Raw genomic sequence first — 55,540 nt, 5'->3', positions numbered from 1 at the left:
CACGCGCTCGCTTTCGATCAGCGCGACTGCCGCCTTCGGCTGCCAGATATCCTGCAACACCGCACTCGCGCCGAGCATGACCGGCATCATCAGGCCGTACATGAAGCCGGTCTGGTGCGCCATCGGCGAGGCCATCAGCACGACGTCGTCCGCTCCGAGGCGCATGGCGTCGGCATAGGGCCGAATGTTCGACATCAGCGTGTTCGCCGTGTGCATCACGCCCTTGGGCTCGCCCGTCGTGCCCGACGTGTAGAGCAATTGCGTGATGTCGTCGGGGCCGGGACGATTGCGCGTCAGGAGCTCGCGCGCATCGGGTTCGCGCTCCCACGCGGGCTCGCCGAGAAGCGCTTCGAAGCTGTTGGCGTCCTGTCCGCCGATCACGACGACGTGCTCCAGCCGAGGCAGGCTCGCTTGCAGATTCGTCGCCATCTGCGCGAAATCGAAACCGCGGAACACGCGCGGCACGATCAGCACCTTGCTCGCGCTGTGGGCGAGCATGAACGCAAGCTCGCGCTCGCGAAAGATATGCATCAGCGGATTGACCACGGCGCCGATGCGCGAGCAGGCGAGATACGTCAGCGTGAACTGCCACCAGTTGGGCAATTGCATCGAGACGACGTCGTTGCGCCCGACGCCCAGCCGCGCGAGACCCACCGCGATGCGATCGGCCATCGACGCCATCTCGCGATACGTGAAGCGCGTCGTCGCACCGCTTTCCACTTCGAAGGCCGTGAGCGCGATCTTGTCGGGACAGCGCTCGGCCCACGTGTCGAGATCGTCGTTGAGGGTGCGGTCGTGCCAGTATCCGCGGGCGACGCTCTCGGCGCGTCTCGGCGGAATCCGAACGGCGTCGAACTCCATGTGATGTCTCCGGTCTTTTTGGTGTTCGTCGCCCGTCACGCCGGGACCGCGTCGCGTCCCGCGTGCGCGCGGGCGATGATCGTCTTCATGATCTGCGCGGTGCCGTCGCCGATCTGAAAGCCGAGCACGTCGCGCAGGCGCTGCTCCATCGGCCCGCGATCGTAGCCGCCATGCCCGAACGACAGCAGACACTGATGCACGACGTCGTAGGCGAGCTTCGGGCCCCACCACTTGCACATCGCGGCCTCGGCGGTGTGCGGCAAGGCGCGGTCCTTGAGCCAGAGCGTCTGCAGGCACAGGAGGCGCGCCGCCTCGACCTGGCTCTCGTATTCGGCGAGCGGATGCGACACGCCCTGAAACGCCGACAGCGGCTTGCCGAACGCCTCGCGCTGCGCGACGTATTCCCACGTCTCCTCGAGACTCGCCTTCGCGACCGCGAGCACCTGCAAGCCGATCAGCGCGCGCGAGAAATCGAAGCCCTGCATCACCTGCACGAAGCCCTTGCCTTCGTCGCCCAGCCGGTGATCGACGGGCACGCGCACGTTCTCGAAGAAGATCGAGCCACGGCCGATCGCGCGCTGCCCGTGACAGTTGAAGCGATTGCGCGTGATGCCGGGCAGATCCATCGGTACGAACACCGCCGAGACGCCGCGCGCGCCATCCTCGACGCTGCCGGTGCGTGCGAACACGATGGCCGCATCGGCCTGATCGGCCGCCGAGATCGACGTCTTCTCGCCGTTGAGCACGTAGTGATCGCCGACGCGCTCCATGCGCAGACGCAGGTTCGCGGCATCCGACCCGCCGCGCGGCTCGGTCAGCGCGATCGCCAGCAGCGCGCGTCCCTGAGTCAGCCTTTCGAGCCAGGGACGCGCGATGTCCGGCGCGGCGTGGTGGGCGAGAATCTGCCCGTTGAGCGATGCGAGCAGGTTGATGTACGAGAGGCTCAGATCCGCGCGCGCGATCTCTTCGTGAATGACCCCCGCAGCGAGGCAGCCGAGCCCCTGCCCGCCGTACTCCTCGGGCAGCTCCGGCGCGATGAACCCCATCTGCCCCATTTCGAGCATGAGTTCGCGATCGAGCGTGCGCGTGGTGTCGCGCTCCTCGAAGCCGGGCGCGACGCGTCCCTGGGCAAAGCGCCGCGCGTGTTCGCCGAGCGCGACGAGGTCTTCATCGAGATAGGGATTCATGGTGTCGCTCCGGTCACTTCGCGTGGCGCCGGAAATCCGGCTTGCGCTTTTCCTGGAAGGCTCTGACGCCTTCGCGCGATTCCTCGGTGTCGTAGTAGAGCTTGAGCGCGTACATGCCCATGCCGGCGATGCCCGCCTGATGCGCGGTATCCATGTTGAACGAGCGTTTCGCGATGGCGATCGCCGTCGGGCTCTTCTCCATGATTTCGTCGCACCATTTCTGCACTTCGGCGTCGAGCTGCTCATGCGGAACGACCGCGTTGACGAGGCCCATCGCGAGCGCTTCGGAGGCCGGATAGCGGCGGCACAGATACCAGATCTCGCGCGCCTTCTTCTCGCCGACCACGCGCGCGAGAAATGCCGTGCCGTAGCCCGGATCGACCGAGCCGACCTTCGGCCCCGCCTGCGCGAACACGGCCTTCTCCGAGGCGATGGTGAAATCGCAGATGGTGCACAGCACATTGCCGCCGCCGACCGCGTAACCCTGCACGCGCGCGATCACGGGCTTGGGCACGTCGCGGATCGCGTTGTGCAGCTCTTCCATCGGCAGGCCGATGGTGCCGCGGCCGTCGTACTGTCCTTCGTGCGCGGACTGATCGCCGCCGGTGCAGAACGCCTTCTCGCCCGCGCCCGCGAGCACGATCACGCCGATCTCCCTTGCATAGCCCGCGCGATTGATCGCGTGGATGAGCTCGTCGCAGGTGCGTCCGCGAAACGCGTTCATCTTCCCGGGACGGTTGATCGTGATCCACGCCGCGCCGTTGCGCACTTCGTAGAGGATGTCTTCGTAGTTCATGACGGGTTCCTTGTCCTCGATCGGGTTCAGCCGGCCATCGTCAGGCCACCGGATACGCTCAGCACCTGGCCGGTGATGTAGCGCGCGTCGTCGCTCGCGAAGAAGACGATCGCGCCCGGGAGGTCGTCGGGCTGGCCGATGCGGCCCAGCGGAATCGAGCGCTGGAACGCTTCCAGCAGCTTCTCGGGATTGCCCGCGCCTTCCTTGTATTCGGCGAAGAGCGCGGTATCGGTCGGGCCGGGGCATACGACGTTGACGGTGATGCCATGACGCGCATGTTCGCGCGCGATGGTCTTGGAGAACGACACCAGTCCGCCCTTGCATGCCGCATAGACGGCCTCGCCGGAAGACCCGACGCGCGCCGCGTCCGAGGCGATGTTGACGATGCGTCCCGACTTGCGCTCGGCCATGCGCGGCAGCACCGCGTGATGCAGATGCAGCGCGCCCGTCAGATTGATCGCGATGAGACGCTCCCACTGGCTCGGCTCGGTCTTCGTGAACGGCTTGAAGACGTCCCAGCCGGCGTTGTTCACGAGCACGTCGACGGGGCCGAGTTTCGCCTCGGTCGATGCGATGGCGGCATCGACATCCACGCGATTCGTGATGTCGCAGCGGATCGCCTCGGCGACGCCGCCCGCCGCGCGAATGTCGTCGCGCACTTTTTCCGCGGCTTCGAGCGACAGATCCAGCACCGCGACGCGCGCGCCTTCCGCCGCGAACCGGCGGCACGTCGCCCCGCCGATGCCGCCGCCACCGCCTGTGACGATCACCGTCTTTCCTTGCAGTCTCTGCACAGTCTTCTCCGTGAATGGTGAGGGGTTACCATTGCGGTCATCGGACACAGGGTTCGCGCCGCTTATTGCGTCAATATATTGACGTATACTAGAAACACCTTCCGGCGATGACAAGCACAACCTGATTAGGAGAATCCCTTGGTTTCAGCAAAATCGGATACAGCAGTGAAGCTGGAGCTAGCCAACCGACTGTTCTTTCGGCTGTACCAATGTGCCAATATGTTGCATAAAACGGGAAGCCGTGCGGTGGAGACGGAAGGTCTCACGACGCAGCAATGGGCCGTGCTGGGCGCGCTCTCGCGGCCGGAGGCGGAAGGGGGAATGAGCGTCGGAGATCTGGCGCGCTATCTGATGGTGAGCCGGCAGAACCTGTCCGGACTCGTGAGCCGGATGGAACGCGACGGACATGTGCGCGCGAGCGCGGATGGCCGCGACCGGCGTTCACGCCTCATCACGATGACGGAGCCGGGCCGCACGCTGTGGACGCAGCAGGCGACGCCGAAGATTCAGGGCTATTACGAGGAAGTGCTGAAGGACTTTTCCATCGATGACGTCACGCACACGCTGCATTACCTGCTCAAGCTGCTCGACAACATGAAGAAGCTGGACGATGCAGCGCGGGCGGAGGGAGACGAGGAAACTTGAGCGAACCGGCAACCTCGCAATACGATTCGAAGACCCGATACAAAGTGAACGTCGCCGCGGATATTCAAAATCCGCGGCGCACCGAGAACGTCATGCCTTTTTCGTGCTCGTGATTCACGCCGAGTTGCGGATTTGCCTGAAAATGCCACTCGTCATCTTCGCTCGCTAAATCGTTTTGTGATTTTTCCGGACCCTGGGAGGAATAGGAGGAAGGGACGTGCGAATATTGCCGATTCGCCTGATCCGGATCTAAACGAAGATTAAGGCCCGTACCCGACAGGACGGCCGCGCCCGCGGGCTTCACGGCGCTTCCATAGTAGAAGCGGGCATGCACGGACCGGATGAGATGCACGCCGGCGGTCGAGACAATGGCTGGATACGGAAAGAACACCATACCCGCCGCGACTCGTTCCAGCGGAAGCAAACGAGCCTGCTCATTGGCTGATGCAAAACCGCCGACGAGTAAAACAACGCCGGCGATCCAGACCTTCTGGATAAAGCGTGTCATCGAATGCCCGCGAAACGCTAAATGTGATTTCCGGCACTACCTTTTTGATGATACGCGCTTTATCGCGAAGTCGTTCCTCAACCGTTGCGCCCGTGGTAAATCAGCCACTTTTAATGGCCGAATCGATGCTTGATTTCGCCGCTTCCGTATTGCGGAGGCAGCTTCGCGCCTCAAACCCGATCACTTGGCTTTCCTGCGCGAATGCCATCGGATGCCGAGCACGGCGAGCGCGTTCGTCGCCATGATCCGGACACGTGTCCGGCGAATCGTCAGAGCGCTATTTCGCCGGCAAGCGAAGACGCCCTCATTCGGCGCTGCCGCCCAAAGCGACACGCCTGAAGAACTGCGCCAGCACGTCCTGTGCGAACTGCGCCGGCACCGATTGCGGGTCCGACGAATAGAAGAACTGCACCCCGTCGCACAACGCGATCAGCCCCAGCGCCATCTGCTCCGCCGGCATGGTGAGCGGCGTGCCCACGCGCGCCGAGAACGCCTCGATGTAATCGGTTGTCGTCTGCCGCAACTCGCGCATGAGTGCGTTGAAGCTCGCGCGGAACTTCGCGTCGCGGCTCGCGTGCAGCTTCGCTTCGACCCACAGTAGAAAGCACGCGTTGTCCTGGTAGCACTCGCTGTAGTACTGCAACACACGCGCTTCCAGGTCGGCGCGCGAGGCCTCGCTGTCCTCGAAGATGGTCGAGAGGCGCTGCATGATGGCGTCGTGATCGCGCTTGAGCACTTCGAGCAGCAACTCGGCCTTGCTGCCGAAGTTCGAATAGAACGCGCCGCGCGTATAGCCCGCGTCGGCGGCGACGTCCTCGACGCTCGCCGCGCCGAATCCCTTCTTCGTGAAAACCGCCTGCGCGGCGTCGAGCAGACGCTGACGCGTCTGGTCACGGCTCTGCTCGCGGGTGAGACGTACTGGTTTCATGCACGAAGTGTAGCATCGCCGGGCGTGCAAATCCGGCTTTGCATTCGAATACAAGCATGTATTAGAATTCACTTCGTATTCAGGTTGGGAGCGTCGAACCCTTGCCGGATGGGGCATTCAGGTCGTTTGCATGATCGGGCCCTCTCTCGCTCGTTTCTCGAAATCGCTCGCCGGACATCCCGTTTCCTTGCTTCGCCCATGAGCGGCGCGCCTGGCCTTCGAGGCGCGCGCACCCATGCCCTTGCGGGCGCCGAGGTTCCTGTGAAGCTCTTCCCTTTCCCCGCGCCGGTCGTCGCGCGCGCGGCATTTCTTCCGATCGTCTGCGTTTCGCTCGCCGCCTGTCAGCGTCACGAGGCCGCCGCGCCCGCGCCGCGTCCGGTCGTGGCGGTCGAGGCGAGAGCCGACGGATTGGCAAACACGTCCACGCTGCCCGGTCAGATTCAGTCGCGCTATTCGACGCCGCTCTCCTTTCGCATCAACGGCAAGATTCTCGAGCGACGTGTGCGTCTCGGCGACAGCGTGAAGGCCGGACAGGTCGTCGCCCGTCTCGATCCCGCCGATGCCGAAAAGAACAGCGCGAGCGCCCGCGCGCAGCTCGACGCCGCCGAGCATCAGCTGGTCTACGCGAAGCAGCAGCTCGACCGCGATCGCGCGCAGGCCGCCGAAAACCTGATCGCGCCCGCGCAACTCGAGCAGACGCAAAACGCCTACGCCGCCGCGCTCGCGCAGCGCAATCAGGCGCAGCAGCAGGCAGGGCTCGCCGGCGATCAACTGCGCTACGCCACGCTCACGGCCGACCACGCGGGCGTCATCACGGCGGAGCAAGCCGACACCGGCCAGAACGTGACTGCCGGCCAGGCCGTCTACACGCTCGCATGGAGCGGCGACACCGACGTGATCTGCGACGTGCCCGAAGCCGCCCTCGCGGCATTCGCCGTCGGCAAGGAGGCGAGCGTGAAGCTCGCGGCACTGCCCGCGCAGACCTTCAGGGCGCGCGTGCGCGAGCGCTCGCCCGCCGCCGATACACAAAGCCGCACCTGGCGCGCGAAACTCACGCTCGAAGCGCCGACGCCGGACGTGCGCCTCGGCATGACCGCCGATGTCACGTTCTCGCCGGCGAATGTCGCGAAGGGCGCGTTCACCGTTCCGTCCACGGCGCTCTTTCACGACAACGGGCACCCCGCCGTGTGGATCGTGAAGAAGCCCGGCGATGCGCTCGAACTGAGGCGCGTCGAAGTCGCGCGCTACGGCGAGCGCACGGTGACCATCGCAAGCGGCATCGAGGCGGGCGAGCGCATCGTGTGGCAAGGCGTGCATACGGTTACCGCGGGCGAAAAGGTGCGCGTCGTGGCGCCGCTGCATCCCGAGGACTTCGCCTCATGAGCACGACCAGCGACCCTCGCAACGACGACACCGCATCCGGCGACAACGCCCATCGCCACGAAGAAGGCCGCTTCAACCTGTCGGCGTGGGCGCTGCGGCATCGCGCGCTCGTCGTGTTCCTCATCGCGATGGCGACGATCTTCGGCGTCCTCGCATATACGCGGCTCGCGCAATCGGAAGACCCGCCGTTCACGTTCCGCGTGATGGTCATCCGCACCTTCTGGCCCGGCGCCACCGCGCGTCAGGTGCAGGAGGAAGTGACCGACCGCATCGCGCGCAAATTGCAGGAAACGCCCTACACGGATTTCATGCGCAGCTATTCCCGGCCGGGTGAATCGCTGCTGTTCTTCCAGATGAAGGACTCGGCGCCCGCGAAGGACGTGCCCGAGGAGTGGTATCAGATCCGCAAGAAAGTGGGCGATATTGCCGCGACCCTGCCGCCCGGCGTGCAAGGGCCGTTCTTCAACGACGAGTTCGGCGACGTCTACACCAACATCTACGCGCTCGAAGGCGACGGCTTCTCGCCCGCACAACTGCACGACTACGCCGATGCGTTGCGCACCGTGCTGCTGCGCGTGCCGGGCGTCGCGAAGGTCGATTACTTCGGCGATCAGGAGGAGCGCATCTACGTTGAGATCGCCAATACGCAGCTCACGCGCCTGGGCATCTCGCCGCAGCAGATCGCGCAGGCCATCGACGGACAGAACGGCGTCTCGCCGGCCGGCGTGCTCAATACGCCCAACGACCGCGTGTTCGTGCGCCCGAGCGGCCAGTTCAAGAGCATGGATGCGCTCGCCGACACGCTCATCGACGTGAACGGCCGCTCGTTCCGGCTGGGCGACATCGCCACGATCAAGCGCGGCTACCTCGATCCGCCCGCCACGCAGATGCGCTCCGCGGGCACGCCCGTGCTCGGCATCGGCGTCACGATGCAGACGGGCGAGGACGTCGTGCGTCTCGGCAAGTCGCTCGATGCACGCATGGGCGAGCTGCGCGCGCAACTGCCCGCGGGACTCAGGCTCGCCGAAGTCTCCAGCATGCCGCACGCGGTCTCGCGTTCGGTCGACGACTTTCTCGAAGCCGTGGCCGAGGCGGTCGTGATCGTGCTGATCGTGAGTCTCGTGTCGCTCGGCGTGCGCACGGGCATGGTGGTCGTGATCTCGATTCCGGTCGTGCTCGCCGTCACCGCGCTCTTCATGTATCTGTTCGATATCGGCCTGCACAAGGTGTCGCTCGGCACGCTGATTCTCGCGCTGGGCCTTCTCGTCGACGACGCGATCATCGCCGTCGAGATGATGGCCGTGAAGCTGGAGCAAGGCTGGAGCCGCGCGCGCGCCGCCGCGTTCGCATACACGAGCACCGCGTTTCCGATGCTCACCGGCACGCTCGTCACGGTCGCGGGCTTTCTGCCGATCGCGCTCGCCAAGTCGAGCACCGGCGAGTACACGCGCTCGATCTTCGAAGTCTCCGCGATCGCGCTGATCGCATCATGGCTCGCGGCGGTCGTGCTCATTCCGCTGCTCGGCTACAAGCTGCTGCCGGAGCGGAAGAAGGAAGCGCATCTGCCCGACGATCACGAGCATGACATCTACGACACGAAATTCTACGGACGCCTGCGCCGCTGGGTCGGCTGGTGCATCGAGCGGCGCTTCGTCGTGCTGGCGATCACCGTCGTGCTGTTCGTCGTCGCGATGGCCGGCTTCACGCTCGTGCCACAGCAGTTCTTCCCGAGCTCGGACCGCCCCGAATTGCTGATCGACGTGCGCCTGCAGGAAGGCGCATCGTTCGACGCGACGCTGCGCGAAGCGAAGCGCCTCGAAGCAGCAATGAAGGGCCGCGAGGAAATCGATCACGTCGTGAGCTTCGTCGGCACGGGCGCGCCGCGCTTCTATCTGCCGCTCGATCAGCAATTGCCGACGCCGAACTTCGCGCAGTTCGTGGTCACGGCGAAGTCGGTGGAGGCGCGCGAGCAGCTCGCGCGCTGGCTCGACTCGATGCTGCGCGAGCGCTTCCCCGCCGTGCGCACGCGCCTCTCGCGGCTGGAGAACGGGCCGCCCGTGGGCTATCCGGTGCAGTTCCGCGTGAGCGGCGACGAGATCGGCACGGTGCGCCACATCGCCGAGCAGGTGGCCGCCGACATGCGCGGCGACGCGCGCACGACCAACGTGCAGTTCGACTGGGACGAGCCTTCCGAGCGTTCGGTGCGCTTCGAGATCGACCAGCAGAAGGCGCGCGATGCGGGCGTCACGTCGCAGGACGTATCGAGCTTTCTCGCGATGACGCTCACCGGCACCACCGTCACGCAGTATCGCGAGCGCGACAAGCTCATCAGCGTCGATTTGCGGGCGCCGCGCGCGGAGCGGGTCGATCCCGCCCGCATCGCCACGCTCGCGATGCCGACGCCGCACGGCCCGGTGCCGTTGGGCGCGCTCGGGCGCGTCGTCGATACGCTCGAATACGGCGTGATCTGGGAACGCGACCGCCAGCCGACCATCACCGTGCAATCCGATGTCAAAGGCAACGCGCAGGGCATCGACGTGACGCAGGCCATCGACAGGAAGCTCGACGCGATTCGCCGCGCCCTGCCGGTGGGCTATCGCATCGAGGTGGGCGGCCCGGTCGAGGAAAGCGCGAAGGGGCAAGCATCGATCAACGCGCAGATTCCGGTGATGGTGATCGTCGTGCTGACACTGCTCATGATCCAGTTGCAGAGCTTCGCGCGCGTGATGATGGTCGTGCTCACCGCGCCGCTCGGGCTCATCGGCGTGGTCGCGACGCTGCTCGCCTTCGGCAAGCCGTTCGGCTTCGTCGCCATGCTCGGCGTGATCGCCATGTTCGGCATCATCATGCGCAACTCGGTGATTCTCGTCGATCAGATCGAGCAGGACATCGCTTCGGGACACAAGCGCTTCGATGCGATCATCGGCGCGACGGTACGGCGCTTCCGGCCGATCACGCTGACGGCCGCCGCCGCCGTGCTCGCGCTGATTCCGCTTCTGCGCAGCAACTTCTTCGGCCCGATGGCGACCGCGCTGATGGGCGGCATCACGAGCGCGACCGTGCTTACCCTCTTCTACCTGCCCGCGCTCTATGCCGCGTGGTTTCGCGTGAAGCTCGACGAACGCGAAGGAGCATCGTCATGAAACGCACCCCTGCGCTGATCCTCGGATGCGCCGTGCTCGGGGCATGCGCGTTCGCGCCCGACGGCAAGCCGCCCGTCATGCCGCAGCCCGCGCATTACGGCGCACTGCCGCAAGCGGAATCGAGCGTGACGGCCGAGGGCGCGTCGCAGCGCTTCGTCGCGGGCGCGAAGCCGGTTCCGGCGTGGTGGAAGCTGTATCGCTCGGATGCGTTGAACGCGCTCGTCGACGAAGGCTTGCGCGGCAGTCCCAATCTCGCCGCGGTGGACAAGAGCCTGCTCGCGGCGCGCGAGCAACTGCGCGCGCAGGTCGGCTCGTCGCTGCTGCCGTCGGTCGACGCGGGCGGTCAGGTGGCGCGCCAGCGCGGGCTCGGCGTGCCCAACTTCGGTCCACCGACCGCGCTTTATAACCTCTTCGTCGGGCAGATTCAGGCGCAGTACACGTTCGATCTCTTCGGCGCCGCGCGCTTCGAAAATGCGTCGCTCGCCGCGCAGGTCGACAACCAGGCGTTTCAACTCGATGCCGCGCGCCGCGCGCTCGCGGCGAACATCGTCACGGGCGCGATCGGAGCGGCGGCGTTGCATGCGCAGATCGACGTGACCGAGCGCCTCGTCGCGCTCGCCAGCGACGACGCGCTCGATGCCGAACGACGCTACGCGCTCGGCTCCGCATCGCGCGCCGACATGCTCAACGCGCAGCAGAACGCGGCGTCGCTCGCCTCGCAATTGCCGGGCTTGCGCGCGCAATGGCTCGCGACGCGCCATGCGCTCGCGGTGCTGCTCGGACGCACGCCGGACCGCGCGCCCGACGACCTCGATCTCGCCAGCCTCACGGTGCCGTCCGATGTGCCGGTCGTCCTGCCGTCCGAGTTGCTGCAGACGCGCCCCGACATTCAGGCCGCCGACGCCGCGCTCAAGGCCGCGGCCGCGCAAGTCGGCGTCGCCACGGCGCAGCTTTTCCCGAGCCTGTCGATTTCGGCATCGATGGGAAAGGGCGGCTTCAACTGGCCGACCGCGCTTTCCGGTGCGGGCGCGTTGTGGAGCGTGGGCGCGTCGCTGTCGCAGCCGATCTTCCACGGCGGCGCGCTGCTCGCGCAACGGCGCGCGGCCATCGCCACTTACGATGCCGCCGTCGAGCAATACAAGCAGACCGTGCTCGCGGCGTTCCAGAATGTGGCGAACACGCTGGCGTCGCTGGACAACGACAGCGAAGCGCTGGCCTTCGCCGATACCGCGAGCCGCGCCGCACGCGATGCGTCGGCGGATGCGGCGGCGCGCGTGCGTCTCGGCGCAATTCCGCCGCGCGCCGCGCGGGGCAGCGAGCAGCAGTACCTCAACGCGCGGCTTTCGGCGATCCGCGCGAGCAGCGCGCGCATGAGCGACACGGCCGCGCTGTTTCAGGCGATGGGCTCGCCGATCGCGTCAGGCACGAACGTCTCGCAGGCGGGCAACGGGACGCTGAAATGAAGCGGCTCCGTCCACGGAGAGCTCGCGCAACGAGGGAATGCAAGGGTGTAGCGTATGAGGGATGCGGCGGGCGCTTCTTCGTGGAATCGCCGCGATCTCGGATATGCACGGTTCCGTTTCACGCAGCGTTTCCGGGCCTACACTACTCGCACACGTCCGCCCTTCGAACTCATGCCTCATCGCAAAGACTCGTCCGCCGACGGCGCCCTTGAAGATCCGGCCCTCCTGCGCCGCCTGCTGCGCGCCAAGGACCGCATGGATGCGGCCTCGCACGAAGCCTGGCCCGTCATGCGCCTGGCCGGGGTCAGCGGCGTTTCCGAAGCCCATTTCGCGCGCTCCTTCAAGCGGGCCTTCGGCATCCCGCCGCATCGCTATCTGCTGACGAGGCGCATCGAGCAAGCGATGACCCTGCTGCGCGACACCGATCTCAGCATCACGGAAATCGCCTTCGCCACCGGCTGGGAGAGCCTCGGCACCTTCGGGCGCATCTTCCGCGACATCACCGGCCGCAGCCCCGGCGCGATGCGGTCCGAGGCACGCGCCGACACGCCCCCGCTCGACCGCGTGCCCGCCTGCGTCCTGAAGGCCGCGCAGCGCCCCGACCTCACGATCGCAGTTTTGGAGAAGCGCCGCCGCGCGCGGAAGGATAAAGTCCGGCCATCAACCACGGAGGCGACATGAACGACGGTATCAGTGTGGTGGGCCTGTATGTCGACGATCAGGACGAAGCGCTTGCGTTCTACGTCGATAGACTAGGCTTTCGCGTGCACACGGACGTGCGCAACGGATCCTACCGATGGCTCACGGTCCAGCATCCGGATCAGCCCTCGTTCCAGCTCGGCCTGTTTGCGCCCGGGCCGCCCATCCACGACGAGGCCACCGCGCAAACCCTGCGCGCGATGGTCGCCAAGGGCGCGATGCCGCCGCTCGTGCTCTCGGTGAGCGACTGCCGCGCGAGCTACGAGCGGCTCAAGGCGAAGGGCGTGGAATTCACGCAGGAGCCGGTCGATCGCTTCGGCAGCGTCGACGCGGGCTTCCGCGACCCCGCGGGCAACGGCTGGAAGATGATCCAGGCCCCGCGCAACGCAAGGTGAGCACCCGGGCGGCGCTCGTCAGCCCGCCCGGAACGGTCCGCGCTCAATTCTTGTCCGCGACAACCTGATCGAACGTCCCGCCATCCGCGAAGTGCGCCTGCTGCGCCTTCTGCCAGCTGCCGAACACCTGCTCGACGGTGAACGTCTTGAGCGGCTTGAACTCGCTCGCATGCTTGGCCAGCACGGCGGCATCGCGCGGGCGCAAATGATGCTGCGCGATGATCTCCTGCGCGGCGGGCGTGTACAGGAAGTCGAGATAAGCCTGCGCTTCCTTGCGCGTGCCACGCTTGTCCACCACCTTGTCGACGATGGAAACCGGCGGCTCGGCCAGCAGGCTCACCGACGGATAGACTGCCTCGAAATGCTTCGCGCCGGGCCCCGCGCTCATCAGCCCGACTTCGTTCTCGAAGGTGACGAGCACATCGCCGATGCCGCGCTGCGTGAAGGTCGTCGTCGCGCCCCGGCCGCCCGCATCGAGCACCGGCACGTTCTTGAAGAGCGCCTTCTCGAAGTCCTGCGCCTGAGCGTCGGTCGCGCCCTGCCGCTTCCTGAAGCCCCACGCCGCCAGATACGCGTATCGGCCATTGCCCGAGGTCTTCGGATTGGCGATCACCACTTGCACGCCGGGCCGCGCGAGGTCGCTCCAGTCCTTGATGTGCTTCGGATTGCCCTTGTGGACGAGGAACACCATCGTCGTCGTGTACGGCGCGCTCGAATCGGGCAGGCGGCTGCGCCAGTTGGCGGGCACGAGTTGTCCGCGCTCGGCGAGCAGGTCGATGTCGTTGGGCTGGTTCATCGTCACGACGTCGGCCTGCAGGCCCTGCGTCACCGACAGCGCCTGCGCGCTCGATGCCCCATGCGACTGCCGCACGGAAACCGTTTCACCGGTTTTCTTCCCGTAGTCCGCGACGAACGCGGAATCGATGTCCTTGTAGAGCTCGCGCGTCACGTCGTACGAGACGTTGAGCAGCGTGGTGTCCGCATGCGCGATGCCGGCCGCCATGCCCGCGATTCCGATTGCAGCGTTGATCAACAGCTTCTTATGTACCGCCATTTTTTCTCCAGTGACAGGGAACGAAAACCGCACAACGAACAAAGGCCGCTCGAAGGCGGCCATTCATGCATCACGCTCTTCGTGACGCGGCGTCATCCGTACGCGCGTCGCTCCACCTCCGCATCCTCTTCATCGTATTCGGGCGCAGCGCGCCGCGCGAGCGTTTCGACGAAGTGCCGCGCGAGCGGCCACGGCCCGAACCCCGACGCCGTGTTGATATGCCCCGCCTTCCCCAGATTCACGAACGCGCTGTTCCAGCGCTGCGCCAGCGTGCGCGCTTCGTCGAGCGGCATCCACGGATCCGTCTCGCTCCCGACGACGAGCGAGAGCGTATCGAGACGACGCGCGCTGAACGCGCCCGCGAAACGGAACTTCGCGGGACTCGCCGGCGCGACGAACAGCACGCCCTTCACGCGCGCGCCGTGCGAAGGCGCCGCGCCGACCCTGGCGTGCGACAGCGCATGCGCCGTCGCCAGACAGCCGAAGCTGTGCGCGGCCAGCACGACGGGACCCTCGACGCTCGCGAGCACGTCGCGCACGGCATCGCTCCAGGTGTCGAGATGAGGCGCGTCCCAGTCGCGCTGCTCCACCCGCCGGGCGAACGGCATCTCGCGCTCGAGCCAGGTCTGCCAGTGCGCGTCCTCGCTGCCGTAAAGGCCAGGCACGGTGACGAGCGTGACGGACGATAGCGACGAAGCCGCTCCCCATGCATGTGCCGCGCTGCGCTCGCTCATTTTCGTTCCTCGCTGCGACGTGAATCGATCAGGCTTCATTCTCGGTCAGCGCCGGACGGCCGCTAACCAATATTTCGTCATTTCTTTATGGCGATGCGATCCGCGCGCGCCGCTATAATCGCAGCACTCCGCGTTCAAATGCCCGGAACCGCCCGCCTTCCCGTCCTCCTCCATGCCGACCCGTCGCCCCGCCGTCTCGCCCGATTCGCACATTCCGCTCTATGCGCAGATTAAGGACACGTTGCGCGCGGGCATTCTCGACGGCCGCTATCCGCCGCACAGCCGCATGCCCTCGGAGAGCGAGCTTCAGGCGATGTTCGATGTCAGTCGCATCACGATCCGTCAGGCGCTCGGCGATCTGCAGAAGGAAGGGCTCATCTTCAAGGTGCACGGCAAGGGTTCGTTCGTCTCGCAACCGAAGGCGTTCCAGAACGTGACCTCGCTGCAGGGGTTCGCCGAAGCGATGTCGGAGAGCGGGCACGAGATCGTGAATCGCGTGGTGCACTTCCGCTTCGCGCCCGCGCCCGACGAGGTCGCCGCCAGGCTGGGCCTCGCCGCTGGCAGCGACGTCGCCGAGATTCATCGCGTGCGGCTGCTCAATCGCCAGCCCGTTTCATACGAAGTCACCTTTCTTCCCGAAGCCCTCGGCCGGCAGCTCAAGCGCGTGGAACTGGCGACACGCGACATCTTCCTGATCCTGGAAAACGACTGCGCCGTGCCGCTCGGCCACGCGGACCTCGCCATCGACGCCATCGCGGCGCCAGCGGCCATCGCCGACGGGCTGGATGTAAAGAAAGGCGCGCCGCTCCTGCGCATCGAGCGGCTCACGCACGACGCCGACGGCCAGCCGGTCGACTTCGAATACCTCTATTTCCGCGGCGACACGTTCCAGTATCGTCTGCGCATCGACCGGGAACGCCCGCCGGCGAACGGCGCGCACGAACCGGCGCGCGTTATTCGCAGCAGGCACAAGCAAAGCAAAAACAATTGATTCCATCGCGATTCGCGCGCTTCTAGAATCTGGTCCTGACTTGTCATAACAAGCGGCGCATCGAACGCACGGCACGAAAGCCTGCGGCTGTGCGTTGCGCCACCAGATCATGCAAACCCACGAACTCGAATACGACATCGTCGTCGTTGGCGGCGGCACGGCCGGTCCGATGGCCGCGATCAAGGCGAAGCAGCGCGACCCGAGGCTGCGCGTGCTGCTCCTCGACAAGGCGCACGTGAAGCGCAGCGGCGCGATCTCGATGGGCATGGACGGACTCAACAACGCCATCATTCCCGGACACGCCACGCCCGAGCAGTACACGAAGGAAATCACCGTGGCCAACGACGGCATCGTCAATCAGGCCGCCATCTACGCCTATGCGCGGCACAGCTTCAAGACCATCGAGGAGCTCGACCGCTGGGGCGTGAAGTTCGAGAAGGATCACACGGGCGACTACGCGGTGCGCAAGGTGCATCACATGGGCGCGTACGTGCTGCCCATGCCCGAGGGCCACGACGTCAAGAAGGTGCTCTATCGCCAGTTGAAGCGTGCGCGGGTCGAGATCACGAATCGCGTCGTCGCCACGCGGCTCCTGACGGGCGCGCAGGGCGAGATCGCCGGCGTGATGGGCTTCGATTGCCGCAGCGCCGACTTCTACGTGATCCGCGCCAGGGCGGTGATCCTCTGCTGCGGCGCGGCCGGACGTCTGGGCCTGCCCGCATCGGGCTATCTCATGGGCACCTACGAGAATCCGACCAACGCCGGCGACGGCTACGCGATGGCGTATCACGCCGGCGCGGAGCTCGCGAATCTCGAATGCTTCCAGATCAATCCGCTCATCAAGGACTACAACGGCCCGGCCTGCGCCTACGTGACGGGGCCGCTCGGCGGCTACACGGCCAACGGGCGTGGCGAGCGCTTCATCGAATGCGATTACTGGAGCGGACAGATGATGTGGGAGTTCTACCAGGAGCTCCAGAGCGGCAACGGCCCGGTGTTCCTCAAGCTCGATCATCTCGCCGAGGAAACCATCCAGACCATCGAGACGATCCTGCACACCAACGAGCGCCCGAGCCGCGGACGCTTTCACGCGCGCCGCGGCAACGACTACCGCACGCGCATGATCGAGATGCATATCTCCGAGATCGGCTTTTGCAGCGGCCACAGCGCATCCGGGGTGTGGGTGGACGAGCACGCGCGCACATCGGTGCAGGGGCTTTACGCCGCGGGCGACATGGCCGCCGTGCCGCACAACTACATGCTGGGCGCGTTCACTTACGGATGGTTCGCCGGCGAGAACGCAGCCGGACATGTCGCGGGCCGCGCGCTGCCCGCGCTCGATGCTTCGCAGGTCGAGAAGGAACGTGAGCGCGTGCTCGCGCCGCTTTCGCGTCAACGCGGCCTGCCGCCCGCGCAAGTCGAATACAAGCTGCGCCGCTTCGTGAACGACTATCTCCAGCCGCCGAAGGTCACGCGGCGCATGGAGATCGGCCTGCAACGCTTCGCCGAGATCCGCGAGGACGTCGAACGTCTGGGCGCCGCCGACCCGCACGAACTGATGCGCGCCGCCGAAGTCGCCGCGATTCTCGATTGCGCCGAGATGGCCGCGCGCGCCTCGCTGTATCGCACGGAGAGCCGTTGGGGGCTGTATCACCATCGCGTCGATTTTCCCGAACGCAACGACGAAGAATGGTTCTGCCACGCGCATCTCAGGAAGGATGCGGCGGGACGCATGACGTCGTTCCGGAAACCCGTGGAGCCGTATGTGGTTCCCGTCGACGAGTCCGAGCGCGGCGCGTATTCGCGCCTGCGCGTGGCTCGCACATCGCAGCCCGTGGCTGCATAGGAGAACAAGGACATGGCCCTCGTGCCCCGCGAAGCGCGTCTGCGCTCGAGCCTTCCCGTCATGATCGACGAGGACAAGTGCATTGCCGACAAGGGCTGCACGGTCTGCATCGACGTCTGTCCGATGGACCTGCTCGCGATCGATCCCGACACCGGCAAGGCCTTCATGAAGTTCGACGAATGCTGGTACTGCATGCCCTGCGAACGCGACTGTCCGACCAATGCCGTGCACGTCGACATTCCCTACCTTCTTCGCTGACAAGGACCCACGCCTCATGAAACGAACGCTATTGCCGGCCCTCGCGGCCGCGCTCTTCGCGGGCGCGGCGCACGCGGAGACGATCCGCGTGGCCATCGGCACGCAGGACACCACCATCAACACGGCGGCGGGCGGCGCGTTGATCCGCGAGCTGCATCTGCTCGAAAAGTATCTGCCGCACGACGGCAAGTACAAGGACGCGCAGTACGACATTCAGTGGAAGAACTTCACGAGCGGCGCGCCCATCACCAACGAAATGGTCGCCGGCAAGCTCGACTTCGGCTCGATGGCGGATTTCCCCGGCGTGCTGAACGGCGTCGCCCATCAGAAGGCGGGCAAGGGCAGCATCTTCATCAGCGTGCTCTCGGGAAGCGTGCACGGCAGCGGCAACGGCATCGTCGTGCCGACGGATTCGCCCGCGCAATCCATCGCCGATCTCAAGGGCAAGACGATTTCGGTGCCCTTCGCATCGACCGCGCACGGCATGCTGCTGCGCGCCGTCGCGGCACAAGGGTGGGATCCGGAGCGCGATGTGAACATCGTCACGCAGGCGCCGGAAGTGGCCGGTCCCGCGCTGCAGACGCACAAGATCGACGCGCATGCCGACTTCGTTCCGTTCGCGGAACTGTTCCCCTACCGCGGCTTCGCGCGCAAGATCTACGACGGCTCGCAGGCGGGCGCGGCGACGCTGCATGGCGCGCTCGTGGAGAAGGCGTACGCGCAGAAGTATCCGGAGGTCGTCGTCGCCTATCTGCGCGCGGTGATCGAAGCGAATCGCCTGCTCGCGGCCCAACCCGAGAAGTACAGCGAGTTGATCGCGAAGGTCACGGGCATCGAGCCCGAAGTGGACTACCTGTTCCACGGCCCGCTCGGCTTGCAGACGCGCGATCTCACCTGGAAGCCCGAGTACCGCCGTGCGGTGCAGACTTCGTTCGATACGCTCAAGCTGCTCAAGCGCGCCGACGGCGATCTGAACGCGAATACCTTCATCGACGATAGTTACCTGCGCGCCGCGTTCAAGGCCGAGCATCTCGACTACGAAGCCGCGCTGCGCAATTACGCGCAGACGCCGCTCGCGGCGAACGATGCGCTGACCGGCAAGCCGATCGCGAAGACCGATCGCGTGGCGCAAATCTGGGTGCGCGGCGAGGCCAAGGTGCGCAGCTATGCATCGCCGGAAGAGGCCGTGCGCGAACTCGGCACGCTCGAACGCGACGGCAAGCAGGTGCGCGCGTTCTATGCGCAGGATCGCGAGAGCGGCATCAAGCTGCTTGGCGATCAGGCATGGTTCGCCAGGAGCGCCGACGGCCAGTTGAACGCATTCCTGCTGAAGGACCGCGCAGAGGTCTGGGCGAACGCGCATGGCGCACAGGTGCTCGACTTCGCCGCCGCGCGCCAGCCGACCGCGCTCGCCAACCGCTGAGGCAGCCATGGCGACGCTCGCACTTTCCACTCCATCGCTGCTGCATTCCCGCGGCGCGCGCGCAGGCGTGCAGTGGGCGTCGCTCGCGCTGTGCCTGCTGCTCTGGCATCTCGCGACGACGCGCCACTGGAACCTCGGGCTCGTCACCTTCGAGAACGTGCCGACGCCTGCCGACACGCTTTCGGCCATCGTCGATCTCGTGCGCTCGCCGAAGCTCATCTCGGACCTGGCGAGCAGCGTTCGGCGCATCGCGGCGGGCTATGTCGCGGCGGCCGTCGCCGGCGTCGGGCTCGGGCTCGCCATCGGACGCTCGCAATGGACGCGCCTCGCGCTGCTCACGCCGCTCGAAGTCCTGCGGCCGATTCCCGCCGTCGCGTGGATTCCGCTCGCGATCCTGATGTTTCCCTCATCCGAAATGTCGATGATCTTCATCACCTTCACCGGCGCGTTCTTTCCGATCCTGCTCGGCACGATCCACGGCGTCGAAGGCGCGGAGCCGCGCCTCGTGTCGGCCGCGCGCAGCCTCGGTGCGAGCAATCGCGTGATCCTGCGCGAAGTGGTCCTGCCGGGCGCCGCGCCCGCGATCGTCACCGGTCTCGCGATCGGCATGGGCACGTCGTGGTTCTGTCTCGTCACCGCCGAGATGATCTCGGGGCAATTCGGCATCGGCTACTACACGTGGCAGTCGTACACGGTGCAGCGTTATCCCGATGTCGTCGTCGGCATGTTGCTGATCGGCCTGCTGGGAATGGGCAGCAGCGCGCTCGTGCGCATCGCGGGTCGGCGGCTCACGCCGTGGCTCGCCGCGGGGAGGCGCCGATGAGTCCGCGCGAATCGCGAGTCGGCGCGGGCCGCATCGATCTCGAAGCCCTGACCATCACGCTGGGCGACGGCCCGCGCGCTTTCACCGCCGTGCGCGATGTGAACGCGGTGATCGAACCGGGCGAATTCGTCTGCATTCTCGGTCCGTCCGGCTGCGGCAAGTCCACGCTGCTCGCCGCCCTGGCGGGGCATGTTGCAGCAATCGCAGGCCGCGCCTTGCTCGATGGCCGGCCGATCGACGGACCGCATCCCGAGCGCGGCATGGTCTTCCAGCAGCACACGCTGCTGCCGTGGCGCAAGACGCTGGACAACGTCGCGTTCGGCCTGAAGATGCGCGGCGTCGGCAAGCGCGAGCGGCAGCGGGCTGCGCAGGCGCTGCTCGAGCGCGTCGGGCTCGGCGCATTCGCGCACAGCTATCCCGCGCAATTGTCGGGCGGCATGCAGCAGCGCGCGGAGATCGCGCGCGCGATGCTCAACGAGCCGCGCGTCCTGTTGATGGACGAGCCGTTCGGCGCGCTCGACGCGCAAACCCGCGCGATGATGCAGTCGCTTCTGCTCGCCGTATGGAGCGAGCGGCGGCCGACTGTCGTGTTCGTCACGCACGACATCGACGAGGCATTGTTTCTTGCCGACCGCATCCTGGTGATGAGTCAGAGCCCCGGCACGGTGTTCGAAGAATTGCGCGTGCCGTTCGCGCGGCCGCGCGAGCGCGGCGAGACCCGCGACCTCGTCACGGAGCCGGCATTCGTCGCCTTGAAGCGCCGTTGCCTCGCGCTGCTGCGGCACCAGCCTGCCGCCACGCCTGCGACGTCGAAGACCGCGACGGCAGGCAATGACATCCCACACTCCGTTCAAACCGTTTCATGACGCCAATATCTTTCGCCTCGGGCCGCGCCAATCCGCTTTTCGACGACGTCACCGACGACGCCCTCGCCGCCCGGCTCACCGACACCGACGCCGCCGTGCGCCGCCTCGCCGTGATCGAAGCCGCGGATCTCGAAGATGAAGCGTGGCTGCCCGCGATCGCCGACCTGCTGCGTCACGACGCCGACGCCGATGTCCGCCGCACGGCTGCGCAACGCCTCGGCGCATGGGACACGGATGAAGTCGTCGACGCGCTGTGCGCCGCCCTCGCCGATACTCACACAGGCACGCGTGAAGCCGCCGCCGAGAGTCTCACGACGCTGAAAGATCCCGCTGCCGGCGAACGCCTGCTGCCGCATCTCGCCGGCGCCGATTCGTTCACGCGCGCATCGCTGCTGCGCGCCTTGCGTGAATTGCGCCTCTCGAAGGCGGCTGGGCCCGCGCTCGATGCGCTGGCGGATGCGTCGCCGCTCGTGCGTCGCGAGGCGGTCGGCGTGCTGGGCTGGTTGCGTCATGCGAACGCGTTGCCGCAACTGACGCAACTCGCGCGCGCGGATGAGTCCACCGAGGTGCGTCACGCGGCCGTCGGGGCACTCGGCTTCGCCACCGACGACAGCGTGCTCGACACCTTGAAGCACGCACTCGCCGACGACGAATGGCGCGTGCGTGAAGAAGCCGCGGCGACGCTCGGCAAGCTGCGGCTCGTGGCAGCGCGCGTGGCGCTCGAAGCCGCGCTCGCCGACGACTACTGGCAAGTGACGCTGCAAGCGGCGCGCGCGCTGGGACGCCTGCGCGATGCCGCAAGCACGCACGCGGTAGCAGAACTGCTGACCTATCCGATCAGCAACGTGCGCAAGGAAGCCGCGCTCGCGCTCGGCGAACTCGGCAATACCGATGCGCTCGCCGTCCTCGAAGCCGCGCTCACGGACGGCGATCCGGAAGTGCGCAAGGCCGCGCGCATCGCGATTGCGCAGATCGGCGCGGCATTGACGTTCGTTATCTCGGCTCCGCGGACAAGCCGTCCCTGACCCAGAGCAACGCGATGGTCGAAACGATCGGCCCCGCCGCGAGCAGATAGAACGGCGCGTGATACGCGTGCGTCCACTGGAATCACCCGCAAGCGAGGCGCGCGATGCGAACAAGAGCATGCACCCCTTGCTACGCGACACGACTTCTTCCAGAGGCTTGACCACCGGCGGAAGCATGCCCGGTTCGAGGATCAGCGCAGTCTTGCCGTCGGTTTTGGCGAATACGAAATGGCGTCCGTGGCGATCGAGCACAAGCGCCGGGAGTGGCATCTCGCCGAGTGTCGCCGAACGCATCGGTACGATACGCGCCTTCAGTCCGGGACTACGGGCCGCGAGAGCCAACTCCTTGCCGGTGAAGTAGCCTGTGACGGTCGCCGCTTGATGCTTGAGCTAAGCGCCGTCCATCGCGATCCCGTGGAATCGTGCGATGCTGATCAACGCAGTCAGTCCGGGATCATTCGTCATAAAGTCGGAATCCTTATTTTCCCGCATGGAACGATGCGACTTGCATTTTTTATAGTTGAGCGCGTTTTCGAACCGGAAGAGTTGCGCATAGCGTCGAAGGAGTTCAATTTTCTGTCATCCTAATCGTCAGCCATAGAGCGACAAATCCGAAAGCGAGACGTAAAGATCAGGGGGGGGCGGGAACCGGGAGTCGCCCGCGAAACCGTCGCTCTGGCTAGCGCAGCCGAAAAAAAACCGCTCCCAAGGGAGCGGCTTTTCACTACAACCCGCACTGCACCGGCTCGCCGGCATCAATCATCCAGCAAGGACAAATCGCGCACCGCGCCCTTGTCCGCCGACATGACCAGCTTCGCGTAAGCCTTCAGCGCCGCCGACACCTTGCGCGGACGCGGCTTCGCGGGCTTCCATCCCTTGGCGTTCTGCTCTTCGCGGCGGCGCGCCAGCTCCTCGTCGCTCACCAGCACGTCGATCGTGCGATTGGGAATGTCGATGCGGATCCTGTCGCCATCGCGCACCAGGCCGATCGCGCCGCCCGCCGCCGCCTCGGGCGAGCAGTGACCGATCGAGAGACCCGACGTGCCGCCCGAGAAGCGTCCGTCCGTCAGTAGCGCGCAGGCCTTGCCCAATCCCTTCGACTTGATGTAGCTCGTCGGATACAGCATTTCCTGCATGCCGGGGCCGCCCTTCGGACCTTCGTAGCGCACGATCACCACGTCGCCCGCCTTGACCTTGTCGTTGAGGATGTTCTCCACCGCCTCGTCCTGCGATTCGGTGACGTGCGCCGTGCCCTCGAACACGAGGATGCTCTCGTCCACGCCCGCGGTCTTCACCACGCAGCCGTCGCGCGCGATGTTGCCCGTCAGCACGGCAAGGCCGCCTTCCTTCGAAAACGCGTGCTCGTAAGAGCGGATGCAGCCTTCGGCGCGATCGGTGTCGAGGCTCGGCCAGCGCGCGCTCTGACTGAAGGCGACCTGCGTCGGAACGCCGGCGGGGCCTGCCATGTAGAAGGTCCTGACGGCTTCGTCGTCGGTGCGCACGATGTCCCACTGGTCGAGCGCGTCCCTGAGGGTCGGCGCGTGCACCGTGGGAACGTCCGTGTGCAGCTTGCCCGCGCGATCCAGCTCGCCCAGGATCGCCATGATGCCGCCCGCGCGATGCACGTCCTCGATGTGGTACTTGTTGGTGTTCGGCGCGACCTTGCACAGCTGCGGCACCGTGCGCGAGAGGCGGTCGATGTCGGCCATGGTGAAGTCGATCCCGGCTTCCCGCGCGATCGCCAGCAAGTGGAGGATGGTGTTGGTCGAGCCGCCCATGGCGATGTCGAGCGTCATCGCGTTCTCGAACGCCTTGAAGCCCACCGCGCGCGGCAGCACGCGCGCGTCCTCCTGCTCGTAATAGCGGCGCGCCAGCTCGACGATGCTGCGGCCCGCGCGCTTGAAGAGCTGCTCGCGGTCCGCGTGCGTCGCGACCACCGTGCCGTTGCCGGGCAGCGACAGGCCGAGCGCCTCGGTGAGGCAGTTCATCGAATTGGCCGTGAACATGCCCGAGCACGAACCGCAGGTCGGGCAGGCGGAACGCTCGACCTCGGCCACTTCGGCGTCGGAATAGGTCTGGTCGGCGGCGATCACCATCGCGTCCACCAGATCGAGCTTCTTGAACTCCATCGCCTTGGTGACCGGATTGGCGAGGCGCGTCTTGCCGGCTTCCATCGGGCCGCCGGAGACGAAGATCACCGGGATGTCCAGGCGCATCGCGGCCATCAGCATCCCGGGCGTGATCTTGTCGCAATTGGAGATGCACACCATGGCGTCGGCGCAGTGCGCGTTGACCATGTACTCCACCGAATCCGCGATGATGTCGCGGCTCGGCAGCGAATACAGCATGCCGTCGTGGCCCATCGCGATGCCGTCGTCGACCGCGATGGTGTTGAATTCCTTGGCCACGCCGCCCGCGGCCTCGATCTCGCGCGCGACGAGCTGCCCCAGATCCTTCAGGTGCACGTGTCCGGGCACGAACTGGGTGAACGAATTGACCACCGCGATGATCGGCTTCGTGAAGTCTTCGTCTTTCATGCCGGTGGCGCGCCAGAGGGAGCGCGCCCCCGCCATGTTGCGGCCGGCGGTGGAGGTTTTGGAACGGTATGTGGGCATCGTGGGTTGCTCTGGAAATATCGCGGATAAAAAGCGGGCCACGAGGATAAAGGCCCTTTCGCGCCCGTGCAAACAACCTCTTGAGCTGCGCTGTTGGGCAAGAGCGCGATTATCCCACAGCATCCGGCGGCAGGCTGATGCCGCTGCGGGTCCGCCAAGCCTGCGATCGGTGCCTAGAATAGGCGTCTCAGCGCAAGGAGCCGACATCATGCTGTTCGAACAGATCCAAACCACGTGCCTCAACGACGCGGACCTGCCGTGGGTGCCCTTCGCGCCTTACAGCGAGCGCGTGCTCGTCAAGTACTTCAAGCTCGATCCGATTCGCGGCGAGACCATCGCGCTCATGAAGGCGCCGGCGAAAGGACAGATGCCGCGGCATCGCCACACCGGCACGGTCATCGTCTATACGGTGCAGGGGCGCTGGAAGTATCGCGAGCACGACTGGATCGCGGAGCCGGGCAGCATCGTGTACGAGACCGCCGGATCGAGCCACACGCCCGAGGCGCTGCCCGCGGATTCCGCCGGCGCGGACATCGTCACGCTCAACATCATTCAGGGCGAACTGCTCTTCGTGAACGACAGCGGGCACGTTATCGCGGCGGAGAACTGGAAGAGCGGCTGGGACCGTTATCTTGCCTTTTGTCATGAATACGGCCTCACGCCGAAAGACTTGACGGCATTCGGCTAACGTGGCGGCCCGCATCGCTGGTTAGAATCGATGCCTGGACGCGCCTCGGGCGCTTTCGACCATTTCCGGCTTGCCGGCGGCTCGCGCCGGCGCAGATTGAGGAGGAGCAAAGCATGAACATTCAGACCGTCGGCATCGTCGGCGCGGGAACCATGGGCAACGGCATCGCGCAGGTCGCGGCCGTCGCGGGCTTCAAGGTCGTGCTGATCGACGTCACCGACGCCGCGCTCGCGAAGGGCATCGCCGCGCTCACCGGCAGCCTGGAGCGGCTCGTGTCGAAGGACAAGCTCGAGGCGTCGGCGCGCGACGCGGCGCTCGGCCGCATCGAGACTTCGACCGACTACGGGCGTCTCGTGGAAGCCGACATCGTGATCGAGGCCGCGACCGAGAACGCCGAGCTCAAGAACCGCATCCTCAAGCAGATCGAGGAAGCGGCGCGCCCGGATGCGATCATCGCGTCGAACACGTCGTCGATTTCGATCACCGCACTCGCCGCGACGCTCGCCACGCCCGAGCGCTTCATCGGCATGCACTTCTTCAATCCGGTGCCGCTCCTGCAACTGGTCGAAGTGATTCGCGGCGTGCAGACGAGCGACGCCACCGCCGCCGCCGTGCGCGAGCTCACCGAAAAGCTGGACAAGTCGCCGATCGGCGTGCGCAACTCGCCGGGCTTCGTCGTCAACCGCATTCTCGTGCCGATGATCAACGAAGCGTTCTTCGTGCTCTACGAGGGCGTCGCGAGCGCCGAGGAAATCGACGCGGGCATGAAGCTCGGCGCGAATCACCCGATCGGCCCGCTCGCGCTCGCGGACCTGATCGGCCTCGACGTGTGCCTCTCGGTGATGGACGTCTTCCTCAAGGACTTCGGCGATTCGAAGTATCGCGCGTGCCCGCTGCTGCGCGAGCTGGTCGCGGCCGGGCGGCTCGGGCGCAAGACGAACCACGGCGTCTACAAGTACGACTAGGACGCGTCGAAATCGAGCACCGGTCCGGCGGGCACGATGCCCGTCGGATTGATCGTGCGGTGGCTCTCGTAGTAATGCCGCTTGATGTGCTCGAAGTTCACCGTATCCGCGACGCCCGGCATCCGGTAAATCTCGCGCACATAGTTCGAGAGATTCGGATAGTCCGCGATGCGCCGCAGGTTGCACTTGAAGTGCCCGACGTACACCGCATCGAAGCGCACGAGCGTCGTGAAAAGCCGGATGTCGGCTTCCGTGAATCGCTCTCCGGCGAGGTAGCGGCGCGTGCCCAGGCGTGCTTCGAGAAAGTCGAGCGTGTCGAAGAGCGGCATCACCGCTTCCTCGTACGCGGCTTGCGTCGTCGCGAAGCCCGCCTTGTAGACGCCGTTGTTGAGCGTGTCGTAGATGCGCGCGTTGAGCGCGTCGATCTCTGCGCGCAGCTCGGGCGGATAGTAATCGCCGGGTTTGGCGCCGATGCCGTCGAACGCCGAATTCAGCATGCGGATGATCTCCGACGACTCGTTGCTCACGATCGTCCCGCGCCGCTTGTCCCACAGGATCGGCACGGTCACGCGGCCCGTGTAATGCGGGTCGGCAGCCGTGTAGACCTGATGCAGGAAGCGCGCGCCGTTGATCATATCGGGCACGACGCCCGGGCCGTCCGCGAACGTCCAGCCGTTTTCCAGCATCAGCCAGTGGACGACCGATACGTCGATCATCTCTTCCAGGCCCTTCAGCGCCCGCATGATGAGCGTGCGATGCGCCCACGGGCACGCGAGGCCCACGTACAGGTGATAGCGCCCCGCCTCGGCGCGGAAGCCGCCCTCGCCGTCGGGCGTCACCCAGTTGCGGAACGCCGCCTCCTTACGCACGAACCGCCCGCCCGTGGACGCCGTGTCATACCATTTGTCCTGCCATTTCCCGTCGACGAGAAGTCCCATTCCGATTCTCCTGAGCCGCCGTTGCGCATGCGCAAGGCACGCGCCACGGCTTCGATTCGTTTGATCAGCTGGATGAAGGCGCGTCGATGAAGCGCACGAGCTGCGCCATGGTCGCATCCGGCGCTTCCTCCATCAGCCAGTGCCCCGCGCCCGGCACGACGACGCCCTGCACGTTCGTCGCGACGAGCTTCGCCTGATCGATCAGGAACGTGCCCGAGGCACGCTCGCCCGTGAGGACGAGCATCGGCATCGTGAGCGGCGTCTTCGCGAATTCGGCGAAATCCTGCGCGTCCTGCGGGAACGCATGGAAATACTCGAAGCCCGCGCGCATGCGTCCGCCGCGCGCATATTGCGCCGAATAGTAGCGGCGATCGGCCTCGCTCACCGAATGCGCCGGATCGGCGGCGAAGTCGTTCCAGAAGTGCTCGAAGAAGATCCGCTCACGGCCGCGCACGAGCTTCTCGGGCGTGTCACCGTAGAAGTTGAAGTGCCACTTGTCGCGTAACAGCCAGACCTTCTGCCAGTCGCCGACGCCGGGCAGAAACGCGTCCATCAGCACGATGCTTTCCACTTCATCGGGGTATTGCGCCGCGTACGCATACGCGACCATCAGGCCGATGTCGTGCCCGACGAGCTTCACCTTGCGATAACCCAATGCGCGCACCATCGCGTGAATGTCCTGCGCCAGAGTCTTCTTGTCGTAGCCGGAAGCCGGCATCGCCGAGCCGCCCGCGCCCGGCAGGTCGGGAGCCAGCACGACGCGCTCGCCCGCGAGGCGCGTCATGAGCGGCTGCCACATATGGCTCGTTTCCGTGTAGCCGTGCAGCAGCACGACGGGCGTCGCGTCGCCCTGTCCCGCCTGCAGATAGCGCAGTTCGACGCCGTTCGCGTCGATCGTGCGGGACTGGATCGCGCTCGCGGCGGCGACCGGTTGCGGCGCGCGCGGCGCGTTCGCGGCATGCGCGGACGGTTGCAGGGCGGCGGCGGCCAGAAGCGCGCCGGCTGCGCGCCGCATCGTGTGAAGGAAAGCGTTCATCGTTCTGCTCCATCGAAGGATCGGTTGACTCGATGACGCTCATGTTCGACCGCCGCACCGCTTTTGCCGTACGATTCCGCCGATGAACTCGTTCGATGGAGTCGAACATGTTGTCCGAGGAAGAACTGTCCCTGCTCGACGCGATCCGCGAAACCGGCAGCCTGTCGCGCGCGGCGGCGCGGCTCGGCAAGGCGCCGTCCACGGTGTCGCATGCCGCGCGGCAACTGGAAACGCGCTTCGACGCGCTGCTCTTCGACCGGCGCCGATACCGGCTGCAACTGACGCCCGCGGGCCACCTGCTCGCCGACGAAGCCGCCCGTCTGATGCTCGACGTCTCGCGTCTCACGCAGCGCGTCAAGCAGATCGCGAGCGGCTGGGAGGACCGGCTGTGGATCGTCTGCGACGAAATCCTCGAGTTCGAGACGCTCCTGCCGGTGGTGCAAACCTTCGATGCGCTCGAGTCCGGCGTCTCGCTGCGCATCACGCACGAAGTGCTGAGCGGCACCTGGGAAGCCTTGCGCGACGGTCGCGCCGATCTCATCGTAGGCGCGACCAACGAACCGCCCGCGATTCCCGGCCTGCGGTGGTTCGAGCTGGGCGTCATGCAATGGGTGTTCGCGGTGTCGCCGCGCCATCCGCTCGCGAAGGCGAACGGGCCGCTCAAGCGCGAGCAGATCGCCGCGCATCGGGCGGTGGTCGTGGCGGATTCGTCGCGCTCGGCCGGGCGCGCATATGGCGTGCTCGGCGGTCAGGCGGCGCTGGCGGTCCCGAGCATGCGCGCGAAGATCCTCGCGCAGCGGCAGGGGCTCGGCAGCGGCTGGGTGCCGCGCCATCGCGTGGCAACGCTGCTCGCGCGCGGCGAACTCGTCGAGAAGGAAACCGCCGATCCGCGCGAGCCGAACGTGCTGTACGTGGCCTGGCGCGGCGATCACGAAGGCCGCGCGCTGCAATGGTGGATCGAGCAATTGCGGCAGCCGCGCCTCGCCAGCCGTCTCGTCGACGGCCTGGACGCGTTCGCCTGACCGAATCGCGTAAAACCTCGTTACAAATTACTGACGCGCCGGACGACGGAATTTCCCTCGCTGCACCGTTCAAGTTCTCGTCGCAACCTTCAATCGACGGGACGAATCATGACAAGAACACGTTCGCCGCTGCGCGCGGCGCTTTCCGCAGCCGTTCTCGCACCGGTCGTAGCAGTTTCGTTCGCCGCCTTGCACAGCAGCCCTGCGCACGCGCAGGCCGTCATCATCACGCCGTCCGCGCCGCCGCCGCCGCGCGTCGAGCCGCCTCCGCCGCCGCGCGCGGGCTATGCGTGGGATCCGGGCCACTGGCGCTGGGATCGCGGCCGCTATGTCTGGGCTCCGGGCCACTGGCGGCCGGTGCGCGCGGGGTATCGCTGGGTGCCGGGGCACTGGGTCCAGCGCGGACCGAACTGGCGCTGGGTCGAAGGACACTGGGCCTGAGTTCCTGAGCGGGAGACCCGCGCCGCCGCAGCCGGCATGAAGTCAAGCCGAAAACTGGGCCCGGCGGCGCACTCACACAATCGAAACGAGGCGGCCCATCATGCTGAAGGCATTGCTCGCCGCGGCGCTCCTCGCCGTGACGCTCGCCGGCTGCGTCGTGTATCCGGCGCACCCGGTCTACTATCGCGGGCCGGTCGTCGTTTACTGAGGATGCGGACGTAAGCGGAAACCCGCGCGCCCGCGAGCAAGCAGTCCGAGATGCGCAACGAGACCCGACAACACATTGAACGAAGAAGATCCGGATACCGCGCTCATTGCCCGCGTCGGCAATCGGGAACCGGGAGCCGTCCGCGAGATCGTCGCGCGCAAGCTCCCGCGCATCGTCGCGCTCGCGGCGCGCATGCTCGGCGACCGTGACGAGGCCGACGACGTGGCTCAGGAAGCGTTCCTGCGCATCTGGAAAATCGCGCCGAAGTGGCGCCCCGGCTCCGCGCGCTTCGATACCTGGCTGCATCGCGTGACGCTCAATCTCTGCTACGACCGCCTGCGCCGCCATCGCGAGACGACCGCGTCCGATGCGTTGCCCGAGCAGGAAGATGCCGCGCCGCTACCCGACGAGCGGATCGCGGCGGCTCATGCGAACGCGCGCATCGCGGCGGCGCTCGCGAAGCTGCCCGCGCGCCAGCGCGAGGCGCTCGTGCTGCAGTACTACCAGGAACTGCCGAACGCGGAGGCGGCCGGGCTGATGGGCGTGAGCGTCGAAGCGCTCGAAAGCCTGCTCGCCCGCGCGCGCCGCAATCTCAGAACCGCGCTCGCGGATCTCGCGAAGCCCGGCGACGACGCACCGAAGGAACACCGATGACACCCGAACGATTCCGCCACATCACCGAGGCCTACGGCGCTTCGCCGGAACGCTGGCCCGCGCAGGAGCGCGACGCGGCGCTCGCGCTCGTCGCGGCGGGCGACGCGCGCGCGCTCGCCGCGCTCGCGGAAGCCCGCGCCCTCGACGGCATGCTCGACGCCCACGCGGTCGCGGCGCCGGACCCGGAGCTCGCGCGGCGCATCGTCGATTCGGCGCCGACGAAGCCGGAGCGCGCGTTCTGGCGGCAGCCGCGCATCTGGTTCTCGGGCGTGGGCTTCGTCGGCGCGGGCGCGGCGGGTGTCGCGGCGGGCGCGCTGCTGGTTTCACTGCTCGCGCCGGCCCCCGCGCCGGCCGACAACCCGCACGGCTGGTTCGAGCAATCCTATTCCGGCACGGCCTTCGGCGGTGCCCCTTCCGACTGGAGCGATCAATGAGTCCATGCACGCTGAAGACGCTCGCGGCGGTGTCGCTCGTGCTCAATGTGTTCCTGATCGGGTCGATCGCGGGCGGCGCTTACTGGCTGTCCGGACCGCTCGCGCAGAAGCGCACCGAAGCTGCGCAGCAGCGCGGCATCCGCTTCGCCGCCGCCGATCTCTCTCCCGAGCGTCAGCGGCAACTGCGCGAAGCGTTACGCAGGACCCGCCGCGAAAGCCTGCCGCTGATACGCGCGGCGCGCGACGGGCGCATCGATCTCGCGCATCGCCTCGCGGCGCCGGAGTTCGACCGCAAGGCGCTCGACGATGCCCTCGCCCGCACGCGCGAGGCGGATGTCACGCTGCGCGCGCGCATCGAAGGCACGGTCGCGGATTTCGCGGCGACGCTCACGCCCGAAGAACGCCTGAAGCTCGTCGGCGCGATGGAGCGTTACGGCCCGCTGCGCGCGGTTCCGCCCGAAGAGCGCCCGCAGCAATCGCAATGACGGATTCGAGCGACGGATTGCGCCCGCTCCGACGTTTAACCATGCATCGTCCCTGAGCAATCTGGAGAAGGACATGGCCACCGCGCCACAACTCTCGCCCGCCGCGATCGCGGTGAACCGCTTCGGGCTCGGCGCACGGCCGGGCGAGCCGCTTCCGGTCGATCCGCGCGGCTGGCTCGCCGGGCAGGCCGATCCGCGCCAGGGCGCCTATCAGCCGCTGCCGCCGGCATTGAGCGGCCAGCCGTCGAGCGCCGCGCTCGCCGCGCAGTTCGCCGAGCGCCAGCGCGCCCTGCGCGAGGCGAGCGACGCCGACAAGCCCGCCGTGCGCAAGCAATACGGCGAGCAGATCCGCGACATCTACCGCGACGCCGTCGATGCGCGCGTGACCAGCGCGCTCACCACGAACACGCCCTTCATCGAACGCCTGGTGCATTTCTGGGCGAACCACTTCGCGGTGTCGGTCGAGAAGCCGCCCGTCGCGATGCTCGCGGGATCGTTCGAGAACGAGGCGATCCGCCCGCACGTGCTCGGGCGCTTCGAGGACATGCTGGTGGCCGCCGAGCGGCATCCGGCGATGCAGATCTTTCTGGATCAGGCGCGCTCCGTCGGGCCGGACAGCCCCGCGGCCGAACGCGCCGCGATGCGCGATCCCGGTAACAAGCGCGGCCTCAACGAAAACCTCGCCCGCGAGATCATGGAGCTGCATACGCTCGGCGTGCGCAGCGGCTACACGCAGGCGGACGTGACCGAGTTCGCGCGCGCCCTCACCGGCTGGAGCCTCGGCGCGATGGGCCCGAACGCGGGCAAAAATCCCGGCGATCCCACGCCGCCCGGGCAGTTCGTGTTTCGCCCGCGCCTGCACGAACCGGGCGTGCGCACCGTAATCGGCAGGCAGTACGCGCAGGCGGACGAAGCGCAGCCGCTCGCCGTGCTGCACGATCTGGCGGACGCGCGCGCAACGGCGCATCACGTCGCAGAGAAGCTCGCGCGCCATTTCGTCGCGGATACGCCGCCGCCCGCGCTCGTCGATCGGCTCGCGAACGTCTTCGGCGACACCGGCGGCGATCTGCCTTCGGTTTATCGCGCGCTCGTCGATGCGCCCGAAGCCTGGTCGAGCGCGCCCGCCAAGTTCAAGACGCCGTGGGACTGGACGATCTCGTCCCTGCGCGGGCTCGGCCGCACCGACCTGCAGGGCGTGCGCGCCGCGCCGCTGCTCACGCAGCTGGGCCAGCAGGTCTGGCGCCCCGGCTCGCCCGCCGGTTACGACGACGTCGCCGCGAGCTGGGCCGCGCCCGATGCGCTGGTGCGCCGCGTCGAGCTCGCGCAGCGCTTCGCCGCCCGTTTCGCCCAATCCGCCGGCGACACGCTCGATGCCCGCGCGCTCGGCCCGCAACTGCTCGCGGGCTCGCTGTCGGACGCCACCGCCAGCGCCGTCTCGCGCGCCGAAAGCGCGCCGACCGCGCTCGCCCTGCTGCTCGTTTCGCCCGATTTCCTGAGGAGATGAATCCATGCTCACGCGTCGCAGGTTTCTCTGGTGCGCGGGCGCGAGCGCCGGCGCGATGCTCGTCGCGCCGCAACTCGTCCTCGCATCCGCCGCGACCGACCGCCGCTTCGTGTTCGTGATCCAGCGCGGCGCGGCCGATGGCCTGAACATCGTCGTGCCTTACGGCGATCCGGCTTACGCGGCGCTGCGCGGGCCGCTCGCGATCGATGCCGCGACGGCCTCGAAGCTCGACGGCACGTTCGCGCTGCACCCGTCGCTCAAGGCGGCCGCGCAGATGTATCGCGACAAGCAGGCGCTGTTGGTGCACGCGGTCGCCTCGCCGTATCGCGAGCGCTCGCACTTCGATGGTCAGAACGTGCTCGAAACCGGCGGTAATGCCCCGTATCGGCTGAAGGACGGCTGGATGAACCGCCTGCTCGCGATGCTGCCCGCACTGAGCGCAAACCCGAATGCCGATGCCGTCGCGTTCGCGCCGACCGTGCCGCTCGCCCTGCGCGGCCGCGCGGAAGTGACCTCGTATGCGCCGTCGTCGCTGCCCCAGGCGCCCGACGATCTCATCATGCGAGTCTCGCAGCTCTATGCGGGCGATGCGCAGCTCCATCCGCTATGGGACGCCGCGATGCAGACGCGCGGCCTCGCCGCCGATGCGGGCGCGCGCCAGGACCCGGCGAGCCTCGGCAAGCTCGCGGCGGGCTTTCTGAGCAAGCCGGACGGCCCGCGCATCGCGATGATCGAAACCGGCGGCTGGGACACCCACAGCGCGCAGAACCCGCGCCTCGCCGCCCAACTGAAGGCGCTCGACACGATGCTCGCCGCCCTGCGCGACGGCCTGGGCGTTCATTGGGCGAACACCACGGTGCTGGTCGCGACCGAGTTCGGCCGCACGGCGGCGGCGAACGGCACGGGCGGCACGGATCACGGCACGGCGTCGGCGGCGATGATCGTCGGCGGCGCCGTGGCGGGCGGGCGCGTGCTGGCGGACTGGCCGGGGCTCGCGAATGCATCGCTGTATCAGGCGCGCGATCTCAGGCCGACCATCGGGCTCGACGCCGTGATCGCCGGCGCGGCGGGCGAGACCTTCGGGCTCGATCCGCAGCGCGTCGGCGCGACGCTCTTTCCGGAGGCGGGCGGCCAGAGGCTTGCACAGCGCATCCTGAAAGCCTGATCCGGCGACGTCACCCTTTCGACAGCAACGACGCCACGCGCGCCGAGCCGGTCCGCTCGGCGATGTCCTTCGCGGTCATGCCGCGATCGTCGCGCAGGTCGCGTTTCGCGCCGCGCGCGAGCAGCATCGACGCCGTCTCTTCCTGATCGTAGCCCGCCGCCCACATGAGCGCGGTCAGATGATTGCGATAGGCGGCGTTCACATCGACGCCCGCATCGAGCAGACGTTTCACGACGGCCGTATGCCCGCGCCCGGCCGCGTACTCCATCGCGGTCTTGCCGACGCGGTCGGTCGCCGTGACGTCCGCGTGATGCGCGAGCAGCAGCGCGGCGATTTCGTCGTTGCCGTCGAACGCCGTGGCCATGAGCGGCGTGATGCCCTGCACATCGGCCTGGCTCACGTTGGCGCCGCGCTCGATCAGCATGCGCGCCAGCGGCGTCAAGCCTTTCTTGCACGCGCTGATGAGCGGCGTGTCGCCGATCCGGTTGCGCGAATCGATCGCCGCGCCTTCATCGAGCAGGCGCGTGACGGCCGTCTGATCGCCGTCGCGCGCGGCGCCCAGCAATCGTTCTTTGAGGGTGTAGGCATCTTGTTCCGCATGCGCGGCCGCGCACGGGAGCGTCATCGACAAAGCCAGTGCGAGCAAGGTGCAGCGAAGGGTTCTTGTCATCGTTATGGCCGCCTTCGTGAAGCGTCATTGCAGATTGGCGATGTAGTTCGCCAGATTCTCGATGTCCTCGTCCGACAGATTCTTCGACACGCTCGTCATGTTGCCCGCGTCGTTGGTGCGCTTTTTCGCGCGATAGTCCTGCAGCTGCTTGACGATGTACGCGTACTGCTGCCCCGCCACGCGCGGGATCTCGTTCTGCCCCGAGAAGCCGCCGAGATGGCACATCGTGCAGAGAATCTCCTCCGACTTCTTCCTGCCCGCCGCGACCTTCACCGGGTCCGCCTTGAAGTCGGTGGCGACGGGTTTTTGCGCGGCGAAATAGTCAGCGAGGTCGTGCATGTCATCGGGCGAGAGATTCGCGGCCATCGGCGACATGCGCGGGTCGCTGCGGCGGCCCGCCTTGAAGTCGCGCAGTTCCAGATAGATGTAGCGCGACGTCTGCCCCGCGAGCGACGGATAGTCACCCGTGGTCGAGTTGCCCGCCAGCCCGTGACACGTCGTGCAGACGGCGGCCTTGGCCGCTCCCGCCTGCGCATCCGCGCGAGAGAACGACGGCAGCGACAGCAGCAGGCACGCAACGATCCACAGCGCGTACACCAGCCATACGCGCACGCGTTTCGAGCGCGTCATCATCTCAAGGCAGCGCGAACACGAGCAGGCTGTTGCCGCGCTTGAAGTCGAGTTGCGTATTGCCGCCGGCCGCCACCGCGATGTACTGCTTGCCGTTCACCATGTATGAGACCGCCGGCGCATTGACGCCCGCGCCGCACTGAAACTCCCAGAGCTTGCGGCCGCTGGCGGCGTCGAAGGCGCGGAACAGGCCATTGCCTTCGCCGTTGAAGACGAGCCCGCCCGCCGTCGCGAGCACGCCGCCGATCAGCGGCTGATCCGTCTTGTAGCCCCACGCGATCTTGCCGGTATCGACGTTCACCGCGACGAGCCTGCCCCATTGCTGCTCGGACGGAATCACCTTGAACGCGCCGCCCAGCCACAGCTTGCCGCCGGGATACGACGCTTCCTCGACCTGATACGTCATCGGCTGATGCAGGTTGGCCGCGTAGGCGAGGCGCGTCTTCGGACTGAAGGCCATCGGCGACCATTCGACGCCGCCGTTCGCGCCCGGCAGCATGCGCGCGCCGGCCGGCGTCGGCAGCGTCCAGACGCCTTCCTGCGGAATCATCGCTTCCGACACGCGGATCAGGCGTCCGTCGCGGCGGTCGTGCACATAGACGAAGCCGGTCTTGCCGCCGTGGATCACGCCGGGAATCATCTGCCCGTTCTTGTCCTTCACATCGGCGAGGATCGGCGGGCTGACCGCGTCGAGATCCCACACGTCGTGCGCGATGTACTGGTAGTGCCACTTGTACTTGCCCGTATCGAGCTCGATTGCGACGAGCGAATCGGTATAGAGATTGTCGCCGGGGCGAATCGCGCCATAGAGGTCCGGCGACGGATTGCCGACCACGAAGTACACCGTGCGTGTCTGACGATCGATCGCGGGCGCCATCCATACGCCGCCGCCGAGCGTCTTGTTGAAGTCGCCGCCCATCTCCGCGAGCGTCTTTTTCTCGGCCGCGATGTCGCGCTTCATGTTGCGGCCGACGGCATCGTTCTCGGCCCACACGCCTTCGCTTCCGGTATCGGGAATCGTGTAGAACGTCCACAGCAGTTGGCCGGAGTTCGCGTCGAAGGCCTTCACGAAGCCGCGTATGCCGTATTCGCCGCCGTTCGTGCCGATTAGCACCTTGTCCTCGACGACGACCGGCGCCATCGTCTCCGAATACCCGAGCTCGGGATCGGCGATCTGCGTCGACCACAGCACGTTGCCCGTCTTCGCGTCGAGCGCGACGAGCTTCGAATCGAGCGTGCCCATGAAGAGACGGTTGCCGGAGATCGCGACGCCGCGATTGTTCGGCCCGCAGCAGAAGGTCGTGACCGGCCCCATCTTGTGCTTGTAATGCCAGAACTCCTTGCCGGTGACCGCGTCTATCGCATAGACATGGTTGTACGACGTGGTGAGGAACATCACGCCGTTCGAGACGATCGGCGCGGTTTCCATCGATTCCATCACCGCGGTCTGGAAGATGAAGGCGGGCTTCAGCTTCGCCACGTTCGACGTGTTGATCTGCGTTGCGGGCGCATAACGCGTTTCCGCATACGAGCCGTTCGAGTGCAGCCACGAGGCTGTGTCGCCCGCCGCGCCGTCGAGCTGCTGCTGCGAGATGGGTCGCAGCGAAGCCGGCACTGGCGAGGCCTGCGTCGTGTCGGCGTTCTTGATTTCGTCCGCGGCGCCCGCTCCGGGCGATGTCACGCTTCCGAAAGCCCCGAATGCAACAATGAGCGGAACGAGCGAGGTACGGGAAAAACCGGCCATGTCAGTCTCCCAAATCGTTCTTGTTGCGTTCTCGTAGTGCGCGGCGGGGCATGCGTGCCCTCTTCTGCGCCCGCAAAAAAGAATAGGCAATTTGATGGCGCATTTCCAGGCATTACCGAAGCGCTTCGTTCGATATGCCTCGCATCGCGTGAAGGGAAATTCAGGGGAAGGTGCGTCACGATTTTTAGTAGTATGGATTGCAGTGACGCTATGATGGCGCCGGTCAATGCATGAAGCGCCTTGCCGACGCACCGGCTTTCGCCTGTCGCCTTTCGCCTGTTCATCTTCCCGTGCGCGCCGCGTATTGCGTTTTATTCTCGCCGCGCCGGCACTCACCGCCAACGAACGCATCATGCCAATCCCATCCAGCGGCCAGCCGAATCCGAATCCGCCGAATCCACGTCAACCAGTGGATATCGCCCGCATCCTGCTCGTCATCACGATCCTCACCGCGCTGACGGTCGGCAGCCTCTATGTCCTGCGCCCGTTTCTGCCGGGCCTGATCTGGGCGACGACGATCGTCGTCGCGACCTGGCCGCTGATGATCGCCGTGCAGCGGCGTTGCGGCAACCGCCGCTGGATCGCGACGAGCGTGATGCTGCTCGGGCTCCTGATCGTCATCGTGCTGCCGCTCTATTCAGCCATCTCGACGCTCGCGCTGCATGGCGGCGAGATCATGGCGGCCATCAAGAGCCTGCCGACCTACGCGCTGCCGCCCCCGCCCGGCTGGGTGCACGACGTGCCGCTCGCGGGCCAGCGCGTCGCAAAGGAGTGGCAGTCGCTTTCGGACGCCGGCCCCGGCGGCCTGCTCGCCAAGCTCGAGCCCTACGTGACGATCGCCGCGCGCTGGATGCTCTCGCACGCCGCCGTGGTCGGCGTGTTCGTGATGCACATGGCCATCACCATCATCATTTCGGGCATCCTGTACATGAACGGCGAAGCGGCGGCCCGCTTCGTGGTGCGCTTCGCGACGCGCATCGCGGCGCAGCGCGGCGCCGAGGCCGTCAAGCTCGCCGGCCTCGCGATTCGCGCGGTGGCGCTCGGCATCGTCGTGACGGCGGTCACGCAGTCGGCGCTGGGCGGCATCGGGCTCGCGGTCGCGGGCGTTCCCGCCGCGGGCATCATCACGGCGGTCATGCTGATGCTGTGCCTCGCGCAGATCGGGCCGCTCCTGCCGCTGCTCGGCGGCGTCGGCTGGCTGTTCTGGCACGATTCGCATATCGCCGCGGCGCTGCTGCTCGTGTGGTCGATCATGATCGCCATGCTCGACAATTTTTTACGACCGATGCTCATCAAGCGCGGCGTCAACCTTTCGATGCTTCTGATCCTTTCCGGCGTGCTCGGCGGCATGTTTGCGTTCGGAATAGTCGGATTGTTCATCGGGCCGGTGATTCTCGCGGTGACATCGACGATCCTGAACGCGTGGATCAACGAGCAGCCGCCGCTGCCGCAAGTCGAGGCGATGAGTCACGAAGTACTCGCCAAATCCGCGTCCACGCAGGATCTCGCGGAAGCATCGAGAAGGCAGTCGTGATTTGAAGCGCCATGAAGTTTCTCGTATTTTCGGAGAGCAATCAGACTGCACTTAAATCAGAAATTCGGAGTCTTACGAAAATGAGATTGCGATGCCGCTAACACGGTGTTTCACGATTATTTGGCGGTGTATATCCGTTACAATGCACTCCTTTGTGATTTGCCCGTTTGAGGGCGTAGGGGAATGACCATGTCTCTGCGCGACGTGGACGCCATCGATTACATCGGAGTGAATGTGCTTTTCAAGCGCGTATATGTCGCGCTCTTCGACGATCTCGACTGGCGCGAAGAACAAGCTCATCAAAAGGCTCTGACGAAAAAGATCGACCGCTACATCAGTTATTTTCGCTCCGGTCAATTGCTGTTGAATTACCCGAAGGTTCGCGGCTATGAGATCGTGATCGAATATGTATCGACGCATCCGATGACGCCCACCGCGCTTGAGTTCTGGAAGACCCGCGAGCGCGTCATCGCCGATGCCGGATACAAGGTGCATATTCGCGGCGTGGACGTGCGCCGCAGTCTCGGCATCGCCGTGGAAGAACCGAAGACCATCGCAGCGGAGCCGGTCGAGCCGCCCGCGCTCGACGTCCTCGGCCCAGCCCCGATCGAACGCCTTGCCGACATTTCCTATCTCCCGCCGTTGCCACCCAGGTCGCGCCGGAAGCAGCCGTTGCCCCTTCTCAGTCGTCTTGCGATGCGCCAGGCGGCGATCTAGCACATGCGCTGAATTCAAAGCGAAACGGCAAGGCTCATGGGCCTTGCCGCTTTTTTTGCTGTGAGCGCAGGACGTCAGATCACTTCGCGCCGCTCAAGGCGGAAGTCGCGATCGATGGAATCGAGATGCCGTTGGTTTTCGCGTATTGCACCGCCTGCGTGAGCGTCTGCACGAGCGATTGCAGCTGGCCCGGTGCGGACTGCGCGATATAGGTCGCCGCCTGCGCCGTCCCCGGATTCGAGCCGGCCTGCAGCAGCGACGACATGTTCATCGAGTTCTTCACGGAGCCGAGGTCCGATTGCAGGCCCGCGTACTGTTTCACGCCCTGCCCCAATGACGCGAGACCGTCGCTGAAGGTCTGCTTGTTCGCGGCCGTGGGCGGCGTCGTGGAGCCGCTCGAAAACGCCTGCATCAGCGATTGCGACACGCTCTGCTGCGTGCCTCCGAGTTGCGACAGCACGCTCGTGCTCGGCACGCCGCTGCCGCCCGACGCGCCCGACAGCAATCCCGCCGCCGACTGCGCCTGACTGGCGACGCTGGACATGCCCATCGCCGATGCGAGGCTCGACTGTCCGGAAAGCACCTGCTGATTCGCGCCGAGGTAGTTCTGCACGAGCGAATTCAATGCCGACGGCTGCGCCGCGCCGTTCGCGCCGGCGGCGACCTCCGACTTGCCGCTGCCGAAACCGAATTGCTGGAGATTGAGTTGTGCGTATGCGGCGGCCGGTGCAATCAGCGCGAATGCGATGCCGGCCGACAGAAGCGCGATCCGTGATGAACGGTTCGGCATGATCGGTCCTCCCTGTGAATTGTCCGATGAAGAATGAGCCCATTCGACCACCGGTCATTTCGACGGTTCGCCTCGAGCGCGCCCGATTTACATTTGTTTGCGAATTCCGTCAGGAGATTATGCGCCGAGATCGGCGAGCGGATGCATTTCGCGGCGCCACGGGGAAGAAAGAAAATGCTGCACGCGCTCGGCCCGTACTTGCGCGAGCGTCGTCGGCGCGAAACGCGGCTGTTCGTCCTTGTCGATGATGAGCGCACGCACGCCTTCGACGAAATCGCCGTCGTCGATCGCGCGGTACACGATGCCCAGCTCCATGCGAAAGCAATCCGCAAGCGGCATCTGACGGCCGCGCATCAAGGCGTGGCAAGTCACTTCGAGCATCGTCGGCGAATGGCCTTTCAGCGTCGCGAGCGTCGCGCGCGACCAGTCGTTATCGGTATCGGCCGCGAGCGATGCGACGATGCGCTCCACGCCGCCCGTCGCGCACACGGAGAAATGCCGTCTGATCTGCGCGCGGAGATCATCGAGCGGCGCGTGGCGCTCGATATTGGCGCTCGGCACGAAGACGCGCTTCAGCGGCGTCATTGCATCCTGCGAATCGTCCCAGCGAACTTTTTCGAGACGCTCAACGAAGCCGCTCAGCCACGAGGACGGCACGCATTCGTCCGCGAGCCCGACGCGCCTTGCATCGGCGCCGGTAAGACGCGCGCCGGTCAGCCCGACGTAAAGCGCGAGATCGCGCGGCAGCACGCGCAGGAAATGCGTCGCGCCGACATCCGGCAGCAAGCCGATGCGCGTTTCCGGCATCGCCATGCGCGTGCGCTCGGTGGCGATGCGCAGCGCGGCGCCCTGCGCGAGCCCCATGCCGCCGCCCATCACGATGCCGTCCATCAACGCGATCACCGGCTTGCGAAAACGATGCACGGTGTAGTCGAGCCGGTACTCGTCGATGAAGAATTTCAGCCACGGCGTCTCGTGGCGCGGATCGTTGCGCGCGGCGTGATAGAGCTTGCGCACGTCGCCGCCGGCGCAGAACGCCTTGTCGCCCGCGCCGCGCAGCACGACCGCGACGATCGCATCGTCCTCGGCGCATTGCGCGAGGATTTCGCTGAGCAGCGCGATCATGTCGTGCGACAGCGCGTTCAATGCATGCGGCCGGTCGAGCGTGACGATGGCCACGCGGTTGACGACCTCGAAGCCGACTTCCGGCGTGTCGCGCAAGAGTCCCGGCGTGCTCATGATGCGCTCCACCGCGGCTTGCGCTTCTCCAGAAACGCGGCGACGCCTTCACGCTGATTCGCGCCATCGAAAAGATCGACGAAGCGTTCGCGCTCGAGCGCCAAAGCCGCGCGGCGCGGCACGCCTTCGCGCGCGGCGTGGATCAGCGGCTTCGAATACGCGACGGCGTCCGGGCTCATCGACGCCGCGCGTTCCGCGATCTTCGACGCGGCCTCGTACGCGCCGCCGCTCGCCACCACCTCCTCGACGAGTCCGATGCGCAACGCGGTGGCCGCATCGATACGCTCGCCCGTCAGGATGATGCGCTTCGCCCATCCCTCGCCGACGAGCCACGGCAGCGTCTGCGTGCCGCAGCCGCAGGGCAGCAGTCCGACCGACGCCTCCGGCAGCGCCATCTGCGCATGTTCCTCGGCGATGCGCATGTCGCACGCGAGCGCGCACTCGAGGCTGCCGCCCATCGCGTAGCCGTTGATCGCGGCGATGGTCACGGCGCGCGCATTCTGCAGCGCCTCGAACGCCGCGCCGAAGCGCCGCGCGGCGACGCGCGCGTGCGCCTTGTCGCCGTCGGCGAACTGATTGAGGTCGGCACCCGCGCTGAAGAACCTGGAGCCCGCGCCCGTCACGATGATCGCGCGGACCTGCGCATCGCGGTTCAGGTTGTCGACGGTTTCCTTCAGCGCGGCCAGCGCTTCGGCGGTGAACGCGTTGGCCGGCGGCCGGTTCAGGCGAATCGTGACGGTCGCACCGTCGCGCGTGACATCGATCATCGTGGAGATTCCTTTTTTAATCGGCCTTGCTCGTCTGACGCAGCTCCGGGAAATCCTCTTCCCAGAACTCGAACTCGCCACGCGCGCCGTCCTGCGTGCGCGCCGCTTCCTGCCTGCGCAGATCGACGCGGCGGATCTTGCCGGAGATCGTCTTAGGCAATTCGGCGAATTCCAGACGGCGGATGCGCTTGTACGGCGCGAGCCGCTCGCGCGAGAACGCGAACACGCTCTTCGCGAGATCCGGTCCGATGGTGTAGCCGTGGCGCAGCGTGACGAACGCCTTCGGCACCGACAGCCGCAGCGGATCGGGACTCGGCACGACGGCCGCTTCCGCGATCGCCTCGTGCTCGATCAGCACGCTTTCCAGTTCGAACGGGCTCAGCCGATAGTCCGACGACTTGAACACGTCGTCCGCGCGGCCCACGTAGACGAAGTAGCCGTCCGCGCCGCGCGCCGCGACATCGGAGGTGCGATAGAAGCCGCCGCGCATCGCGTTTTCGGTGGCCTTGGGATTGTCGGCGTAACCGGTCATCAGGCCGAGCGGCGGCGGATCGAGCGCGAGCGCGATCTCGCCCTCTTCCGCCGGATGCCCGTCGGGATCGAGCAACGCCACTCGATAACCCGGCAGCGGACGCCCCATCGAACCCGGCACGAGCCGCTGTCCAGGCGTATTGGCGATCTGCGCGGTAGTCTCCGTCTGGCCGTAGCCGTCGCGGATCGGCACGCCCCACGCCGCCTGCACGCGTTCGACCACTTCGGGATTGAGCGGCTCGCCCGCGCCGACGATCTCGCGCAGCTTCACCTCGTACGACGCGAGCGGCTCCTGCACGAGCATGCGCCACACGGTCGGCGGCGCGCAGAGCGTGGTGACTTCGTGTTTCACGAGCACATCGAGGGCGCGCGCGGCGTCGAAGCGGCTGAAGTTGTAGATGAAGACGCACGCCTGCGCATTCCACGGCGCGAAGAAGCAGCTCCACGCGTGCTTCGCCCAGCCGGGCGAGCTGATGTTCCAGTGCACATCGCCGGGTTGGAGGCCGATCCAGTACATCGTCGAGAGATGACCGACCGGGTAGCTCTGATGCGTATGCGCGACGAGCTTGGGCTTGGAAGTCGTGCCCGAGGTGAAGTACAGCAGATACGGATCGTTGGCGTTCGTTGCGCCATCCGTAGCAAACGAGGGCGAAGCGTCGTAAGCGGCCTCGTAGGCGAGCCAGGCCTCCTGCGCGCCGCCCACCGCGATCCGCAATCCCGGCACGTCGATGCCGTCGAACTTCTGCGTCTCGCCCGTATCGACGATCACGTGCTGCACCCGGCCGAGCGTCATGCGCTCGCGCAGGTCGGCGGGCGCGAGCTGCGTGGTCGCGGGCAGCACGATCGCGCCGAGCTTCATCGCGGCGAGCATCGTTTCCCACAGCTCGACACGGTTCGGCAGCATCAGCAGAATGCGCTCGCCGCGCCGCACGCCCAGGCCGCGCAAGTGATTCGCGACGCGCGCGGAACGCTCGCTCATCTGCGCGAACGACAGAATCGTCTCTCCGCTCTCATTGACGATATGCAGCGCGGGCGCGTCGTTGCCGCGCGCCATCGGATCGAAGTAATCGAGCGCCCAGTTGAAGCGCTCGAGTGACGGCCATTTGAAGTCGCGATACGCGGTGTCGTAGTCGGTGCGATGAGCAAACAGAAAGTCTCGTGCATCGATGAATGCCTGGGCCGGGTTCATTGCGTCTCCATGTCCTGCATGTTGTTATCGAGTTGCCTGCTCAACCGGATTTCAAACGTTCCGCGCGATCACCATGCGCTGCACTTCGTTCGTGCCTTCGTAGATCTGCGTGATGCGCGCATCGCGATAGTGACGCTCCACCGGATAGTCCTGCAGATAGCCATAGCCGCCGTGAATCTGGATCGCGTCCGAACATACGCGCTCCGCCATCTCCGATGCATAGAGCTTCGCCTGCGAAGCCTCCGACAGACACGCGATGCCTTCCGTGCGCATGCGCGCCGCATGATGCACGAGCAGGCGCGCGGCGTTGATCTGCGTCTGCATGTCGGCGAGCATGTTCGCGACCGACTGGTGCTCGTGGATCGGCTTGCCGAACTGCACGCGCTCCCTCGCGTAGGCGCGCGCCGCATCGAAGGCCGCGCGCGCGATGCCCAGCGCCTGCGCCGCGATGCCGATGCGCCCGCCCTCCAGGTTCGACAGCGCGATCTTCAACCCTTCGCCGCGTTTGCCGAGCAGATTGGCGGCGGGAATCGCGCAATCGTCGAAGGTGATCGGGCAGGTGTCCGACGCGCGGATGCCGAGCTTGTGCTCCGGCGCGCCGACGTTGAAGCCGGGCGTGTTCGTCGGCACGATGAAGGCCGAAATGCCGCGCTTGCCCTGATCGGGATCCGTGACGGCGAAGACGATCGCCACGCCCGCGCGCCGGCCGTTGGTCACGAACTGCTTGCTGCCGGAGATCACCCAATTGCCGTCTTTCTCGACGGCGCGCACGCGCAGATTGTTCGCCTCCGAGCCCGCCTGCGGCTCGGTCAGGCAGAACGCGCCGATGATCTCGCCGCTCGCGAGCTTCGGCAGCCATTCGGCCTTCTGCGCATCGCTGCCGTACGCGAGAATCGGCCCGCAGCCGACCGAGTTGTGCACGCTCATCATCGTGGCGCATGACGCGCAGCCCGAGGCGATCTCTTCCATCGCCAGCGCGTACGCGGTGTAGTCGCTGTAGGTGCCGCCGAGCTCGGCGGGCACGATCATGCCGAGCAGGCCGAGTTCGCCCATCTGCCTGACGACGGCGTCGGGAATGGCGCCGTCCTTGTCCCACTGGCCCGCGTTCGGCGCGAGCACTTCGGTTGCGAACTGGCGCGCCGCGTCGCGGATCATGCGCTGCTCTTCGGTAAGGAATGGGTCGATCATGTTCGGGATCTGAAGAAAGGAGCCAGGACGGCGTCGTGCGGCATCGATCGTTTAAACTTTCTGGCCGCCGCCGGGCGGATGGGCCGTCTGAGCACGAGTCTAGGCAATCGCCGGACGTTAGCCGATGCCCAAAACGATCACGCTAACTGAGCGCTTTGGCCACCTAGTGACAACCCCACCCCCCGGAAGAAACATCGAGCGCGGCTCGATCTCGGTCAGTCTCGTCGAGGCGGCCTTGCGCTGCGCCGAGGCGCGCGGCGTCGCGCGCGAAACCCTGCTGGCCGCCGCGGGCATCGCGCCGGCGACGCTCGAATCGCCGCGGGCGCGGGTCTCGCCCGTGCAGTACGGCAAGCTCTGGAACGCCACCGCCGATGCGCTCGACGACGAGTTCTTCGGCCAGGATGCGCACCCGATGCGCCGCGGCAGCTTCGTGCTGCTGTGTCACGCCGCGCTATCGTCGCGCGACGGCGCGCAGGCGCTCGCGCGCATCGCCAGCTTCATGCGCCTCGTGCTCGACGAATTGCGCTTCGAACCCGACATCGACGGCAAGCGCGTGCGCATCTGGCTCGATGACTCGGGCGAGCCCAAAACCATGTTCGCCTACGCGACGGGCTTCATCCTCGTGTATGGCCTGCTCTGCTGGCTCGTCGGGCGGCGCATTCCGGTGCTCGCCGCGCATCTGCGCTGTCCCGAGCCCGACGCGAGCGACGAATACCGGCTCATGTTCTGCGACGACATGCGCTTCGGCGAGCCGCGCTCGTTCGTGGATCTGTCCGCGCAATGCGCGGCGCTGCCGGTCGTGCAGACACCCGCCACGCTCAGGCGCTTCCTGCGCGATGCGCCCGCCAATTTCATCGTGAAGTACCGCAACCCGGATTCGCTCGCGGCGCGCATCAGGACGCGCCTGCGGCAGACCGCGCCGACCGACTGGCCGGAAGCGGAGAGCATCGCCGCCGCGCTCAACATGGCGGAGGCGACACTCAGGCGCCGGCTGAAGCAGGAAGGGCTGACGTATCAGACGATCAAGGACGCGCTGCGGCGCGATCTCGCGATTGCGCGGCTCGCGCATACGCGGGAAACGATCCCGCAAATCGCGGATGCGCTCGGATTCGCGGAGCCAAGCGCGTTCCGGCGTGCATTCAGGAAGTGGACGGGCGTGCGCCCCGCGGATTACCGGCGCGAGCGCTGACTGCGCGGGATGATCGAGACTGCTATATTGAATGTTGAATGATCCACGAAACCGCATCACGGAGCGCACCATGACCAAGCCCAGCCGAGATGATCGTTCGAAGCAGGATCTGCCCGACGAAGACGAATTGCTCGACGAGGCGCTGGATGAAACCTTCCCGGCGAGCGATCCGATCGCCGTGCATCCCGAGCCTGAAACCCGCGAGGACGGCAAGAAGAAGTAAGCGGACGCGAGGCGCGCCGCTCGCCAGCGCTACTCGCCCGACTCTGGCTCGTCCGGACTCGCCAGCAGCGTGACGAGCTTCTCGACATGCTGGTGGAGCAGCTTGACGTGCTTGTCGATCTGCTCGATACGCCCCGTCAGGTCGGCCTTCGCGGATTCGCTCATGCGGTCCGACGCGAGCAGTTCGTCCACCTTGGGCTGCATCGCCTCGACCTGCAGCAGCCCCAGCTGGCGCTCGAGGCGGCGCAAATCCTGTGACAGCAGATCGCGATTCTTGCGGAACAGCAGATCGCGGCGGTTGGCTTCGGCCTGTTGCTGGGCGAGATCGGCCACGCGACGCGTCGCCTCGGTCTGGGAAAGCAGCGGCTCCGGGCCGCGCAGCACGGAGCGCTTCGGCGCGGGATGCGCCGTGCCGCGAAACACCGCCATCGGCGTTTCCTCGTCGAGTGCGCGCTGGGCCTCGGGCGGAACCTCGTCGGCGGTGCGGCGCTCGTCCATCCAGTGCGGCGGCAAGCCCGTCACGAGCTCGATCCCCCGCACGAATTCCTCGTTGAAGTCGCGATGTCCGGCGACGATGAGCTTCATGAACGACGGCGAGAAGTTCATCATGCGCGCGAGGCGCCCGGCGCCTCCCGGCGAACCGACCAGTACGCCCAGGTTGGCGCGCCAGACAAGAAACAGCGTTTCGTCGAAATCTTCCATGAACAGGCTCCAGGCGGACCGATGCGCCCCGCATCGCGCATCGGCGTTGCGCGTGGCGGCTCCGCCCGCATGCATATCCGGTTCCCGATTACCGTCGCGCGCCGTGGCCGGCGCGCCGTCTACATAACGCATAAAACACCATACTACCTTCATCGGCAAGCCGGGCGGACATCAGGGCCCGCCCAGGCTGTGAACGTCCGGCGTGGCCGCGACACCACGGCCATCGGCACGCCGCCGCCAGGCTTACGGCACGTTGCGCAAATAGCCTTCCTTGCTCGGGTCGAGCATGCGGAAGGAGACGACGAGCGAGATGAAGCACATCAGCGTGACGTACCAGAAGAACGCGGATTCGTTGCCCGCCGACTTCAGCCACAGCGCGACGTATTCCGCCGAGCCGCCGAACACCGCGTTGGCGACGGCATACGACAGGCCGACGCCCAGCGCGCGCACTTCCGGCGGAAACATTTCCGCCTTGATGAGGCCGCTGATCGACGTGTAGAAGCTCACGATCGCGAGCGCGATCACGACCAGCACGAACGCCATGACCGGGCTCGTCACGCTGGAGAGCGCGTGCAGCAGCGGCACGGTGCCGATGGTCGCGAGGCCGCCGAACCAGAGCATCGACGCGCGCCGGCCGATGCGGTCCGAGAGCGCGCCGAACAGCGGCTGCAGCAGCATGTAGACGAGGAGCGCCACGGTCATCACGTTACTGGCCGTCTTGGCGTGCATGCCGGCCGTGTTGACCAGGTACTTCTGCATGTAGGTGGTGAACGTGTAGAAGATGAGCGAGCCGCCCGCCGTGAAGCCCACCACGGTCATGAATGCGGCCTTGTGCTGCATCAGACCCGCGAGCGTGCCAGCCTCCTTGCGATGGCGCGTCTCGGCGGTCGAGGTTTCGTCGAGCGAGCGGCGCAGATACAGCGAGACCAGCGCCGCGCACGCGCCGATGAAGAACGGAACGCGCCAGCCCCATGCCTTCAGCTCTTCCGTCGAGAGGAATAGTTGCAGTATCACGAGCACGAGCAGCGCGGCGAGCTGCCCGCCGATCAGCGTCACGTACTGGAACGACGCGAAGAAGCCGCGGCGGCCGCGCAGCGCCACTTCACTCATGTAGGTCGCGCTGGTGCCGTACTCGCCGCCCACCGACAGGCCCTGGAACAAGCGCGCAATCAGCAGCAGGAACGGCGCCCACGCGCCGATCGTCGCGTAGGTCGGCAGGAAGGTGATGACGAGCGAGCCGCCGCACATCATCAGGACGGAGATCATCATCGCGTTGCGGCGGCCGTGCTTGTCGGCGATGCGGCCGAACAGCCAGCCGCCGATCGGGCGCATCAGGAAGCCCGCTGCGAACACGCCCGCGGTGTTGAGCAGCTGCACGGTCGGATTGCCGCCCGGAAAGAACGCCGCCGAAAAGTACAGTGCGAGGAACGAGTAGATGTAGAAGTCGAACCACTCGACGAGGTTGCCCGACGAGGCGCCGACGATCGCGAAAACGCGGCGCCGGGTGTCCTCTGCGGTATAAGCGGGAAGGTCGGTCATATTGTTTCTTGGCTCTTGATCACTGACTGGATGCTTTTCCCGGGGCTCGTGCGACCCCGGTCCGGGCGCTCTTGGCGGCGTTCGGGCGCAAGTTTATACGACGATCCGCGCAAAGGCGCGTGATCGTCGGGCATGAAACGGAGGGCTTTGCGGGCCGAAAATGCGCGTTGCCGCTGCCGCACGCGCTGACGCCGGAAGCCCGCCGAGGCTTGTCCCAAAAGCATTCGCCGGCCTTGTAGCAGCTTTATGCACGTCTTTCGAGATGACTACGAAAGCCCGGCGCGATCGTCGATTTAGGTAATTACCCTGAGAAGAGACCTTATCGAGTTTTTATCGATAAAGTCTCGGAATCGATGACCCGCACACGCGAGGACCGCATGAACCAACACGCACCGATCGCCCTCGACGCCGCGCTCGCGTCGAAATTCGCGCAAGTCGCGCTCGGCCACCTGACGCGCGAGTATCCGAACAAACTGGATCACGTCATGGCGAGCGCGGCGGACGTGCAGAGCCCGCGCGCGCTGCATCCGGTTTTCTACGGCAGCTTCGACTGGCATTCCTGCGTGCACGGTTACTGGCTGATTGCGCGCCTGGTCGGGCGCTTTCCCGATTTGCCCGAGGCGCCGCGGATGCGCGCCGTGATCGACGAGCATTTCACCGATGCGAACGTCGCGGCCGAAGTCGCCTATCTGCAGCGCCCCGCCGCGCGCGGCTTCGAGCGGCCCTACGGCTGGGCGTGGCTGCTCGCGCTGGCGGGCCAGCTTCGCTCGATGCAGTCCGGCGACGGCGCGCGCTGGGCCTGCACGCTCCAGCCGCTCGCCGATGCGTTCGTCGCGCGCTTCACCGAATTCCTGCCGAAGTCGACCTATCCGCTGCGGGTCGGGACGCACTTCAACATGGCGTTCGCGTTGACGCTCGCGCTCGGTTATGCGCGCACGGTGAAGGATGCGGATTTCGAGCGCCTGCTGACGGAAACGGCCTTGCGCTGGTTCGAAAAGGACGCAGGCTGTCAGGCATGGGAGCCGGCGGGCGACGAGTTCCTCTCGCCGTCGCTGATGGAAGCGGTCCTGATGCGGCATGTGCTGCCGGACGGGCGCTTCGTCGGCTGGCTCGACCGGTTCTTGCCGCGACTGGCCGAACGCGAGCCGGCAACGCTTTTCACGCCCGCCACCGTCACCGACCGCAGCGACGGCAAGCTCGCGCACCTCGACGGCCTGAATCTGAGCCGCGCGTGGTGTCAGCGTACGATCGCGCGGGCGCTGCCGGCGGGCGATGCGCGCATCGCGGTGCTCGAGGCCAGCGCGAACGGGCATCTGGCCTCGGGCATCGCGCATGTCGCAGGCGACTACATGGGCGAGCACTGGCTGGCGACGTTCGCGCTGCTCGCGCTGGAAGCCTGAGGCGTTTCAGACCCGCGGCTGAAACGCGATCACGCCCATGCCGACGAGCGCGATCGCCGCGCCCGCGAGATCCCACGCCGTCGGCCGGATGCGGTCGACGGCCCACAGCCACGCGATCGCCACGCCGATATACACGCCGCCGTACGCCGCATAGATGCGTCCCGCCGCCGTGTCGTGCAGCGTCAGCAGCCACGCGAACAGCGCGAGCGACAGCGCGCCTGGCACGACGAGCCATGGCGAGCCGCCCTCCTTGAGCCATCGATAGGGAAAGTAGCAGCCGGCGATCTCGGCGACGGCCGTCACGACATAGAGCGCGAATGTTTTCATGACGCGCATTATCGGCTCTCGTGCGAGGTTGCGCGGCCCGCGTCCGCTCCGGACAATGACGCCTTTGCCATGAAACGCGCGCACGAACGCGCGTTCGACCTACGTGCAGACCGCCCCGCAAGACCATTCGAACGAAGATGCCCCGCAGGAAGCCGCGCTGCCCGTGCACTGGCACAAGCGCGTGTTGATGCTCGCCTTTCCGATCGTCCTCGCCAATCTCACGCAACCGATTCTCGGCGCGGTGGACACGGCCGTCGCCGGCCATCTCGACGGGCCGCAGTACCTGGGCGGTGTCGCGCTCGGCGGGCTGGTGTTCAGTTTCGTGTTCTGGGGCTTCGGCTTTCTGCGCATGGGCACGACGGGACTCGTCGCGCAAGCCTTCGGCGCCCGCGACGACGAAGCGTTGCGCGCGAGCGTGCTGCGCGCGCTGCTGCTCGCGTTCGCCATCGGCGCGGCGGTGCTGGCGCTGCAGGCGCCGATCATCCGCTATGCGCTCGCCGCGCTGGGCGGCAGCGTCGCCGTGCAGGACACCGCGAACGCGTATTGCCACGCGCGCATCTGGGCCGCGCCGTTCGCACTCGGCAACTATGTCGTGCTCGGATATCTGCTCGGCTGCCAGCGCGTGCGGCTCGCGCTCGTCACGCAGATCTTCATCAATCTGGTGAACATCGTCGCGGTCCTGCTGTTCGTGTATCGCTTCGGCTGGGGCATCGCGGGCATCGGCGCGGCGACCGCCGCCGCGGATTTCTGCGGCTTCGCGCTCGGCCTCGCGATACTCTGGCACTTGCGTCCGCGCGGCCTTCCGCGGCTCGCGCCGCGCGCACTCCTCGATGCGCACGCGCTCCGGCGTCTCGTCGCGATCAACCGCGACATCTTCATCCGCACGATATGCCTGCTCGGCTCGTACGGCTGGTTCGCGCATCTCGGCGCGCGTCAGGGCGATGCGATCCTCGCCGCCAACGCCGTTCTGCTGAACTTCCAGACCTTCATGTCCTTCGGGCTCGATGGCTTCGCGCACGCCGCCGAGGCGCTGGTGGGCGCGGCGGCCGGCGCACGCGACCGTCACGCGTTCCGTCAGGCGGTGAAGGTCACGATGCTCTGGTCGGCGGTCGGCGCGGCCGGCTTCTCCATCGTCTACTGGATCTGCGGCGAGTGGATCATCGGCAGGCTCACCGATCAGGCGGTGGTGCATGCGGCGGCCGTGCGCTATCTGCCGTGGGCGTCGATTCTGCCGCTCGCGTCCGTCGCGGGCTTTCAGCTCGACGGCGTGTTCATCGGCGCGACCCGCATGCACGAGCTCATGAAAGCGATGGCCGTCTCGCTCGCGGTGTTCCTGCTCGCGGCGTGGGCGCTCGCGGGAGCGCTCGGCAATCACGGGCTGTGGCTCGCGCTCACTCTCTTCATGGTGGCGCGCGGCATCACGCTGGCGGTTCAGGTGCCGGCGATCGGGCGCGCGGCGTGCGCGCCCGAACGAAGCTGAGTCACTCCGCTTTCGGCTTCAGCGCGGCAAGGCCGTCGAGCAGCGCCTTGTGAAACGCGGCTGGATCCTGCATCTGCGGCGCGTGCCCGAGTTCCGGAAACTCGACGAGCTTCGCCCCCTCGATGCGCTCCTTCGCCAGCTTCGCGAGATCCGGATAGCGGCCGAGCGTCGGGCGGATTTCCGGCGGGGCGAGGTCCTTGCCGATTGCGGTGTTGTCCTTGTCGCCGATGAGCAGCAGCGTCGGCGTCTTCAATTGGTCGAACTCGTAGACGACCGGCTGCGTGTAGATCATGTCGTAGAGGAGCGCCGAGTTCCACGCGACGATGTCCTTGCCCGGCCCGCGATACATGCCCGCGAGCATCTGCACCCACGGTTCGTAGTCGGCACGCCATTGTCCCGAGTAGTACGTGCTCGTCTCGTAGCGGCGGATGCCGTCGGCGCTCGTCTTCAGTTCGCGCGCGTACCAGTCGTCGATCGAGATGGACGGCACGCCCTTCGCCTTCCAGTCCTCGAGCCCGATCGGATTGACGAGCACCAGTTGCTCCGTCTCGCGCGGATACATGAGCGCGTAGCGCACGGCGAGCATGCCGCCCGTCGAATGCGCGATGAGCGTCGCGCGCGACACCCCGAGCGCGGCAAGCAACGCATGCGTGTTGCGCGCGAGCTGCTGGAAGCTGTACTGATAGCGCGCGGGCTTGGTGGACTTGCAAAAGCCGATCTGATCCGGCGCGATCACGCGATAGCCCGCATCGGTCAGCGTTTCGATGGTCTGCTTCCACGTCGCCGAACAGAAGTTCTTGCCGTGCAGCAGTACTGCCGTGCGGCCGTTCGGATGCGGCGGATGCACATCCATGTAGGCCATGCGCACGACCTGACGCTGCGACGTGAGCGCGAAGCGCGCGACCGGATACGGATAGTCGAAGCCCTCCAGCTCCGGGCCGTAGGCAGGGCCATCGTTGCCGCCCGGCTGCGCGGCGGACGCTTCGTCGGCGCATGCCTGAGACGCGACGGACATCGCGAGACACGCCATGAAAGACAACATCAGGGATCGGACGACGGACAGCTTGCTGCGCGTGGGATTCATGTTCGAATTTCGAGATGACGTCGGCCCGACGCATTCTAGCGCGCCTGAATTCGATGCGCCCCCGCGCGCCGCCACCTGCCCTTATACTTTGCGGCCCCGATCGCCGCGCAAGGATGCGACGCGGCGGCATGGATTCACGCATCGCATTCAGCACGGACCAACCAGCATGCAATTTCGCATCAAGGCATTCGCCGCCGCGCTTCTCGGCCTGGCGTGCCTCAGCGCCGCCGCGAGCGAGTGCCCGCAGTTCAGCCCGAACGGCCGCGAACCCGTCGTCGTCAATTCGAAGATGCGCGCGGCCACGCAGGAAATCTGCTACTCCGACTTCGCCCTGCTTCACTCCGGCATCACGCACGGGCCGCTCTGGTCGGCGGAACATCTGACCGCCCAAGGCATCGATCAGGCGAAGAACAACACGCGCACCAATCGCTTCTTCGTCGAGAAGCGGCTGCCGCCCGGCGAAAGCGCGCAACTCGCCGACTACAAGAGGAGCGGCTTCGACCGCGGCCACATGAGCCCCGCTGGCGATCGCGCAAGCAAGAAAGGCATGGCCGAATCGTTCTCGCTCGCGAACATCGTGCCGCAGGATCCGTCGAACAACCGGCGCATCTGGTCGCGCATCGAGGAAGCCGTGCGCAGGCTGACGGAGGAATCGGGCGAAGCCTATGTCGTCACCGGACCGCTCTTCTCGGGACGCCAGTTGCAGACGATCGGCGAGTCGCGCGTGTTCGTGCCGTCGCAGCTCTACAAGGTGGTCTATCTGCCGCAGCGTCAGATCGCGTTCGCCGTCGTGGTGGAGAATACGCCGACCAGCACGTACACGATGAAGACCATCCGCGAGCTCGAAGCGATGAGCGGCCTCGCGTTTCCCGGCATACCGGACGGACTGAAGGACCAGCGAATCGGAGGACTGAGAGGTGTTTAAGCCATTTGCGAACGATACCGACGTGATGAACATCGCCGGCGATGCGATCAACATCGTGAACGGCAAGACCCGCCTGACGATCAGCGGCGATCTGACGATCGCCCGTGACAAGGCCGGGCTCGCGAACGCGCTCGCGTTCTACAAGGCCCTCGGCGCGATCGTGGAAAACCTGCAGAACGATGCGTCGTTGCCCGCGAAGCTGCCGGACGAGCCGGGCGCGCCGACCGGCACCGCCGACAACCCGTTCATTTGACGCGCTCCACAATGGTGCAGGCGGAGAGCGGTCGCACGCCGGACCGGCGGCCGCGCGGAGGATCGAAGTGATCGAATGTCATGTCGGCCCGAGCCCGCTCGGGCACATCCTGTATCGCGCCGAGAACGACGCACTGACGGGACTGTTTTTCGTCGGCCAGAAGCATTTCCCCGCCGGCGTGCCCGAGCCCGCGCTGTCCGAAACCGCGCCGGCATCGCGCGTGATCGCGGTGGCGCGCGAGCAGATCGGCGAGTATTTTGCCGGCGCGCGCAGGGAATTTTCCGTCGCGTTGCGGCTCGGCGGCACCGATTTTCAGCGGCGCGTCTGGGACCTGCTGCGGGAGATTCCTTTCGGCGACGCCTGGACTTACGGTGATCTCGCCCGCAGGCTCGGTTTGCCGCCCGGCGCCTCGCGCGCGGTCGGCGGTGCGAACGGGCGCAATCCGGTGGCGATCATCGTGCCGTGCCACCGCGTGATCGGCGGCGACGGAGAGTTGACCGGATACGCCGGCGGCGTGGAGCGCAAGCGTCATCTGCTCACGCTCGAAGGCGGGCCGGGACGCGAGCAGCTCGCATTGTTCTGAACAGTCCGCGGCCGCCTCATTTCGACGGCACGGGAAGATCGCCGTCGGCCTGCTTCTGCAGCGCCTGAACCCGCAGTTGCAGCGCGCGCAGCTGAGCCTGCGCGGCGGCCTGTTCGGTGCGCAGCTCGCGAATCGCGTTCTGCTGCTCCTGCTGATGATCCGCTACCTGGCTTTGCTGCGCGTGAGCGATATCGAGATCCGCCTGCAGGCGATTGGCGCGTGCCTGCTGAGCCGCGATCTGCCTGTCGGCATAGGCCGTTTCCGCTTCCAGCCGGATGCGCCGGATTTCCGCGTCGGCGAGCGTCGCGGTCGATTTCGAGAAATCCGAATAGACCGCCTCGGCGCGCACGTCATTCTGCGTCTTGAATACCCGCCAGAATTTATTCTGCTGAAACAGCGCGACGTAATAAATCATTATCTCGGGATAATACGAAAGCGTCGCGCCGTAGCTGCCGTTCAAGGTCCTGCGCAGCTCGGTGATTTTTCCGGCGGAGATCAACGCCTCGAGTTCGGCGACATCGCCATTGGTCGCGGCACCGGGATTTTCCGGACCATTCGCTGATTGCTCGGGGCGCGTATCGCCCGCAGCCGAAGCCGGCGTGAGCGCGGCAAGCAAAATGGCCGCGCTCAGCGCGATTTGTGCAATTACAAGACGCTTCATTGCGATTATCCCGTATCGACAAAGCATGTCGCCCGGAATGGATTATGACTTTCAAAACCCGTCATTTCCAGACGATCGAATGCTTTATTCGAACGCGATGAACGCGCGCAAATTCAGAGCATCAGTCGGCCCTTGAAACGGTCGTTCGGCGACCGTGTTTCACGGGCGCTGCGCATGGTGTCGCGCGGCTTGAAGATGT

Annotated in this window: 55 protein-coding genes (1 of these 55 running past the window's edge); 31 read left to right on the top strand and 24 right to left on the bottom strand. The window is 66.4% G+C overall.

Annotation, left to right across the window (positions count from 1 at the left end; translation table 11 throughout):
• The 4 genes in view from aliA to badH are tightly spaced (at most 35 nt apart) and all read right to left on the bottom strand, a layout consistent with a single transcriptional unit that may run on beyond the window.
• A protein-coding gene (gene aliA, locus AWB83_RS12190; protein WP_087045542.1) for a cyclohexanecarboxylate-CoA ligase crosses the window boundary here: on the bottom strand, positions 1–861 show its 5' portion. 795 nt of this gene lie to the left of the window's left edge; 861 of the gene's 1,656 nt are visible here — the first part of the coding sequence; the start codon lies at positions 859–861; its stop codon lies off the left edge, out of view.
• Positions 862–896: 35 nt separating this feature from the next.
• The gene (aliB, locus tag AWB83_RS12185; protein WP_087045541.1) at positions 897–2,048 is read right to left on the bottom strand and encodes a cyclohexanecarboxyl-CoA dehydrogenase; all 1,152 of its coding nucleotides are present in this window, start codon (positions 2,046–2,048) and stop codon (positions 897–899) included.
• A 13-nt stretch (positions 2,049–2,061) separates the two neighbouring features.
• The gene (gene badI, locus AWB83_RS12180; protein WP_087045539.1) at positions 2,062–2,844 is read right to left on the bottom strand and encodes a 2-ketocyclohexanecarboxyl-CoA hydrolase; all 783 of its coding nucleotides are present in this window, start codon (positions 2,842–2,844) and stop codon (positions 2,062–2,064) included.
• A 26-nt stretch (positions 2,845–2,870) separates the two neighbouring features.
• Positions 2,871–3,638: a 2-hydroxycyclohexanecarboxyl-CoA dehydrogenase gene (badH, locus tag AWB83_RS12175; RefSeq protein ID WP_087045537.1), complete on the bottom strand. Its 768-nt coding sequence runs from the start codon at positions 3,636–3,638 to the stop codon at positions 2,871–2,873.
• Between the two features lie 219 nt (positions 3,639–3,857).
• Between badH and AWB83_RS12170 the strand changes: the two genes are divergently transcribed.
• Positions 3,858–4,283 (top strand): MarR family transcriptional regulator, encoded by a 426-nt coding sequence (locus AWB83_RS12170; RefSeq protein WP_087045535.1) that lies wholly within the window; start codon positions 3,858–3,860, stop codon positions 4,281–4,283.
• A 64-nt stretch (positions 4,284–4,347) separates the two neighbouring features.
• Here the strand turns inward: AWB83_RS12170 and AWB83_RS12165 are convergent, their stop codons facing one another.
• Positions 4,348–4,791 carry a hypothetical protein gene (locus AWB83_RS12165; protein ID WP_244197683.1) on the bottom strand — a complete coding sequence of 148 codons (444 nt, stop codon included), beginning with the start codon at positions 4,789–4,791 and terminating at the stop codon, positions 4,348–4,350.
• A 304-nt stretch (positions 4,792–5,095) separates the two neighbouring features.
• Positions 5,096–5,719 (bottom strand): TetR/AcrR family transcriptional regulator, encoded by a 624-nt coding sequence (locus AWB83_RS12160; protein ID WP_087045531.1) that lies wholly within the window; start codon positions 5,717–5,719, stop codon positions 5,096–5,098.
• Between the two features lie 261 nt (positions 5,720–5,980).
• Between AWB83_RS12160 and AWB83_RS12155 the strand changes: the two genes are divergently transcribed.
• The 5 genes from AWB83_RS12155 (at position 5,981) to AWB83_RS12135 (ending at position 12,802) form a co-directional block, all read left to right on the top strand.
• Positions 5,981–7,102, top strand: a complete 1,122-nt coding sequence (locus AWB83_RS12155) for an efflux RND transporter periplasmic adaptor subunit (RefSeq protein ID WP_087045596.1) — start codon at positions 5,981–5,983, stop codon at positions 7,100–7,102.
• Positions 7,099–10,245 carry an efflux RND transporter permease subunit gene (locus tag AWB83_RS12150; RefSeq protein ID WP_087045529.1) on the top strand — a complete coding sequence of 1,049 codons (3,147 nt, stop codon included), beginning with the start codon at positions 7,099–7,101 and terminating at the stop codon, positions 10,243–10,245. The genes AWB83_RS12155 and AWB83_RS12150 overlap by 4 nt, the downstream gene beginning before the upstream one ends.
• Complete coding sequence (locus AWB83_RS12145; RefSeq protein WP_087045527.1) at positions 10,242–11,708, top strand: efflux transporter outer membrane subunit; 1,467 nt, start codon at positions 10,242–10,244, stop codon at positions 11,706–11,708. Before AWB83_RS12150 ends, AWB83_RS12145 begins: the two co-directional genes overlap by 4 nt.
• A gap of 171 nt (positions 11,709–11,879) precedes the next feature.
• Entirely contained in the window at positions 11,880–12,389 is a 510-nt protein-coding gene (locus tag AWB83_RS12140; protein ID WP_087045523.1) for a helix-turn-helix transcriptional regulator, read from the top strand.
• Positions 12,386–12,802, top strand: coding sequence for a VOC family protein (locus AWB83_RS12135; RefSeq protein ID WP_087045521.1), 417 nt, complete (start codon positions 12,386–12,388; stop codon positions 12,800–12,802). Before AWB83_RS12140 ends, AWB83_RS12135 begins: the two co-directional genes overlap by 4 nt.
• Before the next feature lie 43 nt (positions 12,803–12,845).
• On the opposite strand, the gene AWB83_RS12130 is transcribed toward AWB83_RS12135, so the two are convergent.
• Complete coding sequence (locus AWB83_RS12130; RefSeq protein ID WP_374729102.1) at positions 12,846–13,805, bottom strand: sulfate ABC transporter substrate-binding protein; 960 nt, start codon at positions 13,803–13,805, stop codon at positions 12,846–12,848.
• A 143-nt stretch (positions 13,806–13,948) separates the two neighbouring features.
• Complete coding sequence (locus AWB83_RS12125; RefSeq protein ID WP_087045519.1) at positions 13,949–14,590, bottom strand: RBBP9/YdeN family alpha/beta hydrolase; 642 nt, start codon at positions 14,588–14,590, stop codon at positions 13,949–13,951.
• A 172-nt stretch (positions 14,591–14,762) separates the two neighbouring features.
• On the opposite strand from AWB83_RS12125, the gene AWB83_RS12120 reads away from it, so the two are divergent.
• The 7 genes from AWB83_RS12120 to AWB83_RS12090 all read left to right on the top strand — a co-directional run bounded on the left by AWB83_RS12120 (position 14,763) and on the right by AWB83_RS12090 (position 21,822).
• Complete coding sequence (locus tag AWB83_RS12120; protein WP_087045516.1) at positions 14,763–15,581, top strand: GntR family transcriptional regulator; 819 nt, start codon at positions 14,763–14,765, stop codon at positions 15,579–15,581.
• Positions 15,582–15,690: 109 nt separating this feature from the next.
• Positions 15,691–17,427 carry a fumarate reductase/succinate dehydrogenase flavoprotein subunit gene (locus AWB83_RS12115; protein WP_087045593.1) on the top strand — a complete coding sequence of 579 codons (1,737 nt, stop codon included), beginning with the start codon at positions 15,691–15,693 and terminating at the stop codon, positions 17,425–17,427.
• Positions 17,428–17,439: 12 nt separating this feature from the next.
• A complete protein-coding gene (locus tag AWB83_RS12110) occupies positions 17,440–17,685 on the top strand; it encodes a 4Fe-4S dicluster domain-containing protein (protein WP_061148611.1) in 246 nt (81 codons plus the stop codon).
• A 16-nt stretch (positions 17,686–17,701) separates the two neighbouring features.
• Positions 17,702–19,108: an ABC transporter substrate-binding protein gene (locus AWB83_RS12105; protein ID WP_087045514.1), complete on the top strand. Its 1,407-nt coding sequence runs from the start codon at positions 17,702–17,704 to the stop codon at positions 19,106–19,108.
• Positions 19,109–19,115: 7 nt separating this feature from the next.
• Positions 19,116–19,931: an ABC transporter permease gene (locus AWB83_RS12100; protein WP_208636743.1), complete on the top strand. Its 816-nt coding sequence runs from the start codon at positions 19,116–19,118 to the stop codon at positions 19,929–19,931.
• Positions 19,928–20,797: an ABC transporter ATP-binding protein gene (locus AWB83_RS12095; RefSeq protein ID WP_087045589.1), complete on the top strand. Its 870-nt coding sequence runs from the start codon at positions 19,928–19,930 to the stop codon at positions 20,795–20,797. Before AWB83_RS12100 ends, AWB83_RS12095 begins: the two co-directional genes overlap by 4 nt.
• The gene (locus AWB83_RS12090) at positions 20,794–21,822 is read left to right on the top strand and encodes a HEAT repeat domain-containing protein (protein ID WP_087045512.1); all 1,029 of its coding nucleotides are present in this window, start codon (positions 20,794–20,796) and stop codon (positions 21,820–21,822) included. Before AWB83_RS12095 ends, AWB83_RS12090 begins: the two co-directional genes overlap by 4 nt.
• Before the next feature lie 755 nt (positions 21,823–22,577).
• On the opposite strand, the gene ilvD is transcribed toward AWB83_RS12090, so the two are convergent.
• Complete coding sequence (ilvD, locus tag AWB83_RS12080) at positions 22,578–24,437, bottom strand: dihydroxy-acid dehydratase (protein ID WP_087045508.1); 1,860 nt, start codon at positions 24,435–24,437, stop codon at positions 22,578–22,580.
• A gap of 208 nt (positions 24,438–24,645) precedes the next feature.
• Here ilvD and AWB83_RS12075 point away from each other — a divergent pair, with 208 nt between their 5' ends.
• The gene (locus AWB83_RS12075) at positions 24,646–25,125 is read left to right on the top strand and encodes a 2,4'-dihydroxyacetophenone dioxygenase family protein (protein WP_087045506.1); all 480 of its coding nucleotides are present in this window, start codon (positions 24,646–24,648) and stop codon (positions 25,123–25,125) included.
• Positions 25,126–25,238: 113 nt separating this feature from the next.
• Positions 25,239–26,090, top strand: a complete 852-nt coding sequence (locus tag AWB83_RS12070; RefSeq protein ID WP_087045504.1) for a 3-hydroxybutyryl-CoA dehydrogenase — start codon at positions 25,239–25,241, stop codon at positions 26,088–26,090.
• Here AWB83_RS12070 and AWB83_RS12065 read toward each other — a convergent pair.
• Positions 26,087–27,028 (bottom strand): glutathione S-transferase family protein, encoded by a 942-nt coding sequence (locus AWB83_RS12065; protein WP_087045503.1) that lies wholly within the window; start codon positions 27,026–27,028, stop codon positions 26,087–26,089. The two genes, AWB83_RS12070 and AWB83_RS12065, sit on opposite strands and share 4 nt — an antisense overlap.
• Before the next feature lie 64 nt (positions 27,029–27,092).
• On the bottom strand, positions 27,093–28,064 hold the full coding sequence (locus AWB83_RS12060; RefSeq protein ID WP_087045501.1) for an alpha/beta fold hydrolase: 972 nt from the start codon (positions 28,062–28,064) through the stop codon (positions 27,093–27,095).
• Between the two features lie 107 nt (positions 28,065–28,171).
• Here AWB83_RS12060 and AWB83_RS12055 point away from each other — a divergent pair, with 107 nt between their 5' ends.
• The 7 genes from AWB83_RS12055 to AWB83_RS12025 all read left to right on the top strand — a co-directional run bounded on the left by AWB83_RS12055 (position 28,172) and on the right by AWB83_RS12025 (position 33,977).
• Complete coding sequence (locus AWB83_RS12055) at positions 28,172–29,086, top strand: LysR family transcriptional regulator (protein WP_087045588.1); 915 nt, start codon at positions 28,172–28,174, stop codon at positions 29,084–29,086.
• Between the two features lie 108 nt (positions 29,087–29,194).
• Positions 29,195–29,527, top strand: a complete 333-nt coding sequence (locus tag AWB83_RS12050; protein WP_087045499.1) for a YXWGXW repeat-containing protein — start codon at positions 29,195–29,197, stop codon at positions 29,525–29,527.
• Positions 29,528–29,810: 283 nt separating this feature from the next.
• Entirely contained in the window at positions 29,811–30,389 is a 579-nt protein-coding gene (locus AWB83_RS12045) for an RNA polymerase sigma factor (RefSeq protein ID WP_087045497.1), read from the top strand.
• Positions 30,386–30,823: a hypothetical protein gene (locus AWB83_RS12040; protein ID WP_087045493.1), complete on the top strand. Its 438-nt coding sequence runs from the start codon at positions 30,386–30,388 to the stop codon at positions 30,821–30,823. Before AWB83_RS12045 ends, AWB83_RS12040 begins: the two co-directional genes overlap by 4 nt.
• A complete protein-coding gene (locus AWB83_RS12035) occupies positions 30,820–31,308 on the top strand; it encodes a periplasmic heavy metal sensor (RefSeq protein WP_087045491.1) in 489 nt (162 codons plus the stop codon). The genes AWB83_RS12040 and AWB83_RS12035 overlap by 4 nt, the downstream gene beginning before the upstream one ends.
• Before the next feature lie 73 nt (positions 31,309–31,381).
• Positions 31,382–32,812 carry a DUF1800 domain-containing protein gene (locus AWB83_RS12030; protein ID WP_087045489.1) on the top strand — a complete coding sequence of 477 codons (1,431 nt, stop codon included), beginning with the start codon at positions 31,382–31,384 and terminating at the stop codon, positions 32,810–32,812.
• A 4-nt stretch (positions 32,813–32,816) separates the two neighbouring features.
• Positions 32,817–33,977, top strand: coding sequence for a DUF1501 domain-containing protein (locus AWB83_RS12025; protein WP_087045487.1), 1,161 nt, complete (start codon positions 32,817–32,819; stop codon positions 33,975–33,977).
• Between the two features lie 10 nt (positions 33,978–33,987).
• On the opposite strand, the gene AWB83_RS12020 is transcribed toward AWB83_RS12025, so the two are convergent.
• The 3 genes from AWB83_RS12020 to AWB83_RS12010 are packed head-to-tail and all read right to left on the bottom strand — an operon-like array spanning position 33,988 to position 37,021.
• The gene (locus tag AWB83_RS12020; protein ID WP_087045485.1) at positions 33,988–34,647 is read right to left on the bottom strand and encodes an ankyrin repeat domain-containing protein; all 660 of its coding nucleotides are present in this window, start codon (positions 34,645–34,647) and stop codon (positions 33,988–33,990) included.
• A gap of 24 nt (positions 34,648–34,671) precedes the next feature.
• A complete protein-coding gene (locus tag AWB83_RS12015) occupies positions 34,672–35,280 on the bottom strand; it encodes a c-type cytochrome (protein ID WP_087045483.1) in 609 nt (202 codons plus the stop codon).
• 1 nt (position 35,281) lies between these two features.
• On the bottom strand, positions 35,282–37,021 hold the full coding sequence (locus tag AWB83_RS12010; RefSeq protein ID WP_087045481.1) for a pyrroloquinoline quinone-dependent dehydrogenase: 1,740 nt from the start codon (positions 37,019–37,021) through the stop codon (positions 35,282–35,284).
• A 352-nt stretch (positions 37,022–37,373) separates the two neighbouring features.
• On the opposite strand from AWB83_RS12010, the gene ydiK reads away from it, so the two are divergent.
• Together ydiK and AWB83_RS12000 are read left to right on the top strand one after the other, a co-directional pair.
• Positions 37,374–38,555: an AI-2E family transporter YdiK gene (ydiK, locus tag AWB83_RS12005; protein ID WP_143750041.1), complete on the top strand. Its 1,182-nt coding sequence runs from the start codon at positions 37,374–37,376 to the stop codon at positions 38,553–38,555.
• Positions 38,556–38,738: 183 nt separating this feature from the next.
• Positions 38,739–39,272: a DUF6572 domain-containing protein gene (locus AWB83_RS12000; protein WP_244197682.1), complete on the top strand. Its 534-nt coding sequence runs from the start codon at positions 38,739–38,741 to the stop codon at positions 39,270–39,272.
• 79 nt (positions 39,273–39,351) lie between these two features.
• On the opposite strand, the gene AWB83_RS11995 is transcribed toward AWB83_RS12000, so the two are convergent.
• The 5 genes from AWB83_RS11995 to AWB83_RS11975 all read right to left on the bottom strand — a co-directional run bounded on the left by AWB83_RS11995 (position 39,352) and on the right by AWB83_RS11975 (position 44,973).
• Positions 39,352–40,062 (bottom strand): hypothetical protein, encoded by a 711-nt coding sequence (locus tag AWB83_RS11995; protein ID WP_087045479.1) that lies wholly within the window; start codon positions 40,060–40,062, stop codon positions 39,352–39,354.
• Positions 40,063–40,179: 117 nt separating this feature from the next.
• A complete protein-coding gene (locus tag AWB83_RS11990) occupies positions 40,180–41,301 on the bottom strand; it encodes an enoyl-CoA hydratase/isomerase family protein (protein WP_087045583.1) in 1,122 nt (373 codons plus the stop codon).
• On the bottom strand, positions 41,298–42,068 hold the full coding sequence (locus AWB83_RS11985; protein WP_087045477.1) for an enoyl-CoA hydratase: 771 nt from the start codon (positions 42,066–42,068) through the stop codon (positions 41,298–41,300). The genes AWB83_RS11990 and AWB83_RS11985 overlap by 4 nt, the downstream gene beginning before the upstream one ends.
• A gap of 16 nt (positions 42,069–42,084) precedes the next feature.
• Positions 42,085–43,788: an AMP-binding protein gene (locus tag AWB83_RS11980; protein WP_087045475.1), complete on the bottom strand. Its 1,704-nt coding sequence runs from the start codon at positions 43,786–43,788 to the stop codon at positions 42,085–42,087.
• Positions 43,789–43,839: 51 nt separating this feature from the next.
• A complete protein-coding gene (locus tag AWB83_RS11975) occupies positions 43,840–44,973 on the bottom strand; it encodes an acyl-CoA dehydrogenase family protein (RefSeq protein WP_087045581.1) in 1,134 nt (377 codons plus the stop codon).
• Positions 44,974–45,142: 169 nt separating this feature from the next.
• Between AWB83_RS11975 and AWB83_RS11970 the strand changes: the two genes are divergently transcribed.
• Positions 45,143–46,165: an AraC family transcriptional regulator gene (locus AWB83_RS11970; protein ID WP_087045473.1), complete on the top strand. Its 1,023-nt coding sequence runs from the start codon at positions 45,143–45,145 to the stop codon at positions 46,163–46,165.
• 70 nt (positions 46,166–46,235) lie between these two features.
• Complete coding sequence (locus AWB83_RS36790) at positions 46,236–46,388, top strand: hypothetical protein (RefSeq protein ID WP_167389104.1); 153 nt, start codon at positions 46,236–46,238, stop codon at positions 46,386–46,388.
• 29 nt (positions 46,389–46,417) lie between these two features.
• Here AWB83_RS36790 and AWB83_RS11960 read toward each other — a convergent pair whose 3' ends face one another.
• Both AWB83_RS11960 and AWB83_RS11955 read right to left on the bottom strand, forming a co-directional pair.
• Positions 46,418–47,089, bottom strand: coding sequence for a hypothetical protein (locus AWB83_RS11960; protein WP_167389103.1), 672 nt, complete (start codon positions 47,087–47,089; stop codon positions 46,418–46,420).
• Between the two features lie 243 nt (positions 47,090–47,332).
• Complete coding sequence (locus tag AWB83_RS11955) at positions 47,333–48,628, bottom strand: MFS family transporter (RefSeq protein WP_087045468.1); 1,296 nt, start codon at positions 48,626–48,628, stop codon at positions 47,333–47,335.
• Positions 48,629–49,005: 377 nt separating this feature from the next.
• Between AWB83_RS11955 and AWB83_RS11950 the strand changes: the two genes are divergently transcribed.
• Complete coding sequence (locus AWB83_RS11950; RefSeq protein ID WP_087045579.1) at positions 49,006–50,028, top strand: DUF2891 domain-containing protein; 1,023 nt, start codon at positions 49,006–49,008, stop codon at positions 50,026–50,028.
• 6 nt (positions 50,029–50,034) lie between these two features.
• Here AWB83_RS11950 and AWB83_RS11945 read toward each other — a convergent pair whose 3' ends face one another.
• Positions 50,035–50,355 (bottom strand): YnfA family protein, encoded by a 321-nt coding sequence (locus tag AWB83_RS11945; RefSeq protein ID WP_087045576.1) that lies wholly within the window; start codon positions 50,353–50,355, stop codon positions 50,035–50,037.
• A gap of 187 nt (positions 50,356–50,542) precedes the next feature.
• On the opposite strand from AWB83_RS11945, the gene AWB83_RS11940 reads away from it, so the two are divergent.
• Positions 50,543–51,835 carry an MATE family efflux transporter gene (locus AWB83_RS11940; RefSeq protein WP_087045574.1) on the top strand — a complete coding sequence of 431 codons (1,293 nt, stop codon included), beginning with the start codon at positions 50,543–50,545 and terminating at the stop codon, positions 51,833–51,835.
• Position 51,836: 1 nt separating this feature from the next.
• Here the strand turns inward: AWB83_RS11940 and AWB83_RS11935 are convergent, their stop codons facing one another.
• Entirely contained in the window at positions 51,837–52,919 is a 1,083-nt protein-coding gene (locus AWB83_RS11935; RefSeq protein WP_087045467.1) for an alpha/beta fold hydrolase, read from the bottom strand.
• 166 nt (positions 52,920–53,085) lie between these two features.
• Here AWB83_RS11935 and AWB83_RS11930 point away from each other — a divergent pair, with 166 nt between their 5' ends.
• The 3 genes from AWB83_RS11930 to AWB83_RS11920 all read left to right on the top strand — a co-directional run bounded on the left by AWB83_RS11930 (position 53,086) and on the right by AWB83_RS11920 (position 54,680).
• Entirely contained in the window at positions 53,086–53,844 is a 759-nt protein-coding gene (locus AWB83_RS11930) for a DNA/RNA non-specific endonuclease (protein ID WP_087045465.1), read from the top strand.
• The gene (locus tag AWB83_RS11925; RefSeq protein ID WP_087045463.1) at positions 53,837–54,097 is read left to right on the top strand and encodes a hypothetical protein; all 261 of its coding nucleotides are present in this window, start codon (positions 53,837–53,839) and stop codon (positions 54,095–54,097) included. The genes AWB83_RS11930 and AWB83_RS11925 overlap by 8 nt, the downstream gene beginning before the upstream one ends.
• 67 nt (positions 54,098–54,164) lie before the next feature.
• On the top strand, positions 54,165–54,680 hold the full coding sequence (locus AWB83_RS11920) for a methylated-DNA--[protein]-cysteine S-methyltransferase (protein ID WP_167389102.1): 516 nt from the start codon (positions 54,165–54,167) through the stop codon (positions 54,678–54,680).
• 16 nt (positions 54,681–54,696) lie between these two features.
• Here the strand turns inward: AWB83_RS11920 and AWB83_RS11915 are convergent, their stop codons facing one another.
• Complete coding sequence (locus AWB83_RS11915) at positions 54,697–55,341, bottom strand: DUF2968 domain-containing protein (protein WP_087045459.1); 645 nt, start codon at positions 55,339–55,341, stop codon at positions 54,697–54,699.
• Positions 55,342–55,540: the final 199 nt, after the last annotated feature.

The sequence above is a fragment of the Caballeronia ptereochthonis genome (assembly GCF_001545075.1).
Taxonomy (GTDB): domain Bacteria; phylum Pseudomonadota; class Gammaproteobacteria; order Burkholderiales; family Burkholderiaceae; genus Caballeronia; species Caballeronia ptereochthonis.
The sequence above is the reverse complement of the archived record's forward strand: the minus strand, read 5'-3'. Positions and strand labels throughout refer to the sequence as shown.

Excerpts from the sequence above, each read along its gene's own strand:
- aliB (WP_087045541.1), bottom strand. The coding sequence starts at position 2,048 with ATGAATCCCTATCTCGATGAAGACCTCGTCGCGCTCGGCGAACACGCG.
- badI (WP_087045539.1), bottom strand. The coding sequence starts at position 2,844 with ATGAACTACGAAGACATCCTCTACGAAGTGCGCAACGGCGCGGCGTGG.
- AWB83_RS12170 (WP_087045535.1), top strand. The coding sequence starts at position 3,858 with ATGTTGCATAAAACGGGAAGCCGTGCGGTGGAGACGGAAGGTCTCACG.
- AWB83_RS12165 (WP_244197683.1), bottom strand. The coding sequence starts at position 4,791 with ATGACACGCTTTATCCAGAAGGTCTGGATCGCCGGCGTTGTTTTACTC.
- AWB83_RS12160 (WP_087045531.1), bottom strand. The coding sequence starts at position 5,719 with ATGAAACCAGTACGTCTCACCCGCGAGCAGAGCCGTGACCAGACGCGT.
- AWB83_RS12150 (WP_087045529.1), top strand. The coding sequence starts at position 7,099 with ATGAGCACGACCAGCGACCCTCGCAACGACGACACCGCATCCGGCGAC.
- AWB83_RS12145 (WP_087045527.1), top strand. The coding sequence starts at position 10,242 with ATGAAACGCACCCCTGCGCTGATCCTCGGATGCGCCGTGCTCGGGGCA.
- AWB83_RS12140 (WP_087045523.1), top strand. The coding sequence starts at position 11,880 with ATGCCTCATCGCAAAGACTCGTCCGCCGACGGCGCCCTTGAAGATCCG.
- AWB83_RS12135 (WP_087045521.1), top strand. The coding sequence starts at position 12,386 with ATGAACGACGGTATCAGTGTGGTGGGCCTGTATGTCGACGATCAGGAC.
- AWB83_RS12130 (WP_374729102.1), bottom strand. The coding sequence starts at position 13,805 with ATGGCGGCCGGCATCGCGCATGCGGACACCACGCTGCTCAACGTCTCG.
- AWB83_RS12125 (WP_087045519.1), bottom strand. The coding sequence starts at position 14,590 with ATGAGCGAGCGCAGCGCGGCACATGCATGGGGAGCGGCTTCGTCGCTA.
- AWB83_RS12120 (WP_087045516.1), top strand. The coding sequence starts at position 14,763 with ATGCCGACCCGTCGCCCCGCCGTCTCGCCCGATTCGCACATTCCGCTC.
- AWB83_RS12115 (WP_087045593.1), top strand. The coding sequence starts at position 15,691 with ATGCAAACCCACGAACTCGAATACGACATCGTCGTCGTTGGCGGCGGC.
- AWB83_RS12110 (WP_061148611.1), top strand. The coding sequence starts at position 17,440 with ATGGCCCTCGTGCCCCGCGAAGCGCGTCTGCGCTCGAGCCTTCCCGTC.
- AWB83_RS12105 (WP_087045514.1), top strand. The coding sequence starts at position 17,702 with ATGAAACGAACGCTATTGCCGGCCCTCGCGGCCGCGCTCTTCGCGGGC.
- AWB83_RS12100 (WP_208636743.1), top strand. The coding sequence starts at position 19,116 with ATGGCGACGCTCGCACTTTCCACTCCATCGCTGCTGCATTCCCGCGGC.
- AWB83_RS12095 (WP_087045589.1), top strand. The coding sequence starts at position 19,928 with ATGAGTCCGCGCGAATCGCGAGTCGGCGCGGGCCGCATCGATCTCGAA.
- AWB83_RS12090 (WP_087045512.1), top strand. The coding sequence starts at position 20,794 with ATGACGCCAATATCTTTCGCCTCGGGCCGCGCCAATCCGCTTTTCGAC.
- ilvD (WP_087045508.1), bottom strand. The coding sequence starts at position 24,437 with ATGCCCACATACCGTTCCAAAACCTCCACCGCCGGCCGCAACATGGCG.
- AWB83_RS12075 (WP_087045506.1), top strand. The coding sequence starts at position 24,646 with ATGCTGTTCGAACAGATCCAAACCACGTGCCTCAACGACGCGGACCTG.
- AWB83_RS12070 (WP_087045504.1), top strand. The coding sequence starts at position 25,239 with ATGAACATTCAGACCGTCGGCATCGTCGGCGCGGGAACCATGGGCAAC.
- AWB83_RS12065 (WP_087045503.1), bottom strand. The coding sequence starts at position 27,028 with ATGGGACTTCTCGTCGACGGGAAATGGCAGGACAAATGGTATGACACG.
- AWB83_RS12060 (WP_087045501.1), bottom strand. The coding sequence starts at position 28,064 with ATGAACGCTTTCCTTCACACGATGCGGCGCGCAGCCGGCGCGCTTCTG.
- AWB83_RS12055 (WP_087045588.1), top strand. The coding sequence starts at position 28,172 with ATGTTGTCCGAGGAAGAACTGTCCCTGCTCGACGCGATCCGCGAAACC.
- AWB83_RS12050 (WP_087045499.1), top strand. The coding sequence starts at position 29,195 with ATGACAAGAACACGTTCGCCGCTGCGCGCGGCGCTTTCCGCAGCCGTT.
- AWB83_RS12040 (WP_087045493.1), top strand. The coding sequence starts at position 30,386 with ATGACACCCGAACGATTCCGCCACATCACCGAGGCCTACGGCGCTTCG.
- AWB83_RS12035 (WP_087045491.1), top strand. The coding sequence starts at position 30,820 with ATGAGTCCATGCACGCTGAAGACGCTCGCGGCGGTGTCGCTCGTGCTC.
- AWB83_RS12030 (WP_087045489.1), top strand. The coding sequence starts at position 31,382 with ATGGCCACCGCGCCACAACTCTCGCCCGCCGCGATCGCGGTGAACCGC.
- AWB83_RS12025 (WP_087045487.1), top strand. The coding sequence starts at position 32,817 with ATGCTCACGCGTCGCAGGTTTCTCTGGTGCGCGGGCGCGAGCGCCGGC.
- AWB83_RS12020 (WP_087045485.1), bottom strand. The coding sequence starts at position 34,647 with ATGACAAGAACCCTTCGCTGCACCTTGCTCGCACTGGCTTTGTCGATG.
- AWB83_RS12015 (WP_087045483.1), bottom strand. The coding sequence starts at position 35,280 with ATGATGACGCGCTCGAAACGCGTGCGCGTATGGCTGGTGTACGCGCTG.
- AWB83_RS12010 (WP_087045481.1), bottom strand. The coding sequence starts at position 37,021 with ATGGCCGGTTTTTCCCGTACCTCGCTCGTTCCGCTCATTGTTGCATTC.
- ydiK (WP_143750041.1), top strand. The coding sequence starts at position 37,374 with ATGCCAATCCCATCCAGCGGCCAGCCGAATCCGAATCCGCCGAATCCA.
- AWB83_RS12000 (WP_244197682.1), top strand. The coding sequence starts at position 38,739 with ATGACCATGTCTCTGCGCGACGTGGACGCCATCGATTACATCGGAGTG.
- AWB83_RS11995 (WP_087045479.1), bottom strand. The coding sequence starts at position 40,062 with ATGCCGAACCGTTCATCACGGATCGCGCTTCTGTCGGCCGGCATCGCA.
- AWB83_RS11990 (WP_087045583.1), bottom strand. The coding sequence starts at position 41,301 with ATGAGCACGCCGGGACTCTTGCGCGACACGCCGGAAGTCGGCTTCGAG.
- AWB83_RS11985 (WP_087045477.1), bottom strand. The coding sequence starts at position 42,068 with ATGATCGATGTCACGCGCGACGGTGCGACCGTCACGATTCGCCTGAAC.
- AWB83_RS11980 (WP_087045475.1), bottom strand. The coding sequence starts at position 43,788 with ATGAACCCGGCCCAGGCATTCATCGATGCACGAGACTTTCTGTTTGCT.
- AWB83_RS36790 (WP_167389104.1), top strand. The coding sequence starts at position 46,236 with ATGACCAAGCCCAGCCGAGATGATCGTTCGAAGCAGGATCTGCCCGAC.
- AWB83_RS11960 (WP_167389103.1), bottom strand. The coding sequence starts at position 47,089 with ATGGAAGATTTCGACGAAACGCTGTTTCTTGTCTGGCGCGCCAACCTG.
- AWB83_RS11955 (WP_087045468.1), bottom strand. The coding sequence starts at position 48,628 with ATGACCGACCTTCCCGCTTATACCGCAGAGGACACCCGGCGCCGCGTT.
- AWB83_RS11950 (WP_087045579.1), top strand. The coding sequence starts at position 49,006 with ATGAACCAACACGCACCGATCGCCCTCGACGCCGCGCTCGCGTCGAAA.
- AWB83_RS11945 (WP_087045576.1), bottom strand. The coding sequence starts at position 50,355 with ATGAAAACATTCGCGCTCTATGTCGTGACGGCCGTCGCCGAGATCGCC.
- AWB83_RS11940 (WP_087045574.1), top strand. The coding sequence starts at position 50,543 with ATGCTCGCCTTTCCGATCGTCCTCGCCAATCTCACGCAACCGATTCTC.
- AWB83_RS11935 (WP_087045467.1), bottom strand. The coding sequence starts at position 52,919 with ATGAATCCCACGCGCAGCAAGCTGTCCGTCGTCCGATCCCTGATGTTG.
- AWB83_RS11930 (WP_087045465.1), top strand. The coding sequence starts at position 53,086 with ATGCAATTTCGCATCAAGGCATTCGCCGCCGCGCTTCTCGGCCTGGCG.
- AWB83_RS11915 (WP_087045459.1), bottom strand. The coding sequence starts at position 55,341 with ATGAAGCGTCTTGTAATTGCACAAATCGCGCTGAGCGCGGCCATTTTG.